General features: G+C 44.6%; 50 protein-coding genes. All 50 read left to right on the top strand.

The window, feature by feature from the left end; genetic code table 11:
* A partial coding sequence (locus M4I42_RS07570; RefSeq protein WP_328284596.1) for a chemotaxis protein CheB occupies nucleotides 1–729 on the top strand: 729 nt, incomplete at its 5' end.
* Between the two features lie 4 nt (nucleotides 730–733).
* Nucleotides 734–2,764 carry a chemotaxis protein CheA gene (locus M4I42_RS07565; protein ID WP_268851602.1) on the top strand — a complete coding sequence of 677 codons (2,031 nt, stop codon included), beginning with the start codon at nucleotides 734–736 and terminating at the stop codon, nucleotides 2,762–2,764.
* Between the two features lie 11 nt (nucleotides 2,765–2,775).
* Nucleotides 2,776–3,228, top strand: a complete 453-nt coding sequence (locus M4I42_RS07560; protein WP_268851601.1) for a chemotaxis protein CheW — start codon at nucleotides 2,776–2,778, stop codon at nucleotides 3,226–3,228.
* 24 nt (nucleotides 3,229–3,252) lie between these two features.
* The gene (locus M4I42_RS07555) at nucleotides 3,253–3,888 is read left to right on the top strand and encodes a chemotaxis protein CheC (RefSeq protein WP_268851600.1); all 636 of its coding nucleotides are present in this window, start codon (nucleotides 3,253–3,255) and stop codon (nucleotides 3,886–3,888) included.
* On the top strand, nucleotides 3,885–4,385 hold the full coding sequence (locus M4I42_RS07550) for a chemotaxis protein CheD (protein ID WP_268851599.1): 501 nt from the start codon (nucleotides 3,885–3,887) through the stop codon (nucleotides 4,383–4,385). The genes M4I42_RS07555 and M4I42_RS07550 overlap by 4 nt, the downstream gene beginning before the upstream one ends.
* Nucleotides 4,385–4,702 (top strand): hypothetical protein, encoded by a 318-nt coding sequence (locus M4I42_RS07545; protein WP_268851598.1) that lies wholly within the window; start codon nucleotides 4,385–4,387, stop codon nucleotides 4,700–4,702. Before M4I42_RS07550 ends, M4I42_RS07545 begins: the two co-directional genes overlap by 1 nt.
* A gap of 44 nt (nucleotides 4,703–4,746) precedes the next feature.
* Nucleotides 4,747–5,502: a FliA/WhiG family RNA polymerase sigma factor gene (locus M4I42_RS07540; protein ID WP_268851597.1), complete on the top strand. Its 756-nt coding sequence runs from the start codon at nucleotides 4,747–4,749 to the stop codon at nucleotides 5,500–5,502.
* Nucleotides 5,503–5,532: 30 nt separating this feature from the next.
* Nucleotides 5,533–5,784, top strand: a complete 252-nt coding sequence (locus M4I42_RS07535) for a hypothetical protein (RefSeq protein ID WP_268851596.1) — start codon at nucleotides 5,533–5,535, stop codon at nucleotides 5,782–5,784.
* A gap of 9 nt (nucleotides 5,785–5,793) precedes the next feature.
* Entirely contained in the window at nucleotides 5,794–6,330 is a 537-nt protein-coding gene (locus M4I42_RS07530; RefSeq protein ID WP_268851595.1) for a hypothetical protein, read from the top strand.
* Nucleotides 6,331–6,487: 157 nt separating this feature from the next.
* Entirely contained in the window at nucleotides 6,488–7,195 is a 708-nt protein-coding gene (gene rpsB, locus M4I42_RS07525; protein WP_268851594.1) for a 30S ribosomal protein S2, read from the top strand.
* Nucleotides 7,196–7,365: 170 nt separating this feature from the next.
* Nucleotides 7,366–8,247: a translation elongation factor Ts gene (gene tsf / locus M4I42_RS07520; RefSeq protein WP_268851593.1), complete on the top strand. Its 882-nt coding sequence runs from the start codon at nucleotides 7,366–7,368 to the stop codon at nucleotides 8,245–8,247.
* 68 nt (nucleotides 8,248–8,315) lie between these two features.
* Nucleotides 8,316–9,038 (top strand): UMP kinase, encoded by a 723-nt coding sequence (gene pyrH, locus M4I42_RS07515; RefSeq protein ID WP_268851592.1) that lies wholly within the window; start codon nucleotides 8,316–8,318, stop codon nucleotides 9,036–9,038.
* A 2-nt stretch (nucleotides 9,039–9,040) separates the two neighbouring features.
* Nucleotides 9,041–9,598 (top strand): ribosome recycling factor, encoded by a 558-nt coding sequence (frr, locus tag M4I42_RS07510; protein ID WP_268851591.1) that lies wholly within the window; start codon nucleotides 9,041–9,043, stop codon nucleotides 9,596–9,598.
* Between the two features lie 152 nt (nucleotides 9,599–9,750).
* Nucleotides 9,751–10,518 carry an isoprenyl transferase gene (locus tag M4I42_RS07505; RefSeq protein ID WP_268851590.1) on the top strand — a complete coding sequence of 256 codons (768 nt, stop codon included), beginning with the start codon at nucleotides 9,751–9,753 and terminating at the stop codon, nucleotides 10,516–10,518.
* Between the two features lie 5 nt (nucleotides 10,519–10,523).
* On the top strand, nucleotides 10,524–11,306 hold the full coding sequence (locus M4I42_RS07500) for a phosphatidate cytidylyltransferase (protein WP_268851589.1): 783 nt from the start codon (nucleotides 10,524–10,526) through the stop codon (nucleotides 11,304–11,306).
* A 14-nt stretch (nucleotides 11,307–11,320) separates the two neighbouring features.
* On the top strand, nucleotides 11,321–12,469 hold the full coding sequence (gene dxr / locus M4I42_RS07495) for a 1-deoxy-D-xylulose-5-phosphate reductoisomerase (protein WP_442864084.1): 1,149 nt from the start codon (nucleotides 11,321–11,323) through the stop codon (nucleotides 12,467–12,469).
* 15 nt (nucleotides 12,470–12,484) lie between these two features.
* Entirely contained in the window at nucleotides 12,485–13,753 is a 1,269-nt protein-coding gene (gene rseP, locus M4I42_RS07490; RefSeq protein ID WP_268851587.1) for an RIP metalloprotease RseP, read from the top strand.
* Nucleotides 13,754–13,766: 13 nt separating this feature from the next.
* Nucleotides 13,767–15,470, top strand: a complete 1,704-nt coding sequence (locus M4I42_RS07485; RefSeq protein WP_268851586.1) for a proline--tRNA ligase — start codon at nucleotides 13,767–13,769, stop codon at nucleotides 15,468–15,470.
* Nucleotides 15,471–15,551: 81 nt separating this feature from the next.
* A complete protein-coding gene (locus tag M4I42_RS07480; protein ID WP_268851585.1) occupies nucleotides 15,552–19,856 on the top strand; it encodes a PolC-type DNA polymerase III in 4,305 nt (1,434 codons plus the stop codon).
* Nucleotides 19,857–20,032: 176 nt separating this feature from the next.
* Entirely contained in the window at nucleotides 20,033–20,506 is a 474-nt protein-coding gene (rimP, locus tag M4I42_RS07475) for a ribosome maturation factor RimP (RefSeq protein ID WP_268851584.1), read from the top strand.
* A 34-nt stretch (nucleotides 20,507–20,540) separates the two neighbouring features.
* Complete coding sequence (gene nusA / locus M4I42_RS07470) at nucleotides 20,541–21,686, top strand: transcription termination factor NusA (RefSeq protein WP_268851583.1); 1,146 nt, start codon at nucleotides 20,541–20,543, stop codon at nucleotides 21,684–21,686.
* A gap of 12 nt (nucleotides 21,687–21,698) precedes the next feature.
* Nucleotides 21,699–21,980: an RNase P modulator RnpM gene (gene rnpM / locus M4I42_RS07465; protein WP_442864083.1), complete on the top strand. Its 282-nt coding sequence runs from the start codon at nucleotides 21,699–21,701 to the stop codon at nucleotides 21,978–21,980.
* Nucleotides 21,970–22,284 carry a YlxQ family RNA-binding protein gene (locus tag M4I42_RS07460; protein ID WP_268851581.1) on the top strand — a complete coding sequence of 105 codons (315 nt, stop codon included), beginning with the start codon at nucleotides 21,970–21,972 and terminating at the stop codon, nucleotides 22,282–22,284. Before rnpM ends, M4I42_RS07460 begins: the two co-directional genes overlap by 11 nt.
* Before the next feature lie 4 nt (nucleotides 22,285–22,288).
* Nucleotides 22,289–24,478, top strand: a complete 2,190-nt coding sequence (gene infB / locus M4I42_RS07455) for a translation initiation factor IF-2 (protein WP_268851580.1) — start codon at nucleotides 22,289–22,291, stop codon at nucleotides 24,476–24,478.
* Nucleotides 24,475–24,753: a DUF503 domain-containing protein gene (locus M4I42_RS07450; RefSeq protein ID WP_268851579.1), complete on the top strand. Its 279-nt coding sequence runs from the start codon at nucleotides 24,475–24,477 to the stop codon at nucleotides 24,751–24,753. Before infB ends, M4I42_RS07450 begins: the two co-directional genes overlap by 4 nt.
* A 14-nt stretch (nucleotides 24,754–24,767) precedes the next feature.
* Nucleotides 24,768–25,124, top strand: coding sequence for a 30S ribosome-binding factor RbfA (rbfA, locus tag M4I42_RS07445; protein ID WP_268851578.1), 357 nt, complete (start codon nucleotides 24,768–24,770; stop codon nucleotides 25,122–25,124).
* 91 nt (nucleotides 25,125–25,215) lie between these two features.
* Nucleotides 25,216–26,124 carry a tRNA pseudouridine(55) synthase TruB gene (gene truB / locus M4I42_RS07440; protein ID WP_268851577.1) on the top strand — a complete coding sequence of 303 codons (909 nt, stop codon included), beginning with the start codon at nucleotides 25,216–25,218 and terminating at the stop codon, nucleotides 26,122–26,124.
* Between the two features lie 33 nt (nucleotides 26,125–26,157).
* Nucleotides 26,158–27,141, top strand: a complete 984-nt coding sequence (gene ribF, locus M4I42_RS07435) for a bifunctional riboflavin kinase/FAD synthetase (RefSeq protein WP_268851576.1) — start codon at nucleotides 26,158–26,160, stop codon at nucleotides 27,139–27,141.
* Between the two features lie 90 nt (nucleotides 27,142–27,231).
* Entirely contained in the window at nucleotides 27,232–27,501 is a 270-nt protein-coding gene (gene rpsO, locus M4I42_RS07430; RefSeq protein WP_181554883.1) for a 30S ribosomal protein S15, read from the top strand.
* Nucleotides 27,502–27,682: 181 nt separating this feature from the next.
* The gene (gene pnp, locus M4I42_RS07425; RefSeq protein ID WP_268851575.1) at nucleotides 27,683–29,794 is read left to right on the top strand and encodes a polyribonucleotide nucleotidyltransferase; all 2,112 of its coding nucleotides are present in this window, start codon (nucleotides 27,683–27,685) and stop codon (nucleotides 29,792–29,794) included.
* A 127-nt stretch (nucleotides 29,795–29,921) separates the two neighbouring features.
* On the top strand, nucleotides 29,922–30,836 hold the full coding sequence (locus M4I42_RS07420) for a polysaccharide deacetylase family protein (RefSeq protein WP_268851574.1): 915 nt from the start codon (nucleotides 29,922–29,924) through the stop codon (nucleotides 30,834–30,836).
* A 13-nt stretch (nucleotides 30,837–30,849) separates the two neighbouring features.
* Complete coding sequence (locus M4I42_RS07415) at nucleotides 30,850–32,088, top strand: M16 family metallopeptidase (protein WP_268851573.1); 1,239 nt, start codon at nucleotides 30,850–30,852, stop codon at nucleotides 32,086–32,088.
* Between the two features lie 219 nt (nucleotides 32,089–32,307).
* Nucleotides 32,308–32,547, top strand: a complete 240-nt coding sequence (locus M4I42_RS07410; protein ID WP_268851572.1) for a YlmC/YmxH family sporulation protein — start codon at nucleotides 32,308–32,310, stop codon at nucleotides 32,545–32,547.
* Between the two features lie 185 nt (nucleotides 32,548–32,732).
* Nucleotides 32,733–33,635, top strand: a complete 903-nt coding sequence (dpaA, locus tag M4I42_RS07405) for a dipicolinic acid synthetase subunit A (RefSeq protein WP_268851571.1) — start codon at nucleotides 32,733–32,735, stop codon at nucleotides 33,633–33,635.
* Nucleotides 33,636–34,232: a dipicolinate synthase subunit B gene (locus tag M4I42_RS07400; protein WP_268851570.1), complete on the top strand. Its 597-nt coding sequence runs from the start codon at nucleotides 33,636–33,638 to the stop codon at nucleotides 34,230–34,232.
* A 127-nt stretch (nucleotides 34,233–34,359) separates the two neighbouring features.
* A complete protein-coding gene (gene asd / locus M4I42_RS07395) occupies nucleotides 34,360–35,406 on the top strand; it encodes an aspartate-semialdehyde dehydrogenase (protein WP_268851569.1) in 1,047 nt (348 codons plus the stop codon).
* A 27-nt stretch (nucleotides 35,407–35,433) separates the two neighbouring features.
* Nucleotides 35,434–36,681: an aspartate kinase gene (gene dapG, locus M4I42_RS07390; RefSeq protein WP_268851568.1), complete on the top strand. Its 1,248-nt coding sequence runs from the start codon at nucleotides 35,434–35,436 to the stop codon at nucleotides 36,679–36,681.
* 5 nt (nucleotides 36,682–36,686) lie between these two features.
* Complete coding sequence (dapA, locus tag M4I42_RS07385; RefSeq protein WP_268851567.1) at nucleotides 36,687–37,559, top strand: 4-hydroxy-tetrahydrodipicolinate synthase; 873 nt, start codon at nucleotides 36,687–36,689, stop codon at nucleotides 37,557–37,559.
* Between the two features lie 141 nt (nucleotides 37,560–37,700).
* Nucleotides 37,701–39,362 (top strand): ribonuclease J, encoded by a 1,662-nt coding sequence (locus M4I42_RS07380; protein ID WP_268851566.1) that lies wholly within the window; start codon nucleotides 37,701–37,703, stop codon nucleotides 39,360–39,362.
* Between the two features lie 116 nt (nucleotides 39,363–39,478).
* A complete protein-coding gene (locus M4I42_RS07375) occupies nucleotides 39,479–40,213 on the top strand; it encodes a ClpP family protease (protein WP_328284595.1) in 735 nt (244 codons plus the stop codon).
* Nucleotides 40,210–40,437 carry a YlzJ-like family protein gene (locus M4I42_RS07370; protein ID WP_268851564.1) on the top strand — a complete coding sequence of 76 codons (228 nt, stop codon included), beginning with the start codon at nucleotides 40,210–40,212 and terminating at the stop codon, nucleotides 40,435–40,437. The genes M4I42_RS07375 and M4I42_RS07370 overlap by 4 nt, the downstream gene beginning before the upstream one ends.
* Before the next feature lie 104 nt (nucleotides 40,438–40,541).
* Entirely contained in the window at nucleotides 40,542–42,827 is a 2,286-nt protein-coding gene (locus M4I42_RS07365; protein ID WP_268851563.1) for a DNA translocase FtsK, read from the top strand.
* 195 nt (nucleotides 42,828–43,022) lie between these two features.
* On the top strand, nucleotides 43,023–43,754 hold the full coding sequence (locus tag M4I42_RS07360) for a GntR family transcriptional regulator (protein ID WP_268851562.1): 732 nt from the start codon (nucleotides 43,023–43,025) through the stop codon (nucleotides 43,752–43,754).
* Nucleotides 43,755–43,845: 91 nt separating this feature from the next.
* Entirely contained in the window at nucleotides 43,846–44,931 is a 1,086-nt protein-coding gene (locus M4I42_RS07355; RefSeq protein ID WP_268851561.1) for a BMP family lipoprotein, read from the top strand.
* A gap of 131 nt (nucleotides 44,932–45,062) precedes the next feature.
* On the top strand, nucleotides 45,063–46,592 hold the full coding sequence (locus M4I42_RS07350) for an ABC transporter ATP-binding protein (protein WP_268851560.1): 1,530 nt from the start codon (nucleotides 45,063–45,065) through the stop codon (nucleotides 46,590–46,592).
* Nucleotides 46,589–47,635: an ABC transporter permease gene (locus tag M4I42_RS07345; RefSeq protein ID WP_268851559.1), complete on the top strand. Its 1,047-nt coding sequence runs from the start codon at nucleotides 46,589–46,591 to the stop codon at nucleotides 47,633–47,635. The genes M4I42_RS07350 and M4I42_RS07345 overlap by 4 nt, the downstream gene beginning before the upstream one ends.
* On the top strand, nucleotides 47,636–48,595 hold the full coding sequence (locus tag M4I42_RS07340) for an ABC transporter permease (RefSeq protein ID WP_268851558.1): 960 nt from the start codon (nucleotides 47,636–47,638) through the stop codon (nucleotides 48,593–48,595). It abuts the gene before it with no gap.
* A 152-nt stretch (nucleotides 48,596–48,747) separates the two neighbouring features.
* Nucleotides 48,748–50,004 carry an EF-P 5-aminopentanol modification-associated protein YfmF gene (yfmF, locus tag M4I42_RS07335; RefSeq protein ID WP_442864085.1) on the top strand — a complete coding sequence of 419 codons (1,257 nt, stop codon included), beginning with the start codon at nucleotides 48,748–48,750 and terminating at the stop codon, nucleotides 50,002–50,004.
* The gene (gene yfmH / locus M4I42_RS07330) at nucleotides 50,004–51,299 is read left to right on the top strand and encodes an EF-P 5-aminopentanol modification-associated protein YfmH (protein ID WP_268851556.1); all 1,296 of its coding nucleotides are present in this window, start codon (nucleotides 50,004–50,006) and stop codon (nucleotides 51,297–51,299) included. The genes yfmF and yfmH overlap by 1 nt, the downstream gene beginning before the upstream one ends.
* 39 nt (nucleotides 51,300–51,338) lie before the next feature.
* On the top strand, nucleotides 51,339–52,058 hold the full coding sequence (gene ymfI / locus M4I42_RS07325) for an elongation factor P 5-aminopentanone reductase (protein ID WP_268851555.1): 720 nt from the start codon (nucleotides 51,339–51,341) through the stop codon (nucleotides 52,056–52,058).
* Nucleotides 52,059–52,206 lie beyond the last annotated feature (148 nt).

Below are 52,206 nucleotides of genomic sequence, written 5' to 3'. Positions count from 1 at the left end.
AAAGTAAAAGAACAGTTAATCGAAAAAGTAGTACTTGCAAGTCGCGCCAATTTGCGTGGGATCAAAAAACGGGACTTTTCGCAAACAACAGCTAGTTATCGACCGGTTTCTTATAGTAGAATAGAAGTACAACCTTCAACAAAGCGGAAAAAAATTGTATGTATCGGTACATCGACAGGCGGTCCGCGGGCGTTGCAGCAAGTGTTAACGCACCTTCCAAAACAAATCGCGGCACCGATTGTCATCGTGCAACATATGCCAAAAGGATTTACAAAATCACTCGCACAGCGGCTCGATTCACTATGTGAGATTTCTGTTAAAGAAGTGGAGCATCAAGAAGAGTTAAAGCAAGGAACAGCGTACATTGCGCTAGGTGGGGCGCATTTTACCGTCGTTCCGTCAAGCCGGTCGCTCGTGGCCCATCTTGACTACTCTCCGCCACGAAACGGGCATCGTCCTTCTGTCGATGTGTTGTTCGAATCTGTCAGCGGATTACGTGATTATGAGAAAATCGCTGTCATTATGACAGGGATGGGGTCAGATGGAACAGCCGGATTGAAATTGTTAAAGCAGCAAGGCCATACAAAAGCAATTGCAGAATCAGAAGAAACGGCAGTAGTGTTTGGAATGCCGAAATCGGCGATCGCTACGAATTTAGTCGACGTTGTCGTGCCTTTGGAGCGAATTGCGGAAACGATTATGAAATATGCAGGCGGGCAAGGGGTGTAGAGTGATGGACATGAGTCAATATTTAGAGATTTTTATCGATGAAAGTAAAGAACATTTACAAACGATTAACGAGCAGCTTTTAGAATTGGAAAAAAGCCCGGATGACCTTTCGATTGTAAATGAAATTTTCCGCTCAGCCCATACATTAAAAGGAATGTCGGCGACGATGGGATTTGAAGACTTGGCGAATTTAACGCATCAAATGGAAAACGTGCTTGACGGCATTCGCAACCATAAAATTACCGTTACGCCTGAACTGTTGGACGTCGTGTTTCGTGCGGTCGATGATTTAGAAGCGATGGTGAACTCGATCGCTAGCGGTGGCGATGGCAAACGGGACGTTCGCGAAGTCGTTCAGCAACTGAAGCAAATTGAACAAGGCGATGTTCCAACGAGGAAAACGGAACCACCTTCTACGACGCCGACGCTTACGCAAACGTACGGGGAATTTGAATACAACGTATTGCAACATTCGAAAGAACAAGGGTTTCATACGTATGAAATTCACGTCAAATTGCGAGCGGATTGTTTGTTGAAAGCTGCGCGTGTGTTTATGGTTTTTGATGCATTAAATCAAGTGGGCGAAGTAATTAAAGCGAATCCGCCGGTGGAGTTATTAGAAGAAGAAAAATTTGATCAAGAATTCGTAGTGACTGTTGTTTCCAAACAATCAGCAGAGCAATTATATGCGCAAGTTAGCAAAGTGTCGGAAGTAGAAGAAGTAACAGTAACTGCGATCGATGTCGACAAGCTGCGGCCAAGCGAACTAACACCGCCTCAATTAGAGGTGTCCCAAACAGAAGCAGCGGTGACGGCTGCAAAAGAAGAACAAAAAGAAGAGAAAGCAGAAGGGCAAAAGGAAGAAAAAGAGCAACATAAAGCAGTGGCGAATAAAACGATTCGCGTCAACATTGAACGGCTTGACATTTTAATGAACTTGTTCGAAGAGCTCGTTATTGACCGTGGACGCTTAGAACAAATTTCGCGCGAATTGAATCATCCAGAACTGCATGAAACGGTCGAGCGGATGTCGCGTATCTCGAGCGACTTGCAAAACATTATTTTAAATATGCGGATGGTTCCGGTCGAAACTGTTTTTAACCGCTTTCCGCGCATGGTTCGTCAACTTGCCCGCGATTTAGGGAAGAAAATCAACCTCGAAATTATCGGAGCGGAAACGGAATTAGACCGTACAGTCATTGATGAAATTGGCGACCCTCTTGTTCATTTGCTGCGTAATGCGATTGACCACGGGATCGAAACACCGGAAGTGCGCCGTGCCAAAGGAAAACCGGAAGAAGGTACGGTCAAATTAAAAGCATACCATAGCGGCAATCATGTATTTATTGAAATCGAAGATGACGGCGCTGGCATTAACCGGGAAAAAGTGTTGCAAAAAGCAATCAATAAAGGGATTATCTCTAAACAAAATGCAGCGAATTTAACGGATAAACAAGTGTATGAATTGATTTTTGCATCCGGCTTTTCTACTGCCGATAAAATCTCGGACATTTCTGGACGAGGTGTCGGTCTTGACGTAGTAAAAAGCACGATTGAATCGCTCGGCGGATCGGTGACGATTGATTCTCACGAAGGGGTCGGTTCGATCTTCTCGATTCAATTGCCGCTAACATTGTCGATCATTTCTGTCATGTTAGTCGAAATTCAATATGAAAAATACGCGATTCCGCTTTCATCGATTATTGAAACAGCGATTATTAAAAAAGAGGATATTTTGCATGCCCATCATCAAAAAGTGATCGATTTCCGCGGCAAAGTCGTTCCGCTTTTATTTTTAAAAGATGTATTTGAAGTGCCGGTCGTAAAAGAAGAAGAAGACTTTTTCTCCGTCGTGATTGTCCGCAAGGGAGAAAAAATGGCCGGACTTGTCGTCGATTCATTTATTGGCCAGCAAGAAGTCGTGTTAAAATCGCTCGGAAACTATTTAACATCGGTTTTTGCCATCTCCGGTGCCACGATCTTAGGAGACGGTCAAGTGGCATTAATTATCGACTGCAACGCATTAATTAAATAGGGGGGAGAAGGATGGCGAATCAAGAAACAGAATTAAAAGTAATAGTCTTTCAATTGAAGGACGAAGAATATGCGATCCCAGTTCAACAAGTTCGTTCAATTGAAAAAGTGCAGCACATTACACGCGTTCCGCGGACGCCTAAGTTTGTTAAGGGAGTCATTAATTTGCGCGGAGTAGTGACGCCAATTATCGATTTGCGCGAGCGGTTCGGCATTGAAGCGTTGCCATTTAATGAGCAGACGCGCATCATCATTGTTGCGCTGGGCGAAATGGAAGTAGGGCTTATTGTCGATGCGGCGAACGATGTCCTCGATCTTCCTATAAAAAGCATTGAGCCGCCTCCTGAAGTGATCGAGGCAGTGGAAGCCGATTATATTAACGGTGTAGCGAAAGTCGGAAAACGGTTATTAATTTTGCTTAATTTAGAGAAAGTATTAGAGAAGGAAACAATCGCTTTAGTGTAAATATATAGAGAGGTCGTTTGATCAATGGCAAATATTCGTGATTTGAACGCGGATCATATCGATATTTTAAAAGAGATTGGCAATATCGGTGCTGGGAATGCAGCGACGGCACTTTCGCAGCTGTTAAATAAAAAAATTGAGATGAATGTGCCGAATGTACAAATCGTTTCCTTTGACGAGATGATGGATTTAGTGGGCGGTGCTGAGCAAGTGGTCGCCGCTGTATTTTTACGAATTGAGGGAGATGCCCCTGGGAGTATGTTTTTCGTGTTATCGCTGCCACAGGCGGAGCGGTTTATTAAACAAATGACCGGAGATCATCAATTTTCTTTCGTTTCTTTACAACCGTCTGAACTTGGAATATCCGCTTTGCAAGAATTAGGGAATATATTAGCAGGTTCTTATCTTTCCGCCCTTGCCGATTTTACTAAGTTAAAGCTTTACCCGTCTGTTCCAGCATTGACGGTCGATATGATTGGCGCAATTTTGCAATACGGGTTGCTTGAATTATCCCGTGTTGGGGATTATGCGATCGTCATTGATACAGCGGTGCACGAAGAGCAACAGCCGGAAGATAGCATAAATGGCCACTTCTTTTTACTGCCTGATCCAGACTCATTTGTCCCGATTTTTCGATCGTTAGGTGTCGAGTTGTCATGAATGAAATTGTTCATGTCGTAAAAGTCGGGATTGCAGATATGAACGTCGTTCAACCACCTCATCTTATTCGCACTTCTGGATTAGGTTCGTGTGTAGGAGTAGTCATTTTCGACCGACTGAAGGAAGTGGCAGGGTTAGCACATGTGATGTTGCCAGACTCCTCGCTGGCAAGATCGGAAAATATCAATATCGCCAAATATGCCGATACGGCGATCGAAGCGCTAGTGGAGCTCGTCATCAAGGCAGGAGGACGGAAAAATTGGCTAAAAGCGAAGTTGGCAGGTGGAGCGCAAATGTTTCAATTTCAATCAGCAAACACAGATATGATGCGAATCGGACCAAGGAATGTAGAAGCGGTGAAACGAGAATTGCAGCGGTTCTACATTCCCGTTGTCGCGGAAGATGTAGGGGGAAGTAGTGGACGGACGATTGAATTTAATCCGAAAACATGTATGTTATCCATTCGCACAGTCAATCAAGGAGTTAAAGAAATATAATGGCAGGTACGATCGTGATCAACATATTGTTAGGCATGTTTGGATTTATCATTGTGTTTCTTCTATCTTTTTCCACCAATAGCATGACAACAACGTTTGAGCGCAGCGCAATCACATTTGTCCTCTTTTTTTTAAGTGCTTATTTGTTTCGTTGGATGTTTGCGTATATTCGAAAAGATCCAGCGAAAATAACGGTAATGTCACAACCTGTAGACGAAAACGAACTGCAACAATTGATGAAAGGATTGACCGAAGAAGAAGCACAAAAAGTGGCAGCCTATATTCGTCATATGCTGCATAACGAAAACGATTCGTAAAAGCAGCGTCACCGACAGTTTTAGGATGAACGAGGAGGAGTGTTATGACAAACGTTTCAGCGCGCGAAGAGCAAAAACATTGGCAAAATTGGGTGAGCAATCGCGATCCGCAAGCGGCAGATGAACTTGTTCAAAAATATATACCGCTCGTTCATTACCAAGTGCAACGAATTTCTGTATCTCTCCCAAAAAACGTGAATAAACAGGAATTAGTGAGCTTTGGATTACTAGGGCTTTATGACGCGCTTGAAAAATTTGATCCTTCTCGCGATTTGAAATTTGACACGTACGCCTCGTTTCGCATTCGTGGTGCCATTCTAGACGGATTGCGGAAAGAAGATTGGCTTCCGCGCAGCTTAAGAGAAAAAACAAAAAAGATTGAAGCGACAATTGCTAAAATGGAGCAACAATATATGCGGGAAGTCACCGCGAAAGAAGTAGCCGATGCGTTAGGAATGGCGGAAGAAGAAGTGTATACGGTCATGAATGAAGGATTTTTTGCGAACATTTTATCGTTAGATGAATGGCCAAAAGACGAGGACGACGGTCCGTTAACGTTGCGCGATGAAAAAGCGATTTCTCCAGAAGAAACGGTGTTGCACGAAGAATTGCGCCAACAGCTTGTGGAAGTCATCCAGCAACTAAACGAAAAAGAACAACTGGTGATTAGCTTATTTTATAAAGAAGAATTGACATTGACAGAAATTGGGCAAGTGATGGGATTATCGACCTCAAGAATTTCGCAAATTCATTCGAAAGCGCTGTTTAAATTGCGTAAAATATTAGAAAAAGCGTTATAATCGCCACTAAGGCAAAAAGGAAGTGATCATATGAGTTTAAAATTAGTAGAACTACAAATCGCACTTCCAAGAACGTACGACATCGCGAAAATTCAAGAGCAACTTCATCACCACCCGGAGCAGCTACAAGCCCAACTAACAGCTGCCATGCAAAAGCAGGAAGAACGAAAGAACCGGCAAGTGACGAATAAACGAACCGCCTTCGATGCTCGCTGGCAAAACGAAAAGCATCATCAAGCGGAGCATCCATACAAAGGAACAAACATCGATTTAATGGGATAGAGGGATTCGATGACAGCATTTTTATTAACAATTAGCTTTGTTTTACACGCGCTTTCGCTGTTTATTATCATTTTATTGTATTTGCAGCTGACAAAAGTTAAAGAAGTAGAAAAGCGACAAGCACAAATGATCGAGGAAATGGAGCAAACCGTTTCGGCTTATTTCATCGAATGGAAAGAAGAGAACGAACGGTTTCTGCAAGCGTTGGCGCAAAAATTAAACCGTCGCGTCGATGAGAAAGCGAAGCAAGTGCCGAACGTTCAAGTGAACGAAGCTAAGCGAAGCGCCGATGCAGCCGTTAAGACCGAGCCGCTCCCTAATCAAACCGAGAATGTGTGGTCACCGTTAGAGCATGCGGAAAAAATGAAAGACACACTCGAAATTCGCGCCATTCAACCGAAACAAGCGCCCGCGTCTTCCGCTTCTTCGCTTGCAGAGCAGGCAATGCAGCTGCAACAAGAAGGAAAAACGATTGAAGAAATTGCGAAATTGTTAAAAAAGGGGAAAACAGAAATTGAGCTGCTCTTGAAATTTCGGCAAATGTAGTGAAATACAGCTTGATTGTCATTTCTAGTTGTGATATATTTTTACATGGTGTGAATACACACGCTTACGGATTTAAGCAATGGTGCTGCCACGGCAGTCTTGCTTAAAGATGAAATAAGCGGAGGAACGAAAACCAAACTATAGGAGGAAGAATCGAATGTCAGTTATTTCAATGAAACAATTGCTTGAAGCAGGTGTTCATTTCGGACATCAAACTCGCCGTTGGAACCCGAAAATGAAAAAATACATTTTCACAGAGCGCAACGGCATTTATATTATCGACCTACAAAAAACGGTTAAAAAAGTAGAAGAAGCGTACAACTTCGTAAGAGACTTAGCAGCAAACGGCGGAAAAATTCTTTTCGTTGGTACGAAAAAACAAGCGCAGGATTCTGTGAAAGAAGAAGCAGAACGTTCTGGTATGTTCTACGTGAACCAACGCTGGTTAGGTGGAACATTGACAAACTTTGAAACGATCCAAAAACGGATTAAACGTCTAAAAGAAATCGAAAAAATGGCAGAAGATGGAACGTTTGATGTATTGCCGAAAAAAGAAGTAATCCGCTTGAAAAAAGAATTAGAGCGCTTAGAGAAGTTTTTAGGCGGTATTAAAGAAATGAAACAATTGCCGGATGCATTGTTTGTTATCGATCCTCGTAAAGAGCGTATTGCGGTAGCAGAAGCTCGCAAATTGAACATTCCGATCGTTGGTATCGTTGACACAAACTGCGATCCGGATGAAATTGATTACGTCATCCCAGCAAACGACGATGCGATCCGCGCAGTTAAACTTCTTACAGCGAAAATTGCTGATGCAATTTTAGAAGCAAAACAAGGCGAAGAAGCGGTTGTTGCAGCGGAATAAGCGTGCACCTGAAGAAATGGCGGAAAGGTGATAAGAGGGGAAAGCCTTTTATCACCTTTTTTTGAGACAGAAAATAGCGCAAATGGGCTATACTAAGTGAAGAGCAAACAAAATTTGCGCTGCGAATTTTGTTCATATACATACGCATACATTAAAGGAGGACTCGATTTATGGCAATTACAGCTCAAATGGTAAAAGAGTTACGTGAAAAAACGGGCGCAGGCATGATGGATTGCAAAAAAGCGCTCACGGAAACAAACGGCGACATGGAAAAAGCAATCGATTGGCTTCGCGAGAAAGGGATTGCGAAAGCAGCGAAAAAAGCGGATCGTATTGCTGCGGAAGGTACAACATTCATCGAAGTAGAAGGAAACACAGCGGTTATCGTGGAAGTAAACTCAGAAACAGACTTCGTGGCAAAAAACGAAGGCTTCAAAACGCTTGTAAAAGAACTTGCTGCGCATTTATTGAAAAACAAGCCAGCAACATTAGAAGAAGCGTTACAACAAAAAATGGATAACGGCGCAACAGTAGAAGAGCATATTAATGCGGCTATTGCGAAAATTGGCGAGAAGTTAACGTTACGCCGTTTTGAAATTGTGGAAAAAGGCGACAACGCAGCGTTCGGTGCTTACTTGCACATGGGTGGCCGCATCGGCGTATTGACATTGTTAGAAGGCACAACGGATGAAAACATCGCTAAAGACGTTGCAATGCATATTGCGGCACTTAGCCCGAAATACGTATCACGTGACCAAGTTTCGCAAGCAGAGCTTGACCGTGAGCGCGAAGTATTAAAACAACAAGCACTTAACGAAGGAAAACCGGCAAACATCGTCGAAAAAATGGTCGAAGGCCGCTTAAACAAATTTTATGAAGACATTTGCTTGTTAGAGCAAGCGTTCGTGAAAAATCCAGATATGAAAGTTCGTCAATTTGTTGAAGCAAATGGTGCGACTGTAAAAAGCTTCGTTCGTTACGAAGTAGGCGAAGGAATTGAAAAACGTCAAGATAACTTCGCTGAAGAAGTAATGAACCAAGTAAGAAAGTAATGACCGGAGCAAATAGGGAACACAACCGTGTTCCCTATTTTTAAAGATTAGCTACACGGAGGAATAGCATGAGTAATCCAAAATATAAGCGTGTTGTGCTTAAACTAAGCGGTGAAGCGTTAGCTGGCGATCAAGGATTCGGCATTAATCCAGCCATTATTCAGTCAATTGCGAAACAAGTGAAAGAAGTAGCCGAATTAGGAGTAGAAGTCGCTGTCGTTGTCGGTGGCGGCAACATTTGGCGCGGAAAAACGGGAAGCGAAATGGGCATGGATCGCGCAACGGCAGACTATATGGGGATGCTCGCCACCGTGATGAATTCGCTCGCTTTACAAGACAGCTTAGAGCATCTTGGTGTCGAAACGCGCGTACAAACGTCGATTGAAATGCGTCAAGTCGCAGAGCCGTACATCAGAAGAAAAGCGATTCGCCACCTTGAGAAAAAACGCGTCGTCATTTTTGCGGCTGGAACAGGGAACCCGTATTTCTCAACAGATACGACCGCTGCGTTGCGCGCTGCGGAAATTGAAGCAGATGTCATTTTAATGGCGAAAAATAATGTCGATGGCGTTTATAGCGCAGATCCGAAGGTCGACCAAAATGCTGTCAAATACGATGAACTATCGTATCTTGATGTCATTAAACAAGGACTCGGAGTCATGGATTCGACCGCCTCTTCTTTATGCATGGATAACGACATTCCGTTGATCGTCTTTTCGATTATGGAAGAAGGCAATATTAAACGTGCCGTTCTTGGCGAAAATATCGGAACAATTGTAAGGGGGAAATAATGATGGCAAAACAAGTACTCGCAGCAGCAAAAGAAAAAATGGATAAAGCGATTCAAGCGTTTAGCCGTGAATTAGCAAGCGTTCGCGCGGGCAGAGCCAACCCGGGCTTACTTGAAAAAATCACCGTTGACTACTACGGAATGGCGACACCGATTAACCAGCTAGCGGGCATTCATGTACCGGAAGCGCGCCTACTCGTCATCCAGCCGTACGATAAATCGATTTTAAAAGACATTGAAAAAGCGATTTTAGCTTCCGATTTAGGTTTAACTCCATCGAATGATGGCTCAGTGATCCGTATTACGATTCCGCCGTTAACGGAAGAGCGCCGCCGCGAACTTGTGAAAGTGGTGAAAAAATATTCCGAAGAAGCAAAAGTAGCTGTTCGTAACATCCGTCGTGATGCGAACGATGAATTGAAAAAATTAGAGAAAAATGGCGAAATTACGGAAGATGAATTGCGTGGGTATACAGATGACGTACAAAAAATAACAGACGATCATATCGCTAAAATTGACGCAATTACAAAAGAGAAAGAAAAAGAAATTATGGAAGTTTAATCACCTCATTACACAAAACCCTCTATGTGCCGAGAGGGTTTTTTTGCTATAATGAAAAAGCAACATGAGGTGTATGTTTGACGAAACGGTGGCTTCTTGATTACACTAGCCTCATAAGTGGATGGAAACAATCGAAAAAACGGAGGACTAGGATGTTTAACAAATTTCGGAAAGGTCATAAACCACTTTCTACAGAATATACGAAAGAAGAAGTGTTGCAGCATCCGATTCCAGAACATGTAGCGATTATTATGGACGGAAACGGGCGCTGGGCGAAAAAACGGTCGTTGCCGCGCATTGCCGGTCATTATGAAGGAATGCAAGTCGTTCGGAAAATTACGCGGTTTGCCAATGAACTAGGCATTAAAGTGTTAACGCTCTATGCGTTTTCCACAGAAAATTGGAAGCGTCCGAAGCAGGAAGTCGATTACTTAATGAAGCTTCCAGAACAATTTTTGACGACCTTTTTGCCTGAGCTAATCGAAGAAAACGTCAATGTCCGCGTCATCGGAAATCGCGATCAGCTCCCAGAGCATACGCGTCGGGCAGTGGAAAAAGCGATGGAAGAAACGAAACATAATACAGGGCTTATTTTAAATTTTGCGCTCAATTACGGCAGCCGCCGAGAGCTTACCTATGCGATGCAAGAAATTGCGAAACAAGTGGCGCAAGGTCATTTATCGCCAGAGCAAATTAATGAAGATGTGATCGCTTCGTATTTAATGACAAAAGATTTAAAAGATCCCGATTTATTGATTCGTACAAGCGGTGAAATCCGCCTTAGCAATTTTATGCTTTGGCAACTAGCGTATACGGAATTTTGGTTTACCGATGTGCTTTGGCCAGATTTCACCGAACAACATTTATTACAGGCGATCGTTGAATTTCAGCAGCGCGGTCGCCGGTTTGGAGGAGTTTAAACAAGATGAAGCAACGAATCGTTACAGGAGTGCTTGCCGCTGCGCTTTTTTTGCCGGTTGTTATTTTTGGCGGAATCCCATTTATTCTCGTGACATATGTATTAGCAACGATCGGCTTGTTTGAGTTGTTGCGGATGAAGCAAATGCAGATAGTTTCTCCAGAAGGAATCATGAGCACCTTGTTAGTATGGGGGCTGCTCGCTCGCGAGTCATGGCTTCGCGAGATGCAGCTAACGAAACTAGAAGTGCTTTTGCTCCTCGTTCTTTTATTGCTTGTGTATACAGTGACGACGAAAAATCGATTTACGTTCGACAATGCAGCGTTCGCCATTTTGTCTGCTGTCTATGTCGGTTTTGGGTTCCATTATTTCATGGAAACGCGCTTATCCGGTCTTCACCTCATGTTTTATGCGTTGTTTATCATTTGGGCGACAGATACAGGCGCTTATTTTACAGGACGGGCGTTTGGAAGACGGAAGCTATGGCCTGAGATTAGCCCAAATAAAACGGTCGAAGGCTCGATGGGAGGGACGGTTTGCGCGCTTATTGTCGCCAGCGTTTACCAACTATTTACCCATTCTTTCGCGAGTGTTCCGCTTTTATTCGTGATGACGCTCGTGCTTTCTGCTGTTGGGCAGATGGGCGATTTAGTCGAATCAGCGTTTAAGCGGCATTATGGCGTAAAAGATTCAGGCAACATTTTGCCAGGGCATGGTGGCATTTTAGATCGGTTTGATAGCTTATTATTTATGTTGCCGGTTTTGCATCTTTTCTTAAAAATGATGTAGTGGGAGTGAAAACGTTGAAGTATATTAGTTTATTAGGTGCGAGCGGCTCGATCGGCCAGCAAACGTTGGACGTCATTCGCACGCACCGGGAGGAATTTCGCCTTGTGGCGCTATCGGTCGGAAAAAATATTGCTGCTGCCAAAATGGCGATCGAACAATTTCAGCCGGAACTCGTGGCGGTTGCTGACCTACAAGCGTTTATCGCTCTTCGTGACGAATACAACGGGAAAGTGAACATTGTCGCCGGTGAAGAAGGATTGATCGAAGTGGCCACCCATCCGAAAGCGACCGTTGTCGTGAATGCGGTCGTCGGCAGCATTGGGCTTGTGCCGACATTAAAAGCCATTGAAGCGGGAAAAACGATTGCGTTGGCGAATAAAGAAACGCTTGTCACCGCCGGACATATTGTGACAGAAGCAGCGAAAAAGCATCGTGTTGCCTTGCTTCCGGTAGATAGCGAGCATTCGGCCATCTTTCAATGCTTGCAAGGGGAGCAACCGAAAAATATCGAGAAAATTATTTTAACAGCTTCGGGCGGAAGCTTCCGGGATCGTACTCGCGAGCAGTTGCGCCATGTGACGGTAGAAGAAGCGCTCCGCCATCCGAATTGGGCGATGGGGGCAAAAATTACGATCGACTCGGCAACGATGATGAATAAAGGGCTTGAAGTGATTGAAGCGCATTGGCTCTTTCATTTACCATACGAACAAATTGATGTATTGTTACATAGAGAAAGCATCGTTCATTCGCTCGTCCAATTTCATGACAGCAGCATCATCGCCCAGCTCGGAACGCCGGATATGCGCGTCCCGATCCAATATGCGCTCACCTATCCGGATCGTTTGGAATTAATGGGTGCGAAAAAATTGAATTTGGCAGAAATTGGAACTCTTCATTTCCAAGCAGTTGATTTTGATCGTTATCGTTGTTTACAATTTGCATATGAGGCAGGAAAAACGGGCGGGTCGCTACCGACCGTGTTGAACGCTGCGAACGAGGAGGCGGTTGCTGCGTTTTTAAGCGGACGCATTTCATTTTTAGCGATCGAAGAATTGATTGAACGGGCGTTAGAATGGCATGCGGTGATCAAGCAGCCGACGCTTGAAGACATTCGCGAAGTCGATCAAGAAACACGCCGTTATATCCAGTCACTATTAACATAAAGGGTGGTTGAAAATTTGAATACGTTAAATACGGTTATTGCTTTTGTTGCCATTTTTGGGGCGCTCGTGTTTTTTCATGAGCTTGGGCATTTAATTTTTGCGAAACGGGCCGGCATTTTATGCCGCGAATTTGCGATTGGCTTCGGTCCGAAAGTGTTTTCGTTCAAATGGAATGAAACCGTCTATACGATTCGTCTTCTTCCGTTAGGCGGCTTTGTGCGCATGGCCGGAGAAGATCCGGAAATGATCGAAGTGAAGCCAGGACAAATGGTCGGGCTAGAATTGGATCGTGACGGCAAAGTCAAAAAAATTATTATAAATCATAAAGACGAATATCCGGATGCGAAAATCATCGAAGTCGAGCAAGCGGACTTAGAACACGGCATGTATATTACCGGCTATGAAGACGAGAACGGAGAGCGGTTAGTCCGCTTCTCGATCAGCGAACCAGCCTTTTTTGTCATGGATCACCAAGAAATTCAAATTGCTCCGTACCATCGTCAATTTGTGTCAAAAACACTCGGACAAAGGGCGATGGCGATTTTTGCAGGGCCGTTGGCCAACTTTGTATTGGCGTTCGTTGTGTTCGTGTTGATCGGTTTGTTGCAAGGATATCCGGTCGATAAACCGATCATCGGGGAATTAACGAAAGAAGGAGCGGCACGCGAAGCGGGCTTGCAGCAAGGGGACGTCGTGCTGTCAATCGACAATGAACAGGTGACGACATGGACGAAAGTTGTGGAGATTATTCGCGCGCATCCGGAAGAAAAACTGATGTTTAAAATTCAGCGAGACGGGCAAGTGCTTGATGTCCCGGTGACGCCGGAAGCGAAGCAAATCCAAGGCGAAACGATCGGCTTGATCGGCGTCTATGGGCCGATGGAAAAATCCGTTCTCGGTTCTTTTAAGCAAGGCGCTTTAGAGACGTATTATTGGACAAAGCAAATTGTCGTAGGTCTCGGTCATTTAATTACCGGTCAGTTCTCGCTTGATATGTTGTCTGGTCCGGTTGGAATTGCGGTATCCACCAACAAAGTGGCACAGTCAGGCATTTACTATGTAATGAAATGGGGCGCGATTTTGAGCATTAACCTTGGCATTGTGAACTTGCTGCCGCTTCCTGCATTAGACGGTGGACGTTTGATGTTTTTTGCGATTGAAGCGTTGCGCGGCAAGCCGATTGACCGGCAAAAAGAAGGGATGGTCCATTTTATTGGCTTTGCGTTGTTAATGTTGTTGATGCTAGTCGTTACATGGAACGACATTCAAAAATTTTTCTTGTAAGAGGTGCAATAAAATGAAACAAAGTCAGTCGTTTATTCCAACGTTACGCGAAGTACCAGCAGACGCGGAAGTGAAAAGTCACCAGCTGCTGCTACGAGCTGGATTTATTCGGCAAAGTGCGAGCGGCGTCTATACCTTTTTGCCGCTCGGCCAACGCGTGCTCCAAAAAATCGAAACGATTATTCGCGAAGAAATGAACCGGGCTGGCGCGATCGAGCTGCTAATGCCAGCGCTTCAGCAAGCGGAGCTTTGGCAAGAGTCAGGGCGCTGGTATTCATACGGACCGGAACTTATGCGTTTAAAAGATCGTCATGAGCGCGATTTTGCTCTTGGTCCGACGCATGAAGAGGTGATTACAGCGTTAGTGCGCGATGAAGTGCGAACGTATAAAAAGTTGCCGCTAACGTTATACCAAATTCAAACGAAGTTTCGCGATGAAAAACGCCCGCGCTTCGGCTTGTTGCGCGGCCGTGAATTTATTATGAAAGATGCGTATTCGTTCCATACGTCGAAAGAAAGTTTAGACGAAGTGTATAACAAAATGTACGAGGCGTACTCCAATATTTTCCGCCGGTGTGGCTTAAATTTCCGTGCTGTCATTGCCGACTCGGGAGCGATCGGCGGAAAAGATACACATGAATTTATGGTGTTGTCTGAGATCGGGGAAGATACGATCGCTTATTCGGATGCGTCTGATTATGCAGCAAATATCGAAATGGCTCCTGTTGTGACGACATATGAAAAAAGCGATGAACCGCTTCGCCCATTAGAAAAGGTGCATACGCCGGAGCAAAAAACGATCGAAGAAGTGTCATCGTTTTTACAAGTGACACCGGAAAAATGCATCAAATCGTTGCTGTTTAAAGTAGACGATCGTTATGTGTTAGTGCTCGTTCGCGGGGATCATGAGGTGAATGATGTAAAAGTGAAAAATGTATTTGAAGCATCGGTTGTGGAACTTGCTTCGCCAGAAGAAACGAAAGAAGTGATGAATTGCTCAGTTGGCTCTCTCGGTCCAATCGGGGTGAGAGATTCCGTAACGGTCATTGCTGATTATGCGGTTCAAGCGATTGTCAACGGCGTATGCGGCGCTAATGAAGAAGGATATCATTACACAGGGGTAAACGCTGACCGCGACTTCACCGTTTCACAATATGCGGACTTGCGCTTTATCCAAGAAGGCGATCCGTCGCCGGATGGAAAAGGAACGATTCGTTTTGCGCGCGGCATTGAAGTCGGACACGTCTTTAAATTAGGCACTCGTTACAGCGAGGCGATGAATGCGACCTATCTTGATGAAAACGGCCGCATGCAAACGATGATTATGGGCTGCTACGGCATTGGTGTTTCCCGCTTGCTTGCTGCGATCGCAGAGCAGTTTGGCGATGAGAACGGTCTTGTTTGGCCGGTGTCGGTTGCTCCGTTCCATGTTCATCTCATTTCGATCAATTCGAAAAACGATGAACAGCGCGAGCTTGCGAATGAATGGTACGAAAAATTAGGACAAGCAGGATTGGAAGTTCTTTATGACGACCGTCCGGAGCGTCCGGGCGTGAAGTTTGCCGACAGTGATTTAATCGGAATTCCTGTCCGTGTGACCGTCGGAAAACGTGCCGGTGAAGGAGTTGTTGAATTGAGGGTGCGGCAAACAGGGGAATCGATGGAAGTTCATGTTAACGAATTAGTCGAAACTGTAAAACGTCTATTACAATCGTAATCAACGCATCAGGGGCTGATTCCTTCTTAGGGGCAGCCCTTCTGCTTATTCATTTTATAGAGAGGGGAAAAGATCGACGTCATGTTAACTAGTGAGCAAAAAGAACGTTTTCAAGTGTTGTTGCAGCAACTCGAATTGACGTCTGATGAGATCGTTCCGTATTTTTCAGAAGCAGGCATCCAAAAGCTTGTGATTGAAAAGGAACAACGGTGTTGGCATTTTTACTTTTTATTGCCGAACATTTTGCCATATAACGTATACCAGCTCTTTACTCAAAAGCTGGTTCAAGCGTTTCAGCATATCGCCCATGTTAAACATACGATTCAGACGATGAATCCAGCTTTCACACCGGCAGATGTCCATGATTATTGGTCGCTTTGTTTGCATGAGCTGCAAGGGATTTCTTCTCCGCTCCTTACACTGCTTCACGAACAGCTTCCGCTTGTAAAAGGACATAAGTTGTATATCACGGCGCGCAACGATACAGAGGCGATCGCTTTGAAACGACGGTTTGCGACCAAAATTGCTGAAGTGTACCAATCATTCGGGTTTCCGATGTTACAGTTAGAAACGGAAGTGCAGCAATCTGAGCAAGCGTACGAACAATTTTTAGCGCAAAAGCAGCAAGAAGATGAAGCGCGCGCTTTAGCTGCGCTAGCAGAAATGACAGCGAGAAAAGAACCGGCAGCAGAGGCGGCGCCGGAACCATCAGGACCGCTTGTGATTGGTTACCCGATTCGCGAAGGGGAAGAAGTACGGACGCTTGATAGCATCGTCGAAGAAGAAAAACGGGTAGTCGTCCAAGGGTATATTTTTGAGGCGGAGGTAAAAGAGCTCAAAAGCGGCCGTTCGTTGTTAACATTTAAAATGACCGACTATACCAATTCCATTTTAGTTAAAATGTTCTCCCGCGATAAAGAAGATGCGGCGCTGATGGAAAAGGTTAGAAAAGGCATGTGGGTGAAAGTAAGAGGAAGCGTGCAAAATGATACGTTCGTACGCGACCTTGTACTATTAGCGAACGATGTGAATGAAATCAAGCCGAACGAGCGGGAAGATACGGCGAGCGAAAAACGGGTCGAACTTCATCTGCACACGCCGATGAGCCAAATGGATGCAGTTACATCGGTGACGAGGCTGATCGAACAAGCGAAAAAATGGGGACATCCTGCGATTGCGGTAACGGACCATGCTGTCGTCCAATCGTTTCCAGAGGCGTACAGCGCGGCGAAAAAATACGGCATGAAAGTATTGTACGGCGTCGAAGCGAACATCGTCGATGACGGTGTACCGATCGCTTACAATGAAGCGCATCGTTTGTTAGCGGAAGATACGTTTGTCGTGTTTGACGTAGAGACGACCGGTTTGTCGGCTGTTTATAATACGATCATTGAACTTGCCGCAGTGAAAGTAAAAGACGGGGAAATAATTGACCGGTTTACGTCGTTTGCGAATCCGCATCATCCGCTATCGATTACGACGATCGAATTAACTGGGATTACTGATGAGATGGTGAAGGATGCTCCGGATGTGGAAGAAGTGTTGCGTAAGTTTCACGAATGGATCGGCGACAGCGTCCTCGTTGCCCACAACGCCGGGTTTGACATCGGTTTTTTAAACGCTGGGTTGAAAAAAATCGGCATTCCGCGGGTAACGAATCCGGTGATCGACACGCTTGAGTTAGCAAGATTTTTATATCCAGAATTAAAAAATCATCGCTTAAATACGCTTTGTAAAAAGTTTGACATTGAACTAACGCAACATCACCGGGCGATTTATGATGCAGAGGCGACCGGGCATTTGCTCATGCGGATGCTGAAAGATGCGCAAGAAAAAGGAATGTTGTATCACGACGAATTGAATGAACGTTCCCGTCAAGAAACGGCTTACCAGCGTTCGCGTCCGTTCCATGTGACGTTGCTTGCGCAAAACGAAGTTGGGTTAAAAAATTTGTTTAAACTTGTTTCATTAGCGCACGTTCAATATTTTTACCGCGTGCCGCGCATTCCGCGTTCCGTTTTACAGCAACACCGTGAAGGAATTTTAGTCGGTTCCGGCTGCGATAAAGGCGAAGTATTTGACAATATGATTCAAAAAGCGCCGGAAGAAATGGAAGAGATCGCCAAGTTTTACGACTTTCTTGAAGTGCATCCGCCGGCCGTGTACAAGCCGTTAATTGAGATGGATTATGTAAAAGATGAAGCGATGCTGAAAGAGGTTATTCGCAATATCGTATTGTTAGGGGAGAAGTTAAATATTCCTGTCGTGGCGACTGGAAACGTCCATTATTTGAATCCGGAAGATAAAATTTACCGAAAAATACTTATTCATTCGCAATCGGGTGCTAATCCGCTCAATCGCCATGAACTGCCGGATGTGTATTTTCGCACGACGAATGAAATGCTTGAGGCGTTTTCGTTTCTTGGGGAAGAGAAGGCAAAAGAGATTGTTATAACGAATACGCAAAAAATTGCTGATTCGATTGAAGATGTGAAGCCGATTAAAGATGAGTTATACACGCCGCGCATTGAAGGAGCAGACGAAGAGATTCGCGAAATGAGTTACCGGCGTGCGAAAGAAATATACGGCGATCCGCTGCCGGAGATTGTCGAGAAGCGTTTGGAAAAAGAGTTAAAAAGCATTATCGGCCATGGTTTTGCTGTTATTTATTTAATTTCCCACAAACTCGTTAAAAAATCGCTCGACGACGGCTATCTTGTCGGTTCGCGTGGATCGGTCGGTTCATCGTTTGTCGCAACGATGACGGAGATTACGGAAGTCAATCCGCTTCCACCGCATTACGTGTGCCCGAACTGCAAACACTCCGAATTTTTCAATGACGGTTCGGTCGGTTCAGGTTTTGACTTGCCGGACAAAGATTGTCCGAAGTGCGGAACGAAGTATAAAAAAGACGGGCACGACATTCCGTTTGAAACGTTCCTCGGCTTTAAAGGAGATAAAGTGCCAGATATTGACTTGAATTTCTCCGGCGAATATCAGCCACGCGCCCATAACTATACGAAAGTGTTGTTCGGGGAAGACAATGTGTATCGGGCGGGAACGATCGGCACAGTGGCCGATAAAACGGCGTACGGATTTGTCAAAGGGTATGCAAGCGACCACAATTTAGAACTTCGCGGGGCGGAAATTGACCGGCTTGCGGCGGGATGCACCGGTGTGAAACGGACGACCGGACAACATCCAGGCGGCATTATCGTCGTTCCGGATTACATGGACATTTATGATTTTACGCCGATTCAATATCCGGCTGATGCGACGAACGCGGAATGGCGGACGACGCATTTTGATTTCCATTCCATCCATGATAATTTATTAAAGCTCGATATTCTCGGCCACGACGATCCGACGGTCATTCGCATGCTACAAGATTTAAGCGGTATCGATCCGAAAACGATTCCGACGGATGATCCGGAAGTAATGAAAATTTTCAGTGGGACGGAATCGCTCGGCGTCACTCCGGAACAAATTATGTGCAACGTCGGGACGCTTGGCATTCCAGAGTTCGGTACGCGCTTTGTCCGTCAAATGTTAGAAGATACAAAACCAAAAACGTTTTCTGAACTCGTACAAATATCGGGACTTTCGCACGGAACGGACGTATGGCTTGGCAATGCACAAGAGTTGATTCAAAACGGAATTTGCACGCTGTCGGAAGTAATCGGGTGCCGCGACGATATTATGGTGTATTTAATTTACCGCGGCCTTGAACCGTCGTTAGCGTTTAAAATTATGGAATCCGTCCGCAAAGGAAAAGGACTAACGCCAGAATTTGAAGAAGAAATGCGCAAACACGACGTACCAGAATGGTACATCGAATCATGCAAAAAAATTAAGTATATGTTCCCTAAGGCGCACGCCGCTGCGTACGTTTTAATGGCGGTGCGCATTGCGTATTTCAAAGTCCATCATCCATTGCTATATTATGCATCATATTTTACAGTGCGCGCGGAAGATTTCGATTTAGATGCGATGGTGAAAGGATCGGCAGCGATTCGCAAACGCATCGAAGAAATTAACGCTAAAGGGTTGGATGCATCAGCTAAAGAGAAAAACTTGCTGACTGTATTAGAAATTGCGCTTGAGATGTGCGAACGGGGATTCTCATTTAAAAATATCGATCTGTATCGCTCGCAAGCGACGGAATTTGTCATCGATGGCAATTCGCTCATCCCGCCGTTTAATGCGATTCCGGGACTCGGGGAGAACGTGGCGTTGAGCATCGTTCGCGCCCGCGAAGAAGGCGAATTTTTATCAAAAGAAGACTTGCAGCAGCGCGGAAAAGTTTCAAAAACGATTTTAGAGTACTTGGAAAGCCGTGGCTGTCTTGATTCCTTGCCGGATCACAACCAACTTTCTTTGTTCTAGGACGTGCGACCAGTTGAAAAATATTTTCCAATATGTTATAGTTTTAGGGGAAATGGTGAAGATAATCGGTAAGAGAAGAGTGGGGAAACCCACTCTTTCGCATTGATTGGATATGTTTCCCGCGATTGAGCAGGTGATTTTCCAAAGCGATTTTCTCGAAGTGTAGGAGGGGGAAAATGAGCAAAAAGGTAACAGAAGTCGTAGAAGAACTAGTTACACCGATCCTTGACGACATGAACCTTGAATTAGTCGATATTGAATATGTAAAAGAAGGTAAAAATTGGTTTTTGCGTGTATTCATTGACTCGGAAGAAGGCATCGATATTGAGCAATGCGGTGTTGTCAGCGAAAAATTAAGTGAAAAATTAGACGCTGTTGACCCGATTCCATATAACTATTTTTTAGAAGTATCTTCGCCGGGAGCGGAACGGCCGCTAAAGAAAGCTGCGGATTTCGAACGGGCCGTCGGAAAAAATGTATACATTAAAACATATGAACCAATTGAAGGAGAAAAAGAGTTCGAAGGCGAATTGACGGACTTTGACGGCCAAACGGTAACCGTTACGGTAAAACAAAAAACGCGCAAAAAGTCGATTCACATTCCATACGAAAAAATTGCAAGCGCAAGGCTTGCCGTGATCTTTTTTTAATGGGTAAACGCTTGAAAAGGGGGATTTTCGTTTCATGAATACGCAATTATTAGATGCGTTAGCTGCGCTTGTGAAAGAAAAAGGCATTAGCCAAGATGTGCTCGTCGAAGCGATCGAAGCGGCCATTATTTCAGCTTATAAACGCAATTTCGGTCAAGCGCAAAATGTGCGCGTCGATTTCAACATCGAAACAGGCTCGATTCGGGTATTTGCACGAAAGGAAGTCGTCGAAGAAGTATACGACTCCCGCTTAGAAATTTCGCTCGATGAAGCACGTCTCATCAATCCGAACTATCAAGTAGGCGATGTCGTTGAGCTGGAAGTGACACCAAAAGATTTCGGCCGTATTGCCGCACAAACAGCGAAACAAGTCGTCACGCAACGGGTACGCGAAGCAGAACGGGGAGTCATTTACGCGGAATTTATGGACCGTGAAGAAGACATTATGACAGGAATTGTCCAACGTGTTGACCCACGCTATGCGTATGTCAGCCTCGGCAAAGTAGAAGCATTGCTTCCAGTCAGTGAACAAATGCCAAATGAAACATACAAACCGCACGACCGCCTGAAAGTGTATATTACAAAAGTAGAAAAAACGACAAAAGGTCCGCAAATTTTTGTTTCTCGTACGCACCCTGGCCTACTAAAGCGCCTTTTTGAACTAGAAGTACCAGAAATTTATGACGGAACAGTGGAAATTAAATCGATTGCTCGCGAAGCCGGAGACCGGTCGAAAATTTCTGTCCACTCTGACAATCCAGAAGTCGACCCTGTCGGTGCTTGTGTCGGGCCAAAAGGGCAGCGCGTTCAAGCGGTCGTTGATGAGTTAAAAGGCGAAAAAATCGACATCGTCCGTTGGTCCGATGATCCAGTGGAATTTGTCGCAAACGCTTTAAGTCCAGCGAAAGTGCTGCGAGTCATCGTCAACGAAGCAGAGCGGGCGACAACGGTTATCGTCCCAGATTATCAGCTATCTTTGGCGATCGGAAAACGCGGACAAAACGCCCGGCTGGCGGCGAAATTAACGAACTGGAAAATCGACATCAAAAGCGAGTCGGAAGCAAAACAGTTGGGAATTGCCTACGAGCCGACCAGTTTATTTGATTCTTTAGATACATTGATGAATAATGAAGATGGAAACAGCCTGACATTCGATTTACCGGAAGAAGAAATCGAGTGAGGGGTGAACGGGATGAAGAAAATTCCAATGCGGAAATGTGTCGTAACGGGCGAAATGAAGCCGAAAAAAGAAATGATTCGCATCGTTCGCTCGAAAGAAGGAGAAGTTTCGATTGACCCGACCGGTAAAAAAGCTGGCCGCGGTGCATACATCACCTTAAATAAGGAATGCATTTTGCTCGCAAAAAAGAAAAAAGTATTAGCACATCACTTAAAAGCGGAAATTAGCGATTCCTTGTACGATGAACTGCTTCAACTAGCGGAAAAGGAGACCGGAGCAAACGATGGGAAATAAATGGGCATCGCTACTTGGGCTAGCGAATCGAGCTCGCAAAATCGTTTCCGGCGAAGAATTTGTCGTAAAAGAGATTCGCAGCGGGAGAGCGAAACTCGTCATTTTATCGGAAGACGCATCGGCCAATACGCGCAAAAAAATTCAAGATAAATGCACGTCATACGAAGTTCCGTTGCGTCAAGCGCCTGATCGCTATACGCTTGGGCAGGCGATCGGCAAGGACGCTCGGGTAGTCGTCGCCGTCATCGACGAAGGATTTGCGAATAAGTTAATGACGATGTTCGACGTATCATTGTGGGGGTGAATCTATGTCTAAAATCCGTGTATATGAATACGCGAAAAAAAATAACGTTTCCAGTAAAGACATCATTCATAAATTAAAAGAAATGAATATCGAAGTTTCTAATCATATGGCGACACTTGAACCGGAAGTTATCGAAAAACTCGATCATACGTATAAAAAAACCGAACCAGCGAAAAAAAATGAACCGAAACTGCCAGTAAAAGAAAAACAAAACGTCACGGTTAAACCGAAAGGGCTAGTCCCTGATTTTGACGACGAAGAAGAAGTGATTACGACAAAAGTGCCAATTAAAAAAGCGGTAACGAAAAATAAGGAAGGAAAAAAACACGACTTGCAAATCCAACAAAAAGAAAAGAAAATTTTCACAAACAAAAAGAATAAAAAACAAAAAGGACACGAAGCACCGCAACAAGAAGTGCAAAAGAAAAAAGAGAAAGAGCTTCCGAAAAAAATTACGTTTGAAGGTTCGTTAACCGTTGCTGAGTTGGCTAAAAAATTGGGAAAAGAGCCGTCCGAAATCATTAAAAAACTGTTTATGCTCGGCATTATAGCTACCATTAACCAAGATTTAGATAAAGATGCAATCGAACTTATTTGCTCAGACTACGGCGTTGAAGTAGAAGAAAAAATCGTCATCGACGAAACCGACTTCGAATCGTTAGAAATTGTCGACGACCCGGCTGATTTAGTCGAACGGCCACCGGTTGTCACGATCATGGGCCACGTTGACCACGGAAAAACAACGCTTCTTGACTCGATCCGCAACTCGAAAGTGACCGAGCAAGAAGCGGGGGGCATTACGCAACATATCGGTGCTTACCAAGTAATGGTCAACAATAAAAAAATCACCTTCTTGGATACGCCTGGTCACGAAGCGTTTACGACGATGCGGGCAAGGGGAGCGCAAGTCACAGATATCGTTATTCTAGTTGTGGCCGCAGACGATGGCGTCATGCCGCAAACAGTCGAAGCCATCAACCACGCGAAAGCGGCGAATGTGCCAATTATTGTCGCGGTGAACAAAATCGACAAACCAACGGCGAATCCAGACCGCGTCATGCAAGAATTAATGGAATATAACCTCGTTCCAGAAGAGTGGGGCGGCGATACGATTTATTGCAAACTATCAGCGTTAACGGGAGAAGGCATTGACAACTTATTAGAAATGATCCTTCTCGTCAGCGAAATGGAAGAACTAAAAGCGAATCCAAACCGCCGGGCAATCGGAACGGTCATTGAAGCAAAACTCGACAAAGGCCGCGGGCCTGTAGCAACATTGCTCGTTCAGGCAGGAACGTTGCATGTCGGCGATCCGATTGTCGTCGGAAGCACATACGGCCGCGTGCGGGCGATGACGAACGATGTCGGCCGTCGCGTAAAAGAAGCAGGACCGTCAACGCCGGTCGAAATTACCGGTCTTAACGACGTACCACAAGCGGGCGATCGCTTCATGGTCTTTGAAGACGAGAAAAAAGCGCGACAAATCGGGGAAGCACGCGCGCAAAAACAATTGCTTGAGCAACGCAGCGTCAAAACGCGCGTCAGTCTTGATGACTTATTCGAAAAAATTAAGCAAGGCGAAATGAAAGAATTAAACATTATCGTCAAAGCCGATGTGCAAGGATCAGTCGAAGCGCTCGTTGCGGCATTACAAAAAATTGATATCGAAGGTGTGCGCGTGAAAATTATCCATTCCGGTGTTGGCGCGATTACGGAATATGATATTATGCTCGCTTCCGCCTCAAATGCCATTGTCATCGGCTTTAACGTTCGCCCGGATGCGAACGCCAAACGGGTGGCGGAATCAGAAAAAGTCGACATCCGTTTACATCGCATCATCTACAAAGTGATTGAAGAAATCGAAGCTGCGATGAAGGGGATGCTTGACCCTGAATACGAAGAAAAAGTGATTGGGCAAGCGGAAGTTCGGCAAACGTTTAAAGTATCAAAAGTGGGCACGATTGCGGGTTGCTATGTGACAGACGGAAAAATCACGCGTGACAGTAGCGTGCGCCTCATTCGCCAAGGTGTTGTCGTTTACGAAGGACAAATCGACACATTAAAACGCTTCAAAGACGACGTCAAGGAAGTGGCGCAAGGATACGAATGCGGCGTGACGATCAAAAACTTCAACGACATTAAAGAAGGCGATGTCATTGAAGCGTATATTATGCAGGAAGTCGAGCGTAAATGATCGGCTATGTCGAATGTGAATGCCTTATTTACGATGCGCAATCATTAAAAGAAAAAAGAGCCGTGTTGCAACGAATAATCACACGGCTCCAACAAAAATATAATATATCAGTAGCCGAAATCGATTATCAAAATGTATGGCAACGGACCAAACTAGGCCTTGTCGCCATTACGTCTGAACGGACAGCGACCGAAAAAGAGCTGTACCGAGCGTTAGAGATGATCGATTCTTTTCCGGAAATCGAACGGACGGTTACAACATTTGAGTGGCTTTAATCGAGGTGATGATGATGAGTTTGCGAGCTACGCGTGTTGGTGAACAAATGAAAAAAGAATTGAGCGATATTATCGGGCGCAAACTTAAAGACCCGCGCATCGGTTTTGTAACGGTCACCGATGTTCGTGTAACAGGCGATTTGCAGCAGGCAAAAGTGTACATTAGCGTGCTCGGCGATGAAGAAGAGCGACAAAACACACTAAAAGGCTTAGCGAAAGCAAAAGGGTTTATCCGCTCAGAAATCGGTCAGCGCATTCGTCTGCGTAAAACTCCAGAAATTTATTTTGAAATTGACGAATCAATCGATTACGGAAACCGCATTGAATCGTTAATTCGACAAATTTCTCAAGAACATAACAAAGAGGAATAATGGATAGACGTGCGGTCTATCCATTTCCATTATCCAAAGAAGTTTTATACAGTGGTTGCCGTCTAGAATCGAGCGGGAAAGAGGTGTGACAATGGACGGGGTATTATTGTTACATAAGCCGGCAGGGATGACATCGCACGACTGCGTATCTCGAATTCGCCGCCTACTACATATGAAAAAAGTTGGTCATACAGGAACGCTTGACCCTGACGTTTCGGGAGTATTGCCCATTTGTGTTGGCAAAGCGACAAGAATTGCCGAATTTTTAACGGGAGCAACGAAAACGTATGAAGGAGAAGTCACGGTAGGGATTGCGACAACGACGGAAGATGCTTCCGGAGAAATCGTTGCAACGAAACCGATTGACCGGACGATCACGCGCGAGGAAATCGAGTTTGTGTTCCAACAGCTGACAGGTGACATGATCCAAACACCACCGATGTATTCAGCGGTCAAAGTGAACGGGAAAAAATTGTACGAATACGCCCGTGCTGGAATAGCGGTGGAAAGACCGTCACGGTTAGTTACGATTCACGAACTCACTTTATTGGATGAGCGGGAAACCTTTTCAGGCGACACAGTGTCTTTTCGCTTCCGGGTGACATGCAGCAAAGGAACATACATTCGCACATTGGCGGTCATGATCGGGGAGCGGCTCGGGTACCCAGCGCATATGTCTTATTTAATTCGGACAGCATCCGGATCCTTTACACTCGATCAATGTGTCACGTTTGCAGAAATCGAAAAGCAAGTGGCTTGCGGAGAAGTGGAAAACCTACTTATCCCTATTGAAAAAGCGCTTTTTCATTTGCCGAAATATCAAATACATGATAAAGTAGCAGAGAAAGTAAAAAACGGTGCGGTTTTACCTCTCCCATCTTTATTACATTCGATCGAAGGACCGATTTTAATGATCAATGAAAAAAATGAAGCGGTCGCTCTTTATAGCAAACATCCGGCAAAACCACATCTCATCAAACCGCTGAAAGTGTTTCGGTGAGGATAAGGGCGAAAGACAGAAGGTGAAAACAAAATGAAAACGCGATTTATTACGCATCCGCATCATCTGAAAAAAGAAGATTTTCCGCCAACGGTCATGGCGCTAGGCTATTTTGACGGTGTCCATCTCGGCCATCAGCAAGTGATTCAAACGGCGGTTCAAATAGCGGCTGAAGCAGGCTATAAAAGTGCGGTCATGACGTTTCACCCGCACCCTTCGGTCGTGCTTGGAAAGAAAGAACAACACGTTCAGCTCATTACGCCGCTCCAAGAAAAAGAACGGCTCATTGCCGAGCTAGGAGTCGACTACTTATACATCGTAGAATTTACACCTTCGTTTGCCGAACTTCTTCCGCAACAATTTGTCGACCAGTATATGATCGGTTTTCACGTGAAACATGTGGTCGCTGGTTTTGATTTTACGTATGGACGTCTCGGAAAAGGAACGATGGAAACACTCCCGTTTCATTCACGCGAACAATTTACGTATACGACCGTTCCAAAGTTAGCGCGGAATGGAGAAAAAATCAGCTCGACGTACATTCGACAGCTGTTAAAAAACGGCGATGTACACCAACTTCCTAATTTGCTCGGTCGTTTTTATACGGTGAAAGGCACTGTTGTTGACGGTGAAAAACGCGGACGAACGATCGGCTTCCCAACGGCGAACATTGAACTTGCCGATGATTATCTTTTGCCAGCGTTCGGCGTATATGCGGTGAAAATTCATATTGGAAAAGAAGCATACAACGGTGTATGTAACGTCGGATACAAACCGACGTTTCATGCCGAACGCCACGGACAGCCACATATCGAGGTGCACATTTTTGACTTTGCCGACGATATTTATGGGCAAACGGTCACGATCGAATGGCACAAACGACTGCGCAGCGAACAAAAATTTTCAAGCATTGAACAATTAGTAAAGCAAATTGAGCGCGATCAAGAACAAGCAAAAGCATATTTTCGAAATTTAAGCGAAAAAACTTGCATTTTGCCGCGAAAAGATGTATTCTAATAACTGTATGCAAAACAACCATTGCTTGGCAAGTCGAGTCACCGACGCTTGCTCGGTAATTGGGGTTCAACGATAAGGAGGTGAACGAGGATGGCATTAACACAAGAACGCAAAAACGAAATCATCAACCAGTTCAAAATTCATGAAACGGACACTGGTTCGCCAGAAGTACAAATTGCTATCCTTACAGAGCAAATTAACAACTTAAATGAACATTTACGTGTTCATAAAAAAGACCATCATTCACGTCGCGGGTTGTTAAAAATGGTCGGTAAACGCCGTAACCTACTTACGTACTTACGTAACAAAGACATCACGCGCTATCGTGAATTGATTAACAAACTTGGATTACGTCGATAAAAAGCGGGAGCATTCCCGCTTTTTTGCTAGTTATAGAATCCTTTGAAGAGCACAATTTTGACGCTTACTAAGCGACTTCCATTCATAAACACTATTCATAGTTGATAGTTGAATAACGATTCATTCATACTATAAGTAGTTTACATTTTCGATTTGTACATAGAGAGGAGTACTCATCTGTATGGAGCAAGAAAAACACGTATTTTCCATCGACTGGGCTGGACGTCCGCTCGTCGCCGAAATCGGCCAAATGGCTAAACAAGCAAACGGAGCGGTGCTCGTCCGCTACGGTGATACTGTTGTATTAAGCACCGCGACCGCCTCAAAAGAAGCGAAAAATGTCGACTTTTTTCCATTGACGGTCAATTACGAAGAGCGTCTATACGCGGTCGGGAAAATTCCGGGAGGATTCATTAAACGCGAAGGTCGCCCGAGTGAAAAGGCGATTTTAGCAAGCCGTCTTATTGACCGACCGATTCGTCCGTTATTTGCGGAAGGGTTCCGCAACGAAGTACAAGTTGTTTCAATGGTCATGAGCGTTGATCAAGACTGCTCGCCAGAAATGGCAGCGATGTTCGGTTCATCGTTGGCGCTAACGATTTCCGATATTCCGTTTGAAGGACCGATCGCTGGAGTAACCGTCGGACGTGTCGACGGAGCGTTCGTTATTAATCCGTCGGTTGAACAAGCAGAAAAAAGCGACATTCACCTTGTTGTCGCTGGAACGAAAGACGCGATTAACATGGTCGAAGCCGGCGCTGACGAAGTTCCGGAAGAAGTCATGTTGGAAGCGATTATGTTCGGTCATGAAGAAATTAAACGACTCATCGCTTTCCAAGAGGAAATTGCCGCACAAGTGGGCAAAGAAAAAATGGAAGTCGTTTTATATGAATTAGATCCGCAGCTAGAAGCGGAAATTCGCGCCCTTGCCGAAGAGGATATTAAAAAAGCGGTGCAAGTACCGGAAAAATTGGCACGCGAAGCAGCGATTGACGAAGTAAAAGCAAGCGTAATCGCCAAGTATGAAGAGCAAGAGGCTGATGAAGACACGCTAAAACAAGTGAACGAAATTTTATACAAACTCGTCAAAGAGGAAGTGCGCCGTCTGATTACGGAAGAGAAAGTGCGTCCGGACGGTCGGAAAATTGACGAAATTCGCCCGCTTTCTTCAGCGGTTGGGCTTTTGCCGCGCACGCACGGCTCCGGACTGTTTACGCGCGGACAGACGCAAGCGCTTAGCATTTGTACGTTAGGGGCGCTGGGCGATGTGCAAATTTTGGACGGGCTTGGCATTGAAGAAACGAAACGGTTTATGCACCATTACAACTTCCCGCCATTTTCTGTCGGAGAAACTGGAGCAATGCGTGGACCTGGCCGTCGAGAAATTGGTCATGGTGCGTTAGGCGAACGAGCGCTAGAGCCGGTCATTCCGTCCGAAAAAGAATTTCCGTATACGATTCGTCTCGTTTCTGAAGTGTTAGAATCGAACGGTTCGACGTCGCAAGCGAGCATTTGTGCAAGCACGCTCGCGATGATGGATGCGGGGGTACCGATTAAAGCACCAGTTGCTGGAATTGCCATGGGGCTTGTAAAAAGCGGCGACCATTACACGATCTTAACCGACATTCAAGGCATGGAAGACCATCTCGGCGATATGGACTTCAAAGTGGCAGGAACGGCTAAAGGCGTCACGGCGCTGCAAATGGATATTAAAATTAAAGGGTTGTCGCGTGAAATTTTAGAAGAAGCGTTACAACAAGCGAAAAAAGGGCGAATGGAAATTTTGTACCATATGATGCAAACGATTAGTGAACCGCGCAAAGAACTGTCTAAATATGCGCCGAAAATTTTAACGATGCAAATTAACCCTGACAAAATTCGCGATGTCATCGGACCGAGCGGTAAACAAATTAACAAAATTATTGAAGAAACCGGCGTGAAAATTGACATCGAACAAGACGGTACGATTTTCATCTCTTCTGTCAACGAAGAAATGAACCAAAAAGCGAAAAAAATTATTGAAGATATCGTTCGCGAAGTCGAAGTCGGGCAAATTTATTTAGGGAAAGTCAAACGAATTGAAAAATTCGGCGCATTCGTTGAACTGTTCAGCGGCAAAGACGGCCTTGTTCATATCTCTGAACTTGCCGAAGAACGCGTCGGCAAAGTAGAAGACGTTGTTGGGATCGGAGACGAAATTTTAGTAAAAGTTACTGAAATTGATAAACAAGGGCGCGTGAACCTATCGCGAAAAGCAGTATTGCGCGAACAAAAAGAAAAACAAAGCGAATAAGGAGCTTAGGACGATCCTAGGCTTCTTTGTCGTTTGTAACGGGTTCTATCTTGTCCTCTGGTTACATATGTGTAATAAAAAGGGGGGATGAGGTATTGCACGTTACATCTCGTTAGTAATTATTTTTTTGTTGACATGGGGCATCATTAACCAGTCGCCGGTCAGTGACTACACGACTATTTTGCGTGAAAAAAGTAGCGAAACGTCGAAGCTAAATGACAACTTGTATACGGAAATTCAAGAGAAGGCAAAACAATACGAAATTCCTCCACAAAACGCTGTCATCGATCGTGTCTGGAAAGCGATTCCTGGATATAACGGGTTAAAAGTCAATATTGAAGCGTCTTATCGTAACATGAAAAAAGGCGGAGTGTTTGATGAACGGAAGTTAGTATATGAACAAGTGCCTCCTACCGTTCACCTTGACGATTTACCACCGGAAGCCATTTACCGCGGACATCCAGAAAAACCGATGGTGGCGTTTTTAATTAACGTCGCTTGGGGAGAAGAATATATTCCGAAAATGCTAGCGATATTGAAAAAACATCACGTTCGGGCTACATTTTTTCTTGAAGGGCGCTGGGTAAAAAATCACCCGGATATGGCAAAAATGATTGTAGATGCTGGACAGGAAATTGGCAATCATTCATATAGTCACCCGGATTTAAAAACGATGGATAACGAATCGATTCGCCGCGAATTGGAAAAAACGAATGAAATCATCGAGGCAACAACAGGGGTTACGTGCAAATGGTTCGCTCCTCCGAGCGGAAGTTATCGTGATGATGTTGTGAAAATCGCTTATGACTTGCGTATGAGAACGATTATGTGGAGCATCGATACAATTGATTGGCAAAAACCGTCGCCATCTGTTATAGTGAAACGGGTAACATCAAAACTTCATCCGGGCGCAATGATTTTAATGCATCCAACGTTTTCCACAGCGGAAGCACTTGAGTCATTGATTACGACCATTCAACCAACATACGAAATCGGGAATGTGTCTATGTTATTAGACGAAAAAAGAATTGTGAAAAAATAGGAGGAACGTGAATTTGATTAACAAGTATACGTGTCAAAATGGGGTACGAATTGTGCTCGAACAAATTCCAACGATGCGCTCTGTTGCGATCGGGATTTGGATTGGGACCGGTTCGCGCAACGAGCATGAACAAAACAACGGGATTTCTCACTTTTTAGAACATATGTTTTTTAAAGGAACAAAAACACGTACTGCCCGCGAAATTGCGGAAGCATTTGACAGCATCGGCGGACAAGTAAACGCCTTTACTTCGAAAGAGTATACATGTTATTACGCAAAAGTGCTCGATGAACATGCTCGATTCGCCCTTGATATGCTAGCGGACATGTTTTTCCATTCGACGTTCGTTGAGGAAGAATTAAAAAAAGAGCGAAACGTTGTATTAGAAGAAATAAAAATGTATGAAGATACTCCGGATGATATCGTCCACGACTTATTAAGCAAAGCTTGCTATGCCAACCATCCGCTTGGGTTTCCGATTTTAGGGACAGAAGAAACGCTATGTACGTTTACCGGCGATTCATTGCGTGAGTATATGGCTGATTACTATACGCCGGATCGCGTCGTCATCTCGGTTGCGGGCAATGTAACCGATCGCTTTATTGAAGAAATTGAAGCGTATTTTGGCTCTTTTACAGCGAAACAACAAACGGAAAACGGCACCTCCCCTGTTTTCGTACCACAAAAATTAGCGCGGCAAAAAGATACCGAGCAAGCCCATTTATGCATCGGTTTTAACGGATTGCCTGTCGGTCATCAAGATATTTACAGTTTAATTATTCTCAACAACATTTTAGGCGGAAGCATGAGCAGCCGTTTGTTCCAAGAAGTGCGGGAGCAGCGCGGCTTGGCGTATTCTGTCTTTTCCTACCATTCTTCTTATCGTGATGGCGGGTTGTTGGCGATTTATGGAGGAACTGCGGGCAATCAATTAGATGTTTTATTTGACACGATTCAAGAAACAGTTGGTAAATTAAAAGAGGACGGAATCACGGCGAAAGAGTTACAAAACAGCAAAGAGCAAATGAAAGGCAGCCTCATGTTAAGCCTTGAAAGCACGAACAGCCGCATGAGCCGCAACGGCAAAAACGAATTGTTGCTAGGCCGTCACCGTTCGCTCGATGAAATTATTGAAGAAGTGAACAGCGTGACATTAGAAAAAGTCAATGAGCTCGCTCGGCGGATTTTTAGCGAAGATTATGCGGTCGCCTTAATTAGCCCGGATGGAAAGCTGCCAAGCAAACTGAATTAACATCGGAAAGTGCCTGCAAGAATAAACTTGCAGGCATTTTTTGTTCCCCTTTCTCTTACAATGATAGTAAAGCGATCACGAGTGTTGATTATCGTTTTTCCGCCAGCCGGCAAGCTAAGCTTAGCCGACTAGGGCAGAAAAGTTAGGAACGGAGACATATCCACTTGTTTTTATTAGTTAATCAACACACCTGTCAAGCGATAAAGGGGTGCATGTGCGGTGAGACTAAGTGAATTAAGCGGAAAGGAAATTGTCGATGTCAGACGGGCAGAACGGCTCGGAATATTAGGGCAAACCGACCTCGAAATTAATGAACAAACCGGCCATATTCAAGCATTGTTAATTCCAACAGGTAAATGGTTTGGATTTCGCAAGGAAGGAAATGAGATTCGCATCCCGTGGAAATACATCCGAAAAATCGGGACCGATATGGTGATTATTGATTTTCCTGATGAATAACGAAAGGAGCTGGCATTGGGTCAGCTCTTTTTTGCTGCTTATAAGATAAAGAAGGATAAATTTCTGAATGGTTGGCTAGCGTCGGCTCCGCTTTTCGTATTGTATATTCACCTAATTTCTATCTTTTACATAAAATGTGGAAGGAATGCGGTCAATACGAGTTTTTCATAAAGAAGGTGAGAGGTATGATGCTGACAGGCATGCACGTTGTCATTATTGGCGGAGATGCGAGGCAGCTGGAAGTCATTCGCAAACTGACGGAACTCGACGCTAAGTTGTCGCTTATTGGCTTCGATCAGTTAGCGCACAGCTTTACTGGTGTAACGAAAATGTATATCGATGAAGTCGATTTTTCGGATGTAGACGCCATCATTTTACCGGTTCATGGCACAAATTTGGAAGGAAAAATCGATACTGTTTTTTCGAATGAGCAAATTTTTATTACAGAAGAAATGTTGTTGAAAACACCGAAGCATTGCACGATTTATTCCGGCATTAGCAATAGCTACTTAGATGAATTAATGAAAAAAGTGAATCGAAAATATGTGCAACTGTTTGAACGTGACGATGTAGCCATTTATAACTCGATTCCGACCGCTGAAGGAACGATCATGATGGTTATTCAACATACCGATTTTACCATCCACGGTTCGCGCATCGCCGTATTAGGATTGGGCCGCGTCGGCATGACTGTCGCCCGCACATTTGCAGCATTAGGTGCCAAAGTGAAAGTCGGCGCACGACGTAGCGAACATCTTGCTCGCATTACGGAAATGGGTTTAGAGCCGTTCCATCTTCATGACCTCGAAAAAGAAGTGCGCGATATTCACGTCTGCATTAATACGATCCCAACGATGATAGTAACGGCGAGCGTGATTTCCAAAATGCCAGCGCATACGCTCATCATCGATTTAGCGTCAAAACCGGGAGGCACCGATTTTCGCTACGCTGAAAAGCGCGGCATTAAGGCGTTATTGGCACCGGGGCTTCCGGGAGTAGTGGCGCCGAAAACTGCTGGACAAATTATTGCGAACGTTCTTTCACAATTGCTATTTCACGATTTAACGAAACGAAAGGGGAAAGCGTAAATGAGTGTAAAAGGAAAGCGCATCGGGTTCGGATTAACAGGCTCGCATTGTACGTATGATGCGGTAATTCCAGAAATTGAAAAACTTGTCAAAGAAGGAGCAGAAGTATTGCCAATTATTACGCACACCGTGAAAACAACGAATACACGATTTGGTGAAGGCGAAGAATGGGTGAAAAAGCTGGAGGAAATCACAGGAAACCAAGTGATTGATACAATTGTCAAAGCGGAACCGCTTGGACCGAAAATACCGCTTGATTGCATGGTTATTGCCCCGTTAACAGGAAATTCAATGAGCAAATTGGCGAATGCGATGACCGATTCACCGGTGCTCATGGCTGCCAAAGCGACGATGCGCAATCATCGACCTGTCGTCGTCGGCATTTCGACGAACGACGCACTAGGGTTAAACGGCGTCAATTTAATGCGGCTTATGGCGGCGAAAAACATTTATTTTATTCCGTTTGGCCAAGACGCTCCTTATTCAAAACCGAATTCGATGGTTGCGAAAATGTCCCTTTTACACGATACGGTCGTTGCTGCGATGGAAGGGAAACAGCTGCAACCCGTCATTATCGAAGCGTTCCGTAACAACTAATAAATAGTCATAAAAAAGAAAATTTATGCATGCACATAAAAAATTTCTCTCCTTTAAAGACGAATATGTTAAAATAAAAACTATCGAAATCGATACAGTTAGTGATCAATTGGAAGGAGAATGAATAATGGAACAAAAAGGGTTGCATGTAGCAGTTGTCGGAGCGACTGGAGCGGTCGGCCAACAAATGATTCAGACGTTAGAAAATAGAAACTTTCCAGTTGGAACGTTAACGTTGTTGTCATCCGAACGTTCCGCAGGAAAAAAAGTCATGTTTAAAGGGCAAGAAATCGAAGTACAAGTTGCCAAACCAGAAAGTTTTGAAGGAGTAGATATTGCTCTATTCAGTGCAGGAGGGGCCGTATCGAAGACGCTCGCGCCAGAAGCGGTGAAACGTGGGGCGATCGTCGTTGATAACACAAGCGCATTCCGGATGGATGAAAACGTGCCGCTTGTCGTTCCAGAAGTGAACGAAAGCGACTTAACATGGCATAACGGCATTATCGCCAATCCGAACTGCTCGACCATTCAAATGGTTGTGGCGCTTGAACCGATTCGCCAAGCGTTTGGTTTGAAAAAAGTAATTGTTTCTACGTATCAAGCTGTTTCTGGTGCCGGCGCGCAAGCAATTGAAGAGCTAAAAACGCAAGCAAAAGCAATTCTCGAGGGCGAAGCATTTACTCCAGAAATTTTGCCTGTAAAATCAGACCGGAAACATTATCAAATTGCGTTTAACGCGATTCCACAAATTGATAAATTCCAAGAGAACGGCTTTACGTTTGAAGAAATGAAAATGATGAACGAAACGAAAAAAATTATGCACATGCCGGAGCTTGAAATCGCAGCAACATGCGTGCGCATTCCAGTGGTGACGGGCCATTCCGAGTCGGTGTATATTGAAATTGAAAAAGAAGGTGTCAGTGCGGAAGACATCAAACGCGTGTTAAAAGATGCGCCTGGCGTTGTGTTGCAGGACGATCCGTCTGAGCAGCTTTATCCGATGCCGGCGGATTGCGTAGGCAAAAACGACGTGTTTGTCGGACGCATTCGCAAAGATTTAGATCGTGACAACGCGTTTCATCTATGGATTGTATCGGACAATTTATTAAAAGGAGCAGCGTGGAACTCGGTGCAAATTGCCGAAAGTTTATTGAAGCTTGGGCTCGTAAAATAAAGCGCGAGGGAACATCGGGGTGTTAAAATGAAAATTATTGTGCAAAAATTCGGCGGCACATCCGTTCGTGATGAATACGGGCGTGATTTGGCTCGCAAACATATTACAAGGGCGCTCGATGAAGGTTATAAAGTCGTCGTCGTTGTTTCCGCGATGGGCCGAAAAGGCGAGCCATATGCGACCGACACGTTGCTTGAGTTGATCGGTGGAAGCAACACGTACGTCAATAAGCGCGAGCAAGATTTATTAATGGCGTGCGGGGAAATTATTTCTAGCGTTGTCTTTACGAACTTATTGAACAAACACGGAATGAAAGCAACCGCTTTTACCGGGGCGCAGGCTGGATTTCGCACGAACGACGATTTTACGAATGCAAAAATTATCGAGATGCGGTGCGAACGTTTATTAAAAACGTTGGAAGACTATGATGTCGTTGTCGTCGCTGGGTTTCAAGGAGCAACAAAAGACGGCGACATGACAACGCTTGGTCGCGGTGGCAGCGATACCTCAGCAGCTGCGTTAGGGGCGGCATTGAACGCAGAGTGGGTCGACATTTTCACCGACGTAGAAGGCGTGATGACAGCCGACCCGCGCATTGTCGAGAGCGCTCGTCCGCTCGATGTTGTCACCTATACGGAAATTTGCAACATGGCATACCAAGGAGCGAAAGTCATTCATCCGCGGGCGGTCGAAATCGCGATGCAGGCGAAAGTTCCGCTCCGCGTGCGCTCAACGTATTCGGATTCATTAGGAACGCTTGTGACATCAAGCGTGAAACCGAACAAAGGCAGCGACGTGAAAGAGCGGCTTGTGACCGGCATTGCGCACGTGTCAAACGTGACGCAAATAAAAGTACAAGCGAAAGAAGGGCATTACGAACTGCAATCGGACGTATTTAAAGCGATGGCGAACGAAGGCATTAGCGTTGATTTTATTAACATTTCGCCAAACGGGGTAGTCTATACGGTGGCAGGCGAAATGACGGATCGCGCTATTCAAGCGTTGCAAGCCATTGGATATGAACCGATCGTGACGCGGGGATGCGCGAAAGTATCGACCGTCGGCGCCGGAATTGCCGGCGTGCCGGGGGTCACCGCAAAAATTGTCACCGCTCTTTCGGAACAAGGCATTCAAATTTTGCAATCGGCTGACAGCCATACGACGATTTGGGTACTAGTCAAAGAGGAAGATTTAAAGAAAGCAGTCAACGCGTTGCACGACGCTTTCCATCTCTCCGAAGAACAGCCGATGAACAATGATTTTGATGAGGAGTGAAAGCATTGATTTCATTTGGTAAGATCGTAACAGCGATGGTCACGCCATTTGACAATAAGGGAAATATTGATTTTGACAAAACGACACAGCTTGTCAACTATTTGATCGAAAACGGCACGGATTCTCTCGTGGTGGCAGGTACGACTGGAGAATCACCAACGTTAACGACCGAAGAAAAAGTGGCGCTTTTCCGCCACGTCGTTTCCATTGCAAACGGTCGTGTGCCGGTCATTGCTGGAACAGGCAGCAACAATACACGCGCTTCGATTGAGCTAACGAAAAAAGCGGAAGAAGCAGGCGTCGATGCGGTGATGATTGTCGCACCGTATTACAATAAGCCAAACCAAGAAGGAATTTATCAGCATTTTAAAGTGATTGCCGAAAATACATCGCTACCTGTGATGGTTTACAATATTCCGAGCCGTTCTGTCGTTAATATTTCCGTAGATACGATTGTTCGGTTAGCGGAAATTCCAAATATTGTTGCGCTAAAAGATGCCGGCGGTAATCTTGATGCAATGACGGAGGTAATCGCGCGCACGAACGACGAATTTTTGCTGTATAGCGGAGACGATGGCTTGACGCTTCCGGTGCTAGCGATTGGTGGTGCTGGTATTGTTTCGGTAGCGTCACATGTCATCGGAAACGAAATGAAAGAAATGATCGCAGCGTTTGAGGCGGGGGATCACGCAAAAGCAGCTAAACTTCATCAAAAGCTGCTTCCGGTGATGAAAGGGTTATTTGCGGCGCCAAGCCCAGCACCTGTCAAAACCGCGCTACAAATAAAAGGGCTAGATGTCGGTTCCGTCCGTTTGCCGCTCGTTCCGCTAACGGAACAAGAACGAAACCAGCTAATGAATTTGCTTCAAACATTATAATCAACGGCCGATTCACGAACGAGTGAATCGGCTTTTTTTCTTTCCTTATGACATAGTATCTTGTATTTAAAATCTTCCATCAGTTATAATAAAGTCAAGTGACTTTGAGCGGGTTAGTTTAGCATTAGGAGGACGAAGCATTTGAAGGTGAAACAAGTAGAGAAAATACGTGTGTTTTCCCTTGGCGGAGTAGGGGAAATCGGAAAAAATATGTACGTCATTGAACTTGATGAAGATATTTTCGTCATCGATGCGGGTGTGATGTTTCCGGAAGATGAGATGCTTGGCATTGACAAAGTAATTCCAGATATTTCGTATCTTGTGGAACGACAAGATCGTGTAAAAGGAATTTTTTTGACGCACGGACATGAAGAGCATATCGGTGCAATCGCTTATGTATTAAAGAAAATTAACGCTCCTGTATATGGAACGAAATTAACGCTCAGATTAGCGCAAGAAAAGTTAAAAGAGCATGAAATGACGACCGACGCACCATTTATTGAAATTCATTCCGATTCCGAAGTGACGTTGGACAAAGCGACCGTCACGTTTTTTCGGACGATTCACAGCATTCCAGATTCTGTTGGCGTTAGTTTTCACACTTCACAAGGTGCAATCGTCTATACGGGCGATTTTAAATTTGACCAAACGCCATATGGCATGAACCGTGCTGATTTAGGAAAAATGGCGCAAATCGGCGAACAAGGGGTATTATGCTTATTATCTGACAGCACTAACGCTGAAAAACCCGGATATATGGGCTCCGAGGCGACAGTTGCACAAGAAATTTCCGATGTTGTGTACAATGCAAAAGGTAGGGTGATTGTTGCCTGCTATGCATCAAACATCACAAGAATTCAGCAAGTATTGCATGCTGCGAAAACCCATGGGCGCAAAGTGGCGATCGTTGGCAAAAGCATGCATAAAGTGATGGACGTCGCTGTTCGCCTTGGCTACTTACAGCTTCCGGAAAAAACGGTTATCTCGATCCAAGACGTTCAGCAATATCACGATGAGGAACTAGTGATTTTAACGACAGGTGGTCACGGGGAGCCGATGGGAGCGCTTGCGCGAATGGCAAAACAGGCGCATAAACAAGTGAACATTAAAGAAGGGGATACCGTCATTGTGGCGGCTTCGCCGATGCCGGGACATGAGCTGTTGTTTTTGAAAACGATCGATGCGTTATATCGCGCTGGTGCGAACGTTGTTTATAAAAAAGTGCACGTATCTGGTCACGGCTGCCAAGAAGAACTGAAATTGATGCTCAATTTAATGAAACCGAAATATTTTATCCCTGTTCATGGCGAATATCGCATGCAAAAAGCGCACGCGACGTTAGCAAAAGCCGTCGGTATCGCCGAAGACCGTACTTTTTTAATTGACAAAGGCGACGTCATCGAGTTTCGGAACGGACAAGCGCGCTTTGGCGGCAAAGTTCCGTACGGCAACGTATTAATTGACGGATTAGGAATCGGCGATGTCGGCAACATCGTCTTGCGCGATCGCCGGTTGCTTTCGCAAGATGGAATTTTAATTGTTGTCGTGACGTTAAGCAAAGAAGCGAAAAAAATCGTCGCTGGACCGGAAATTATTTCGCGAGGATTTGTGTATGTGAGGGAATCGGAAACGTTGCTTGACGAAGCGACAAAATTAGTGACGAATATCGTGAACAAATGTATGCAAGATTATGTGATTGAATGGTCTTCATTAAAGTTGAATATTCGTGAAGCATTAAACCAATATTTATTTGAAAAAACGAAACGAAAACCGATGATTTTACCAATCATTATGGAAGTTTAATCGAATCATGCTCAAAGTCGAAACAAAATGCCGATGGAAAGAAAGACCTCATCGGCATTTTTCTTTTGTGCATAGAACATACTAACGATATGCACAGGCAAGAAAGGAGCATGAACATGGAAAAGAAGCAGTACATACCGTTTGAATCAGAAGAGCCACAAGAAGAAAAACAAGAACAAGCCGCTACGAACATCCAACAGCTTGGACAAACGAATATTCCGCAAATGACGCAAGATACAAACATTCATTGTTTGACGATCATCGGGCAAATTGAAGGACATATTCAGCTTCCGCCACAAAACAAGGCAACGAAATATGAACATGTCATTCCGCAAATTGTAGCGATTGAACAAAATCCTAACATTGAAGGCCTGCTTGTTATTTTAAACACCGTCGGCGGGGATGTCGAAGCAGGGTTAGCAATTGCGGAAATGCTCGCTTCGTTATCGAAGCCGACCGTTTCGATCGTTTTAGGGGGCGGGCACTCCATCGGTGTGCCGATTGCGGTGTCGTGCGACTATTCATTCATTACCGAAACGGCGACGATGACGATTCATCCTGTCCGTTTAACAGGACTTGTCATCGGTGTGCCGCAAACGTTTGAGTATTTAGATAAAATGCAGGAGCGCGTCGTCCGTTTTGTGACGAAACATTCGAAAATTACAGAGGAAAAATTTAAAGAGCTGATGTTTTCGAAAGGAAATTTAACGCGCGACATCGGTACAAATGTCGTCGGACCGGATGCCGTTCAATACGGATTAATTGATGAAGTTGGCGGCGTCGCCCAAGCGCTGCAAAAACTGCGCCAACTCATTGAGTGGAAAAAAGAAGGGGGAACGATGTTGCAATGATTTTATATACGATTATGCCCGAGCATTTCATTTTTCAAGTGGACAGCGACGAATACACGAAGCAAAAAGTGGTTTATTATGATGGCATTCCGTTTCTTGTTCAAGAAACGGAAACGAAAGAATGGGAAATTGTTCGCAATTTGAGCACAAATCCTGCCCACTTTTTAGAGCAAAAATACGCACCTGGTGCAAGATTTCCGTTATCGATGGCAGCAACATCTTAATGAATTCTTTGTCCATTTGTTGTATAATAAAAATAAACGGAAGAAAGCAGCCAACGTTGGCTGCTTTTTTCGACATTTCCAGTTTTACATCGGAGTGGAGAAATATGTCGAAACGTAAACGTCAACGCCAGAAACAACAAAGAAAAAAACAGGAATGGAAAACAACCTTTCGGTTCGAATTGACGGGGCTTGCGTTGCTTGCGCTTTCCGTCATTGCGATAGCACAGCTCGGCTTAGTTGGAAAAACAACCGTTTCATTTGCCCGTTTTTTTCTTGGCGAATGGTATATCCTTTTATTGATCGGGGGGGTCGTTTTAGCGCTTTATCTCATTTGGAAACGCGCGTGGCCTTCTTTCTTCCGACGATGGTTGATCGGAGTTTATACGATCGTGATCGCTCTTTTGCTAATTAGCCATCTGACGTTGTTCCGTCTGTTATCGCGGCAAGGGGAGTTCCATGATCCAAGCATTATTCGCACGACATGGGAGCTTTTTTGGCAGGAAGTAAATGGAACAGCTTCTGCACCGCACGATTTAGGCGGTGGGATGGTTGGAGCGATTTTATTTGCGGCGAGCTACCAGTTGTTCGATGAGCTTGGCACGAAATGGGTTTGCTTTTTTCTGTTTGTGACAGGTGGTATTTTAATTACCGGAAAATCGTTAAACGAAACGGTTGGAAAAGCGGTTCGCTGGCTTGTTTCTTTCATTCGGCGCCAGTGGCATGAATTTATCATCGACGTGCAACATTTTTGGCGTAACCGAAAGAAGACAGCACCAACTAAACGCTCAAGCAAACCGAAAGAAGAAGTGACGCTAGCGGAGGAACCGCTAGAAATTACGGAAGAAGAGCCGTCACTACCACCGATTATTTCTGATTTTAGCGCTGTTCGAACCGCCGAGCAGACAATGGAACAAATGGAGGAAGAAGAATCAAGTGAACCAATCGCTTTTGCTGAAATGGAAAATACCGATTACCAATTGCCGCCGCTCGAGCTATTAAAACTACCGAAGCCAACGAATCAAACGAAAGATCATGCGAACATTTATGCGAACGCCCGTAAATTAGAAAAAACGTTTCAAAGTTTTGGGGTGAAAGCGAAAGTAACGCAAGTTCATCTTGGACCGGCTGTGACAAAATATGAAGTGTACCCTGATGCGGGGGTAAAAGTGAGCAAAATTGTTAGTTTAAGCGATGATTTAGCATTGGCGCTTGCGGCAAAAGATATTCGAATTGAAGCGCCGATTCCAGGAAAATCAGCGATCGGCATTGAAGTGCCGAATGAGGAGATTGCAACTGTTTCGTTAAGGGAAGTATTAGAAGCGACGGAACATTATAGACCAGAAGCGAAGTTGTTAATCGGATTAGGAAGAGATATATCAGGGGAAGCAGTTGTCGCGGAACTGAATAAAATGCCGCACCTCCTTGTTGCTGGGGCAACCGGGAGCGGGAAAAGCGTCTGCATTAACGGCATCATTACGAGCTTATTAATGAGGACGAAGCCGCACGAAGTGAAAATGATGATGATTGACCCGAAAATGGTCGAATTGAGCGTATACAATGGGATTCCGCATTTATTAGCACCGGTTGTTACCGATCCGAAAAAAGCGTCGCAAGCGTTGAAAAAAGTCGTCCATGAAATGGAACGGCGATACGAACTATTTTCGCATACAGGTACAAGGAATATAGAAGGCTATAACGAATATATTCAACGACATAACCAGCAAGAACATGTAAAGCAACCGCTTCTTCCGTATATTGTCGTCATTGTCGACGAACTAGCAGATTTAATGATGGTCGCTTCATCCGATGTTGAAGATTCGATTACTCGTCTAGCGCAAATGGCGCGTGCCGCTGGTATCCATCTCATTATCGCGACGCAACGCCCTTCGGTTGATGTCATCACCGGAGTTATTAAAGCGAACATTCCGTCCCGAATTGCGTTTAGTGTTTCTTCACAGACCGATTCACGTACGATTTTAGATATGGGAGGGGCGGAGAAATTGCTCGGAAGAGGCGATATGCTCTTTTTGCCGATGGGAGCGTCGAAGCCGGTTCGCGTGCAAGGAGCGTTCGTATCCGATGAAGAAGTCGAAGCAGTCGTGCAATTTGTCATCTCCCAGCAAAAAGCGCAATATCAAGAAGAAATGATTCCGAATGATACAGTGGAGGAAGAAGGAGAATTTGACGATGAGTTGTATGAAGAAGCGGTTCAGCTTGTCGTTGAAATGCAAAGTGCGTCCGTTTCGATGTTGCAGCGCCGTTTCCGTATCGGCTATAACCGGGCTGCTCGGTTGATTGATGCGATGGAGGCGCGTGGTGTCGTCGGTCCCTATGAAGGGAGCAAGCCACGAGCAGTGCTCGTTCCGAGAGAAAACGCCAAAACTTCATAAGCTGATTCAAGCGAACGCTTGAATCAGCTTATCACATTGAAACCGCTTACGTTTATCTTTTTTACTTTTTTCGACAAAATTTTTATTCCCTATTTATTTATTGAGAAAAAAATGTTATAGTAATGACGGCTAGGTTAAAATGTCTAACGTCAGAGGTCTGATATCTGAAAACTTATTTAATTGGAGGCTTTTTGAATGTCTATTAAGTCTGACAATCGCCACTTATATTTACAAGTGATCGATCGAATTAAGCATGATATCGAAACAGGCGTGTATAAAGAAAAGCAGAAGCTCCCGTCGGAGTTTGAGCTTTCTAAGCAACTTGGCGTGAGCCGGGCGACGTTGCGTGAAGCTCTTCGCGTGCTCGAAGAAGAAAATGTGATCGTGCGCCGGCACGGTGTCGGAACCTTTGTCAACTCGCGGCCACTGTTTACATCCGGCATCGAACAACTAAGCAGCGTAACAGATATGATTAAACAAGCCGGTCGAAAACCTGGCACGATTTTTCTCTCTTCTTCCGTTCAAGGACCGACCGAAGAGGATATCCGCCGGTTTCAATGTGCGCCTGACGAAGACATTCTCCTTGTTGAACGGGTACGGACAGCTGATGGTGAGCCAGTTGTATATTGCGTAGATAAAATTCCTTGTAAATATTTACCGGAAGGAATTTCATACGAGCACGAATCAATGTTTGAGAATTTGCATAACCAGACAAACCATGATATTGCTTACGCCGTTGCGCATATTGAACCGCTCGGCTACCATGAGAAAGTGTCACCGACTTTACAATGTGATCCAGAAACGGCGCTGCTCGTGTTAAAGCAAATGCATTTTGACAAAAACGATGAACCGATTTTGTATTCCATTAACTATTTTAAATCCGATAAATTCAGCTTCCATGTATTGAGAAAACGTATTCATTTTTAAAGGAGGTGACATTTCGTACATAGAAACGCGAGGTGCATTCAATAATAAAAAAGTATACTCATTTACTATTTTTTATTAGGGGGTAGAAGTGATGAAGAAAAAACGCATTGGATTGGCGCTTTCGCTTGTGTTAGCTGCCAGTACGTTGCTTGGTGGATGTGGACAGGCGCAAAAAGCGGGAGAAAAGAAAGATAATTTCACGGTAGCCATGGTGACAGACGTTGGCGGTATTGACGACAAATCGTTTAACCAGTCCGCTTGGGAAGGATTGCAAAAATTTGGTGAAGATAACGGCATGAAAAAAGGTAAAGACGGCTATGACTATTTGCAATCTCAAAGCGATGCGGATTATGCAACGAACTTAAACAAGCTAGTAAGAAGCAACTTTGATTTAATTTACGGAATTGGATTTTTAATGACAGATGCGATTACGAAAATTGCGGAACAAAAACCGAAACAAAAATTTGCGATCGTTGACAGCGTAGTTGACAAACCAAACGTAGCGAGCATTACATTTAAAGAGCATGAAGGTTCGTTCCTTGTTGGTGTTGTCGCAGGGCTTACAACAAAAACAAACAAAATCGGGTTCGTTGGCGGTATGGAGATTCCGTTAATTGAGAAGTTTGAAAGCGGATTCCGCGCAGGAGTAAAAGCAGTGAACCCGAAAGCGACAGTCGAAGTGCAATATGCTGGTGCGTTCGATCAAGCGGATAAAGGAAAAGCGATTGCATCTAGTATGTACGCTTCTGGCATTGATGTCATTTACCATGCAGCTGGTGCAACTGGTAACGGTGTCTTCTCTGAAGCAAAAGACTTGAAAACAAAAGATCCAAGCCGCGAACTTTGGGTCATCGGCGTTGACAAAGACCAGGCTCCAGAAGGAGAAGTAAAAGTCGGTGACAAAACGTACAACGTGACATTAACGTCAATGGTTAAACGCGTAGACGTAGCAGTGTATGACGTAGCGAAGAAAGCGAAAGAAGGTCAATTCCCAGGTGGTAAAGTGCTTGAGTACGGTCTTCCTGAAAACGGTGTAGGCATTGCGCCAACTCAAGATAACATTAAACCAGAAATATTAAAAATTGTTGATGAATGGAAACAAAAAATCATTAAAGGCGAAGTGAAAGTGCCAACGACTCGCGATGAGTACAAACAATTTGAAGCGAGCTTGAAGTAAGAAAACCGAATAAAAAGGCTAGTGTACACTAGCCTTTTTATTCGCCCAAAATCGTTAAATAAAAAGTTACAAGTTTTTGTAACTTTTTATTTGATGATTTCTAACAGCTCATTTAAGAGGAGTGAATTTGTTTGGAATACGTAATTGAAATGCTTAATATTCGAAAGGTATTTGGCAATTTCGTTGCAAACGACAACATTACGCTCCAAGTGAAAAAGGGAGAAATTCACGCCTTGCTTGGAGAAAATGGCGCCGGAAAATCGACGCTCATGAACGTATTGTTTGGCCTTTACCAGCCAGACGGTGGAGAAATTCGCGTCAAAGGGCAACCGGTCAAAATCGCCAATCCAAACGTCGCCAACGATCTTGGCATTGGCATGGTGCACCAACATTTTATGCTTGTTGATACATTTACGGTGACGGAAAACATTATTTTAGGAAGCGAGCCGACAAAAGCAGGAAAAATGGATATTGCGCGCGCCGAAGCGGAAGTGCGCGAGCTCTCGGAACGTTACGGATTAGCGGTCGATCCGACGGCGAAAATTTCCGATATTTCCGTGGGAATGCAGCAGCGTGTGGAAATTTTAAAAACGCTTTATCGCGGCGCGGATATTTTAATTTTCGACGAACCGACCGCTGTTTTAACACCGCAAGAAATTCAAGAACTCATTCAAATTATGAGGGCGCTCGTCCGCGAAGGAAAATCGATTATTTTAATTACACATAAACTAAAAGAAATTATGGAAGTATGCGACCGCGTTACCGTTATTCGGCGCGGAAAAGGGATTGGCACGCTCAACGTTGCCGAGACAAACCCGAATGAGCTGGCGGCATTGATGGTTGGTCGTGAAGTGCATTTTAAAACGGACAAAAAACCGGCACAGCCTGGAAAAGAAGTGTTAGAGATTCAAGATTTAGTGGTGAAAGATGCCCGTGGTGTTACTGTTGTTGATCATTTGAATTTGACAGTTCGCGCCGGAGAAATTGTCGGGATCGCCGGAGTTGATGGCAACGGACAGACAGAATTAGTGGAAGCGATTACAGGTTTGATGAAAGCTGAATCAGGTTCAATTAAATTGAACGGAAAAGATATTTTCAATCTTCCACCGCGAAAAATTACGGAAGCAGGAATTGGTCATATTCCGCAAGACCGTCATAAACATGGTCTTGTACTTGATTTCCCGATCGGAGAAAATATGGTGTTGCAAACGTACTATCAAGAACCGTACTCGAAACGAGGCATTTTAAACTTTAAAGCAATCTATGAGAAAGCACGCCAGTTGATTGCTGAATTTGACGTGCGGACGCCAGATGAATATACACAAGCGCGGGCGCTTTCTGGTGGTAACCAACAAAAAGCGATTATCGGCCGTGAAGTAGACCGCAACCCAGATTTGCTCATTGCTGCACAGCCGACGCGCGGCCTTGACGTTGGAGCGATCGAGTTTATCCATAAACGCTTGATCGAGCAACGCGATCAAGGAAAAGCAGTCCTTCTTGTTTCGTTCGAATTGGATGAAGTTATGAATGTAAGTGACCGAATTGCTGTCATTTATGAAGGAAAAATTGTTGCGATTGTGGATCCGAAAGAAACAACCGAACAAGAACTCGGTTTATTAATGGCAGGAAGTAAACAGAAGGAAGCAGGTGTTTCTTCATGAGTTCAAATCGTTTGACTAATTTTCTCGTCCCTGTATTTGCAGTATTGCTCGGCATGATTGCCGGATCCATTGTGATGCTTGTCAGCGGATATGACCCGATTGCGGGATATTCCGCACTCATATATGGAGCGTTTGGTGATAGTTATTACATTGGCGAAACGATCCGTCAAACAACCCCTTACATTCTTGCTGGATTGGCTGTGGCGTTTGCTTTTCGAACAGGTTTATTCAACATCGGTGTTGAAGGTCAGTTAATTGTCGGTTGGCTTGCAGCTGTGTGGGTTGGCGTTTCGTTTGATCTGCCGAAAGTGATTCATCTGCCGCTGGCGATTTTAGCAGCAGCGGCAGCTGGAGCGTTATGGGCGTTTATCCCTGGCTTTTTAAAAGCGCGTTTTAAAGTACACGAAGTCATTATTACGATTATGATGAACTATATTGCGCTGCATGTGTCAAACGCTGTTATTCGTTCTGTGTTATCAGATAAAGGCTTTAAATCAGCAAAAATTCATGAGTCCGCATCATTACAATCGGAGTTTTTGCAATCGATAACGGATTATTCAACATTGCATTACGGAATTATTATTGCGCTTATTGGTGCTGTCGTCATGTGGTTTCTCCTTGAAAAAACGACAAAAGGATATGAATTGCGGGCTGTCGGATTTAACCAACATGCTTCGCAATACGCTGGAATGAACGTACCGCGTAACATCATTTTAGCGATGGTCATTTCTGGTGCGTTTGCCGGGGTTGCTGGTGCAATGGAAGGTTTGGGTACGTTTGGAAACATTTCTGTTAAGGCAGGCTTTACTGGTGTCGGTTTCGACGGAATCGCCGTTGCTTTGCTTGGAAGCAACAACGCCTTTGGTATTATTTTATCTGCATTTCTGTTCGGCGCCTTGAAAGTCGGAGCGCTTGAAATGCCGTCAAGTGCAGATGTGCCGACTGAACTTGTTGATATTGTGATTGCGCTCATTATTTTCTTTGTTGCATCTAGCTATTTAATTCGTTTATTACTATCTCGTTTTCAAAAGGAGGGAAAATAAGTGGGCGTTTATGAAACTTTACAAATCATTGTTCCTTCGGCGATTTTCTTTGCCGCTCCACTTATTTTCACGGCGCTTGGCGGTGTGTTCAGCGAGCGTTCCGGTGTCGTCAACATCGGATTGGAAGGGTTAATGGTCATCGGAGCGTTTACAAGCGTTGTGTTTAACTTAACGTTTGCCGATCGGTTTGGCGAGCTTACTCCTTGGTTGGCGCTTTTAGTTGCGATGATTGTCGGAGCACTTTTCTCATTGCTTCATGCAGTTGCTTCAATTACGTTTCGCGCCGATCAAGTCGTCAGCGGTGTAGCGATTAACTTTTTAGCGGTTGGGCTCTCACTTTTCTTAGTGAAAAAAATGTACGGAAAAGGGCAAACGGATCAAATTCAAATCGGCTTTGACAAAATCGATATTCCAGTATTAAGCGATATTCCAGTGCTCGGACCGCTCTTTTTCTCGAACGGCTACATTCCGTCATATATTGCAATTGCGTTAGCATTCATCGTTTGGTACATTTTGTTTAAAACGCCGTTCGGCCTTCGCTTGCGTGCGGTTGGGGAACATCCGATGGCGGCGGATACGATGGGGATTAACGTCACGAGAATGCGCTATATTGCCGTTATGATCAGCGGTGCGCTAGGCGGTATTGGCGGTGCGGTATATGCGACGATCATCTCACGCGATTTCAGCCATGCGACCATTTCTGGACACGGGTTTATGGCGCTTGCCGCAATGATTTTCGGTAAGTGGCACCCGCTTGGTGCGATGGGGGCAGCCTTGTTCTTCGGAGTGGCACAAAGTTTGAGCATCATCGGTCAAACGATTCCGTTCTTAAAAAATGTGCCAACCGTTTACTTATTAATTGCACCATATGTTTTAACCATTTTAGCACTTGCTGGATTCATCGGCCGTGCCGATGCACCAAAAGCGCTAGGAACGCCGTATGTAAAAGGAAAACGATAATGAAGCGAAGAACTCGACAGCGATTGTCGGGTTCTTTTTTTGCATTTTTCGCTGTGGAAAAGGTATATTGGTGGTAAGGCAAAAAAAGATTAGGGAATATTAAGAGAAAACGAAGAGGAGGAATTTCTTTGATTCGTGAATATATCACAACGATGAAAGGATTTCGGACGCATTTGCTGCCAACGGATAAATATAAAACAAATACGCTTGTGTTGAAAATGAAAGCTCCGTTGGCTAAAGAAATAGTGACGTTGCGCGCCCTTTTGCCGTATGTATGGCAGAGTGGCACGAAGACGTATCCGAGTATGAAAGCGCTTCGTACGCATTTAGATGAATTATATGGCGCGACATTAAACGTCGATTTAACGAAAAAAGGAGAATATCATATTATTACCGTTCGCCTCGATGTAGCGAACGAAAAATTTTTAAAAGAGCAGCCGTCACTTCTTCGCCAAGCGGTTCAACTGCTTAGTGAAATCGTCCTTTCCCCTGCTCTAGAGAACGGTCGGTTTGTTTCCCAAATCGTTGAACAAGAAAAGCGAGCGCTAAAGCAACGAATCCAATCTGTATATGACGATAAAATGCGCTACGCCAATTTACGCCTTGTCGAAGAAATGTGCCAAAACGAGCCGTATGCGTTGCATGTTCACGGACGGTTGGAAGATGTCGACGCGATTACACCAGAAAGCTTGTTTTCCTATTATGAAAAAGCGTTGCAAGAAGACGAAATTGACTTATATATCATTGGCGATATGGAGGAAACGAGCACGTTAGAAATGGCACAATCGTATTTCCAGTTTCCGAGCCGTTCGACGCAAGAAGCAAAACAAGCTAGCACGCCACCAAAAGCGATCACCAATGTTCGCGAAGTCGTCGAAAAACAAGACATTAAGCAAGGAAAACTAAACATCGGTTACCGTACGCACATTACGTATGAGGATGATGACTATTATGCGCTCCAGCAGTTCAACGGCATTTTCGGTGGCTTTTCTCATTCGAAACTGTTCATCAACGTGCGGGAAAAAGCGAGCCTTGCGTACTATGCGGCTTCTCGCCTAGAAAGCCATAAAGGATTGTTGATGGTGATGGCCGGCATCGAGCCAGCCAACTATGAAAAGGCGATGCAAATTATTCATGAGCAAATGAAAGCGATGAAACAAGGGGATTTCACTGACGAGGAAATGGAGCAAACGAAAGCAGTGATCCGCAATCAGTTGCTCGAAACGCTCGACACGCCGCGAGGGCTTGTCGAAGTGTTATATCACAACGTTGTTTCTAGCCGAAAACGTCCGATCGAGGAGTGGCTTGCGAAGACGGACGAAGTGTCGCGGGAAGATGTGATTCGTGTCGCCGAAAAAATCGAGCTCGACACGATTTATTTCCTCACCGGAATGGAGGGAGAACAATAATGGAGAAAATCGTTTATGACCAATTGCAAGAGCAATTGTATTATGAAAAAATGCCAAACGGGCTAGACGTATACATTTTGCCAAAAAAATCGTTTAACAAAACGTATGCAACGTTTACAACGAAGTACGGATCGGTTGATAATCAATTCGTCCCGCGAGGAAAAACAGAAATGAAGCGCGTCCCGGACGGCATCGCTCACTTCCTTGAACATAAACTGTTTGAAAAAGAAGACGGGGACGTGTTTCAACAATTTAGCAAGCAAGGTGCATCTGCCAATGCGTTCACTTCGTTTACAAGAACAGCCTATTTGTTTTCGAGCACGTCCAATGTTGAAAAAAATTTAGAAACGTTAATCGATTTCGTGCAAACCCCTTATTTTTCCGAGCAAACGGTCGAAAAAGAAAAAGGGATCATCGGGCAAGAAATTCGCATGTACGACGACAATCCGGATTGGCGTCTTTATTTTGGGGTGATTGAAAGCCTGTACCAACACCACCCGGTGAAAATTGATATTGCCGGAACGGTTGAATCGATTGCTGGCATTACAAAAGAACTGCTATACGAATGTTACGAAACGTTTTATCATCCGAGTAATATGCTATTATTTATCGTGGGGCCGGTCGATGAAACCGCGATGATGGAACAAATTCGCCATAATCAAATGAAAAAAACGTTCCTAGAAGCATCTCCTGTTCAACGTTTCGTATACAATGAACCAGAGGGGGCGGCAACACCTTACCGTGTCATTCCAATGCACGTACAAACGAGCAAATGTTTAGTAGGCATTAAAGCAAAGTATGTGATGCAAAAAGGAAAAGAAAAACTAAAACACGAGCTCGCGATGAACGTATTGCTTGATTATTTGTTCGGAAAAAGCTCGCCGCATTATGAGCGGTTATACAAGCTTGGTTTGATTGATGAAACGTTTGCATACGAATACACCGAAGAAGAACAGTTTGGTTTTGCGATTGTCGGCGGGGATACGAGTAATCCAGACCAGCTTTCCGAAGAGCTGAAACATATCATGTTGTCGTTTCAGGAATCGAAATTGACGGTAGAAGAATTGGAAAGGGTGAAAAAGAAAAAAATTGGTTCGTTTTTGCGTGCTCTCAATTCGCCGGAATACATTGCCAATCAGTTTACGCGCTATGCTTTCCATGAAACGAGCTTGTTTGATGTTGTACCTGTGTTAGAATCTTTAACCGTTGCGGATATTGCTCAAGTAGCGAATGAGTGTTTTCATGAATCACAACTTGCTGTTTGTCAAGTCGTTCCAAAAGAAGAAAGAACGTAAGCATCCTTTGAATAAAGGATGCTTTTTTAGGGGGATCTTATGATGAAATACGCGTTAATTACTGGTGCGAGCGGCGGAATCGGAACGAGTATCGCTCGGCAACTCGCTTCAGACGGTTACGGACTTTTTTTGCATTACCATCAAAATAAACTGCTTGTAGAAGGATTGCGGGAGGAGCTTGGTGACGTATGGAGTGTTGCTGTACAAGCCGATTTGGCAGCGGCAGATGGAGCGGACAGGCTTGTTGCGCAAATCGACCGCCCATTAGATGTCATTATTCATAATAGCGGCAATAGCTATTACGGATTAATCACCGATATGAGCGATGAAGATGTTCAAAAGATGGTTCAACTCCATGTGACTACCCCGGTGTTATTAACGAAAAAACTGCTTCCGCCGATGATTCGAAAAAAAAGTGGCAACATCGTCGTGGTTTCATCGATTTGGGGATTAACAGGGGCATCGTGTGAAGTTGTTTATTCGATGGTGAAAGGCGGGCAAAACGCATTCGTGAAAGCACTTGCGAAAGAGTTAGCGCCAAGTGGCGTTCGCGTCAACGCAGTTGCTCCGGGAGCGATTCGTACAGATATGTTGCAGTCATTTAGCGAAGAGGAATTAAAAAAAATGGAAGAAGAAATTCCGTTAGGGCGAATTGGCGAGCCAAACGAAGTTGCGCAGACAGTATCGTTTTTACTTTCTGATGCTGCTTCATATATTACTGGCCAAATCATTAGTGTCAATGGCGGATGGTATTGCTAATGTTTTGCCGCTGAGCGAATGTATGAAAAAACAACTATATGGTTAATGAGTGGAAGTATATTTTTGCGCGAACTAGGCAAGCTATAGGTGAAACTGAACAGGAGGAGGGAACGAAGATGTCTGTATTAGACAACTTTGAACAATGGAA

It is taken from the genome of Anoxybacillus sp. J5B_2022 (assembly GCF_026847645.1).
In the GTDB taxonomy this organism is placed as follows: Bacteria; Bacillota; Bacilli; order Bacillales; family Anoxybacillaceae; genus Anoxybacteroides.
This window is presented reverse-complemented; position numbering and strand designations above follow the sequence as displayed.

Excerpts from the sequence above, each read along its gene's own strand:
- M4I42_RS07530 (WP_268851595.1), top strand. The coding sequence starts at position 5,794 with ATGACAGCATTTTTATTAACAATTAGCTTTGTTTTACACGCGCTTTCG.
- M4I42_RS07400 (WP_268851570.1), top strand. The coding sequence starts at position 33,636 with ATGAGTGTAAAAGGAAAGCGCATCGGGTTCGGATTAACAGGCTCGCAT.
- M4I42_RS07485 (WP_268851586.1), top strand. The coding sequence starts at position 13,767 with ATGAAACAAAGTCAGTCGTTTATTCCAACGTTACGCGAAGTACCAGCA.
- rnpM (WP_442864083.1), top strand. The coding sequence starts at position 21,699 with ATGAAGAAAATTCCAATGCGGAAATGTGTCGTAACGGGCGAAATGAAG.
- infB (WP_268851580.1), top strand. The coding sequence starts at position 22,289 with ATGTCTAAAATCCGTGTATATGAATACGCGAAAAAAAATAACGTTTCC.
- M4I42_RS07360 (WP_268851562.1), top strand. The coding sequence starts at position 43,023 with ATGTCTATTAAGTCTGACAATCGCCACTTATATTTACAAGTGATCGAT.
- asd (WP_268851569.1), top strand. The coding sequence starts at position 34,360 with ATGGAACAAAAAGGGTTGCATGTAGCAGTTGTCGGAGCGACTGGAGCG.
- M4I42_RS07545 (WP_268851598.1), top strand. The coding sequence starts at position 4,385 with ATGGCAGGTACGATCGTGATCAACATATTGTTAGGCATGTTTGGATTT.
- rbfA (WP_268851578.1), top strand. The coding sequence starts at position 24,768 with ATGAGTTTGCGAGCTACGCGTGTTGGTGAACAAATGAAAAAAGAATTG.
- M4I42_RS07460 (WP_268851581.1), top strand. The coding sequence starts at position 21,970 with ATGGGAAATAAATGGGCATCGCTACTTGGGCTAGCGAATCGAGCTCGC.
- M4I42_RS07555 (WP_268851600.1), top strand. The coding sequence starts at position 3,253 with ATGGCAAATATTCGTGATTTGAACGCGGATCATATCGATATTTTAAAA.
- M4I42_RS07560 (WP_268851601.1), top strand. The coding sequence starts at position 2,776 with ATGGCGAATCAAGAAACAGAATTAAAAGTAATAGTCTTTCAATTGAAG.
- truB (WP_268851577.1), top strand. The coding sequence starts at position 25,216 with ATGGACGGGGTATTATTGTTACATAAGCCGGCAGGGATGACATCGCAC.
- M4I42_RS07505 (WP_268851590.1), top strand. The coding sequence starts at position 9,751 with ATGTTTAACAAATTTCGGAAAGGTCATAAACCACTTTCTACAGAATAT.
- pnp (WP_268851575.1), top strand. The coding sequence starts at position 27,683 with ATGGAGCAAGAAAAACACGTATTTTCCATCGACTGGGCTGGACGTCCG.
- rpsO (WP_181554883.1), top strand. The coding sequence starts at position 27,232 with ATGGCATTAACACAAGAACGCAAAAACGAAATCATCAACCAGTTCAAA.
- yfmF (WP_442864085.1), top strand. The coding sequence starts at position 48,748 with ATGAAAGGATTTCGGACGCATTTGCTGCCAACGGATAAATATAAAACA.
- M4I42_RS07500 (WP_268851589.1), top strand. The coding sequence starts at position 10,524 with ATGAAGCAACGAATCGTTACAGGAGTGCTTGCCGCTGCGCTTTTTTTG.
- rpsB (WP_268851594.1), top strand. The coding sequence starts at position 6,488 with ATGTCAGTTATTTCAATGAAACAATTGCTTGAAGCAGGTGTTCATTTC.
- M4I42_RS07450 (WP_268851579.1), top strand. The coding sequence starts at position 24,475 with ATGATCGGCTATGTCGAATGTGAATGCCTTATTTACGATGCGCAATCA.
- M4I42_RS07375 (WP_328284595.1), top strand. The coding sequence starts at position 39,479 with ATGGAAAAGAAGCAGTACATACCGTTTGAATCAGAAGAGCCACAAGAA.
- M4I42_RS07355 (WP_268851561.1), top strand. The coding sequence starts at position 43,846 with ATGAAGAAAAAACGCATTGGATTGGCGCTTTCGCTTGTGTTAGCTGCC.
- yfmH (WP_268851556.1), top strand. The coding sequence starts at position 50,004 with ATGGAGAAAATCGTTTATGACCAATTGCAAGAGCAATTGTATTATGAA.
- ribF (WP_268851576.1), top strand. The coding sequence starts at position 26,158 with ATGAAAACGCGATTTATTACGCATCCGCATCATCTGAAAAAAGAAGAT.
- M4I42_RS07370 (WP_268851564.1), top strand. The coding sequence starts at position 40,210 with ATGATTTTATATACGATTATGCCCGAGCATTTCATTTTTCAAGTGGAC.
- M4I42_RS07480 (WP_268851585.1), top strand. The coding sequence starts at position 15,552 with ATGTTAACTAGTGAGCAAAAAGAACGTTTTCAAGTGTTGTTGCAGCAA.
- nusA (WP_268851583.1), top strand. The coding sequence starts at position 20,541 with ATGAATACGCAATTATTAGATGCGTTAGCTGCGCTTGTGAAAGAAAAA.
- M4I42_RS07540 (WP_268851597.1), top strand. The coding sequence starts at position 4,747 with ATGACAAACGTTTCAGCGCGCGAAGAGCAAAAACATTGGCAAAATTGG.
- ymfI (WP_268851555.1), top strand. The coding sequence starts at position 51,339 with ATGATGAAATACGCGTTAATTACTGGTGCGAGCGGCGGAATCGGAACG.
- M4I42_RS07535 (WP_268851596.1), top strand. The coding sequence starts at position 5,533 with ATGAGTTTAAAATTAGTAGAACTACAAATCGCACTTCCAAGAACGTAC.
- M4I42_RS07550 (WP_268851599.1), top strand. The coding sequence starts at position 3,885 with ATGAATGAAATTGTTCATGTCGTAAAAGTCGGGATTGCAGATATGAAC.
- dapG (WP_268851568.1), top strand. The coding sequence starts at position 35,434 with ATGAAAATTATTGTGCAAAAATTCGGCGGCACATCCGTTCGTGATGAA.
- dpaA (WP_268851571.1), top strand. The coding sequence starts at position 32,733 with ATGATGCTGACAGGCATGCACGTTGTCATTATTGGCGGAGATGCGAGG.
- rimP (WP_268851584.1), top strand. The coding sequence starts at position 20,033 with ATGAGCAAAAAGGTAACAGAAGTCGTAGAAGAACTAGTTACACCGATC.
- pyrH (WP_268851592.1), top strand. The coding sequence starts at position 8,316 with ATGAGTAATCCAAAATATAAGCGTGTTGTGCTTAAACTAAGCGGTGAA.
- M4I42_RS07345 (WP_268851559.1), top strand. The coding sequence starts at position 46,589 with ATGAGTTCAAATCGTTTGACTAATTTTCTCGTCCCTGTATTTGCAGTA.
- M4I42_RS07365 (WP_268851563.1), top strand. The coding sequence starts at position 40,542 with ATGTCGAAACGTAAACGTCAACGCCAGAAACAACAAAGAAAAAAACAG.
- M4I42_RS07565 (WP_268851602.1), top strand. The coding sequence starts at position 734 with ATGGACATGAGTCAATATTTAGAGATTTTTATCGATGAAAGTAAAGAA.
- frr (WP_268851591.1), top strand. The coding sequence starts at position 9,041 with ATGGCAAAACAAGTACTCGCAGCAGCAAAAGAAAAAATGGATAAAGCG.
- tsf (WP_268851593.1), top strand. The coding sequence starts at position 7,366 with ATGGCAATTACAGCTCAAATGGTAAAAGAGTTACGTGAAAAAACGGGC.